Annotated in this window: 55 protein-coding genes (1 of these 55 running past the window's edge); 35 read left to right on the plus strand and 20 right to left on the minus strand. The window is 58.5% G+C overall.

Features of this window, described 5'->3' with window-relative positions; genetic code table 11:
* On the minus strand, window positions 1-1,528 hold the 5' portion of the coding sequence (locus DOU54_RS16585; protein WP_034498268.1) for an NADP-dependent malic enzyme. The gene continues 761 nt to the left of window position 1, outside the view; only the first 1,528 of its 2,289 coding nucleotides appear in the window; it begins with the start codon at window positions 1,526-1,528; its stop codon lies off the left edge, out of view.
* 160 nt (window positions 1,529-1,688) lie between these two features.
* Window positions 1,689-2,588, minus strand: a complete 900-nt coding sequence (locus DOU54_RS16590) for a LysR family transcriptional regulator (protein ID WP_113731665.1) — start codon at window positions 2,586-2,588, stop codon at window positions 1,689-1,691.
* A 399-nt stretch (window positions 2,589-2,987) separates the two neighbouring features.
* On the opposite strand from DOU54_RS16590, the gene DOU54_RS16595 reads away from it, so the two are divergent.
* Genes DOU54_RS16595 through DOU54_RS16600 form a run of 3 tightly spaced genes read left to right on the plus strand, consistent with a single transcriptional unit; the run spans window position 2,988 to window position 7,125 of the window.
* Window positions 2,988-5,417: a glucose/quinate/shikimate family membrane-bound PQQ-dependent dehydrogenase gene (locus tag DOU54_RS16595; protein WP_113731666.1), complete on the plus strand. Its 2,430-nt coding sequence runs from the start codon at window positions 2,988-2,990 to the stop codon at window positions 5,415-5,417.
* A 56-nt stretch (window positions 5,418-5,473) separates the two neighbouring features.
* Window positions 5,474-5,698: a hypothetical protein gene (locus DOU54_RS27180; RefSeq protein ID WP_146617379.1), complete on the plus strand. Its 225-nt coding sequence runs from the start codon at window positions 5,474-5,476 to the stop codon at window positions 5,696-5,698.
* Entirely contained in the window at window positions 5,695-7,125 is a 1,431-nt protein-coding gene (locus DOU54_RS16600; RefSeq protein ID WP_044459816.1) for a mannose-1-phosphate guanylyltransferase/mannose-6-phosphate isomerase, read from the plus strand. Before DOU54_RS27180 ends, DOU54_RS16600 begins: the two co-directional genes overlap by 4 nt.
* A gap of 58 nt (window positions 7,126-7,183) precedes the next feature.
* Here the strand turns inward: DOU54_RS16600 and DOU54_RS16605 are convergent, their stop codons facing one another.
* Window positions 7,184-7,906: a CPBP family glutamic-type intramembrane protease gene (locus tag DOU54_RS16605; RefSeq protein WP_113731667.1), complete on the minus strand. Its 723-nt coding sequence runs from the start codon at window positions 7,904-7,906 to the stop codon at window positions 7,184-7,186.
* A gap of 222 nt (window positions 7,907-8,128) precedes the next feature.
* Here DOU54_RS16605 and DOU54_RS16610 point away from each other — a divergent pair, with 222 nt between their 5' ends.
* The 9 genes from DOU54_RS16610 (at window position 8,129) to queE (ending at window position 16,380) form a co-directional block, all read left to right on the plus strand.
* Window positions 8,129-9,361: an ABC transporter substrate-binding protein gene (locus tag DOU54_RS16610; protein WP_034498262.1), complete on the plus strand. Its 1,233-nt coding sequence runs from the start codon at window positions 8,129-8,131 to the stop codon at window positions 9,359-9,361.
* A 141-nt stretch (window positions 9,362-9,502) separates the two neighbouring features.
* Window positions 9,503-10,405 carry a carbohydrate ABC transporter permease gene (locus tag DOU54_RS16615; protein ID WP_113731668.1) on the plus strand — a complete coding sequence of 301 codons (903 nt, stop codon included), beginning with the start codon at window positions 9,503-9,505 and terminating at the stop codon, window positions 10,403-10,405.
* Window positions 10,398-11,339 (plus strand): carbohydrate ABC transporter permease, encoded by a 942-nt coding sequence (locus DOU54_RS16620; protein WP_004438490.1) that lies wholly within the window; start codon window positions 10,398-10,400, stop codon window positions 11,337-11,339. The genes DOU54_RS16615 and DOU54_RS16620 overlap by 8 nt, the downstream gene beginning before the upstream one ends.
* A gap of 5 nt (window positions 11,340-11,344) precedes the next feature.
* Complete coding sequence (locus tag DOU54_RS16625; protein WP_111813377.1) at window positions 11,345-12,433, plus strand: ABC transporter ATP-binding protein; 1,089 nt, start codon at window positions 11,345-11,347, stop codon at window positions 12,431-12,433.
* 55 nt (window positions 12,434-12,488) lie between these two features.
* Window positions 12,489-13,253 carry a sugar phosphate isomerase/epimerase family protein gene (locus tag DOU54_RS16630; protein WP_035211069.1) on the plus strand — a complete coding sequence of 255 codons (765 nt, stop codon included), beginning with the start codon at window positions 12,489-12,491 and terminating at the stop codon, window positions 13,251-13,253.
* 23 nt (window positions 13,254-13,276) lie between these two features.
* A complete protein-coding gene (locus DOU54_RS16635; RefSeq protein WP_113731669.1) occupies window positions 13,277-14,410 on the plus strand; it encodes a Gfo/Idh/MocA family protein in 1,134 nt (377 codons plus the stop codon).
* A 151-nt stretch (window positions 14,411-14,561) separates the two neighbouring features.
* Window positions 14,562-15,272 carry a 7-cyano-7-deazaguanine synthase QueC gene (gene queC / locus DOU54_RS16640; RefSeq protein ID WP_004438501.1) on the plus strand — a complete coding sequence of 237 codons (711 nt, stop codon included), beginning with the start codon at window positions 14,562-14,564 and terminating at the stop codon, window positions 15,270-15,272.
* The gene (gene queD / locus DOU54_RS16645; RefSeq protein WP_004438504.1) at window positions 15,272-15,628 is read left to right on the plus strand and encodes a 6-carboxytetrahydropterin synthase QueD; all 357 of its coding nucleotides are present in this window, start codon (window positions 15,272-15,274) and stop codon (window positions 15,626-15,628) included. Before queC ends, queD begins: the two co-directional genes overlap by 1 nt.
* Window positions 15,625-16,380, plus strand: coding sequence for a 7-carboxy-7-deazaguanine synthase QueE (gene queE / locus DOU54_RS16650; protein ID WP_035211066.1), 756 nt, complete (start codon window positions 15,625-15,627; stop codon window positions 16,378-16,380). Before queD ends, queE begins: the two co-directional genes overlap by 4 nt.
* Before the next feature lie 241 nt (window positions 16,381-16,621).
* On the opposite strand, the gene DOU54_RS16655 is transcribed toward queE, so the two are convergent.
* From DOU54_RS16655 to DOU54_RS16680, 6 genes are all read right to left on the minus strand, one after another.
* On the minus strand, window positions 16,622-17,671 hold the full coding sequence (locus tag DOU54_RS16655; protein WP_004438510.1) for a Gfo/Idh/MocA family protein: 1,050 nt from the start codon (window positions 17,669-17,671) through the stop codon (window positions 16,622-16,624).
* 18 nt (window positions 17,672-17,689) lie between these two features.
* Window positions 17,690-18,475 carry a ThuA domain-containing protein gene (locus tag DOU54_RS16660; RefSeq protein ID WP_113731670.1) on the minus strand — a complete coding sequence of 262 codons (786 nt, stop codon included), beginning with the start codon at window positions 18,473-18,475 and terminating at the stop codon, window positions 17,690-17,692.
* A gap of 55 nt (window positions 18,476-18,530) precedes the next feature.
* Window positions 18,531-19,559 carry an ABC transporter ATP-binding protein gene (locus DOU54_RS16665; protein WP_113731671.1) on the minus strand — a complete coding sequence of 343 codons (1,029 nt, stop codon included), beginning with the start codon at window positions 19,557-19,559 and terminating at the stop codon, window positions 18,531-18,533.
* Between the two features lie 10 nt (window positions 19,560-19,569).
* Window positions 19,570-20,403, minus strand: coding sequence for a carbohydrate ABC transporter permease (locus tag DOU54_RS16670; protein WP_004438518.1), 834 nt, complete (start codon window positions 20,401-20,403; stop codon window positions 19,570-19,572).
* Window positions 20,400-21,374, minus strand: a complete 975-nt coding sequence (locus DOU54_RS16675; protein WP_004438520.1) for a carbohydrate ABC transporter permease — start codon at window positions 21,372-21,374, stop codon at window positions 20,400-20,402. Before DOU54_RS16675 ends, DOU54_RS16670 begins: the two co-directional genes overlap by 4 nt.
* Window positions 21,375-21,437: 63 nt before the next feature.
* Window positions 21,438-22,703, minus strand: coding sequence for an ABC transporter substrate-binding protein (locus DOU54_RS16680; RefSeq protein WP_113731672.1), 1,266 nt, complete (start codon window positions 22,701-22,703; stop codon window positions 21,438-21,440).
* Between the two features lie 269 nt (window positions 22,704-22,972).
* Here DOU54_RS16680 and DOU54_RS16685 point away from each other — a divergent pair, with 269 nt between their 5' ends.
* The 3 genes from DOU54_RS16685 (at window position 22,973) to DOU54_RS16695 (ending at window position 24,745) form a co-directional block, all read left to right on the plus strand.
* On the plus strand, window positions 22,973-23,986 hold the full coding sequence (locus tag DOU54_RS16685; RefSeq protein ID WP_044459944.1) for a substrate-binding domain-containing protein: 1,014 nt from the start codon (window positions 22,973-22,975) through the stop codon (window positions 23,984-23,986).
* Window positions 23,987-24,159: 173 nt separating this feature from the next.
* Window positions 24,160-24,357, plus strand: a complete 198-nt coding sequence (locus DOU54_RS16690; RefSeq protein ID WP_006698591.1) for a hypothetical protein — start codon at window positions 24,160-24,162, stop codon at window positions 24,355-24,357.
* Between the two features lie 229 nt (window positions 24,358-24,586).
* A complete protein-coding gene (locus DOU54_RS16695; protein WP_004438532.1) occupies window positions 24,587-24,745 on the plus strand; it encodes a hypothetical protein in 159 nt (52 codons plus the stop codon).
* Here DOU54_RS16695 and DOU54_RS16700 read toward each other — a convergent pair.
* On the minus strand, window positions 24,742-25,326 hold the full coding sequence (locus DOU54_RS16700; RefSeq protein ID WP_112636129.1) for a DNA-3-methyladenine glycosylase: 585 nt from the start codon (window positions 25,324-25,326) through the stop codon (window positions 24,742-24,744). The genes DOU54_RS16695 and DOU54_RS16700 overlap by 4 nt on opposite strands.
* A gap of 92 nt (window positions 25,327-25,418) precedes the next feature.
* Between DOU54_RS16700 and DOU54_RS27500 the strand changes: the two genes are divergently transcribed.
* From DOU54_RS27500 to DOU54_RS16720, 4 genes are all read left to right on the plus strand, one after another.
* Window positions 25,419-25,817, plus strand: a complete 399-nt coding sequence (locus DOU54_RS27500; protein ID WP_034498252.1) for a hypothetical protein — start codon at window positions 25,419-25,421, stop codon at window positions 25,815-25,817.
* On the plus strand, window positions 25,814-26,599 hold the full coding sequence (locus DOU54_RS16710; RefSeq protein WP_004438541.1) for an SDR family oxidoreductase: 786 nt from the start codon (window positions 25,814-25,816) through the stop codon (window positions 26,597-26,599). Before DOU54_RS27500 ends, DOU54_RS16710 begins: the two co-directional genes overlap by 4 nt.
* A gap of 175 nt (window positions 26,600-26,774) precedes the next feature.
* Window positions 26,775-27,830 (plus strand): L,D-transpeptidase family protein, encoded by a 1,056-nt coding sequence (locus tag DOU54_RS16715; protein WP_035211054.1) that lies wholly within the window; start codon window positions 26,775-26,777, stop codon window positions 27,828-27,830.
* Between the two features lie 19 nt (window positions 27,831-27,849).
* Complete coding sequence (locus DOU54_RS16720; protein WP_113731673.1) at window positions 27,850-28,635, plus strand: L,D-transpeptidase; 786 nt, start codon at window positions 27,850-27,852, stop codon at window positions 28,633-28,635.
* Between the two features lie 167 nt (window positions 28,636-28,802).
* Here DOU54_RS16720 and DOU54_RS16725 read toward each other — a convergent pair whose 3' ends face one another.
* The 3 genes from DOU54_RS16725 to DOU54_RS16730 all read right to left on the minus strand — a co-directional run bounded on the left by DOU54_RS16725 (window position 28,803) and on the right by DOU54_RS16730 (window position 30,091).
* Window positions 28,803-29,105, minus strand: a complete 303-nt coding sequence (locus DOU54_RS16725) for a DUF982 domain-containing protein (RefSeq protein ID WP_004438551.1) — start codon at window positions 29,103-29,105, stop codon at window positions 28,803-28,805.
* A gap of 114 nt (window positions 29,106-29,219) precedes the next feature.
* Window positions 29,220-29,387 carry a hypothetical protein gene (locus tag DOU54_RS27505; RefSeq protein ID WP_193603383.1) on the minus strand — a complete coding sequence of 56 codons (168 nt, stop codon included), beginning with the start codon at window positions 29,385-29,387 and terminating at the stop codon, window positions 29,220-29,222.
* A 176-nt stretch (window positions 29,388-29,563) separates the two neighbouring features.
* A complete protein-coding gene (locus tag DOU54_RS16730; RefSeq protein ID WP_113731674.1) occupies window positions 29,564-30,091 on the minus strand; it encodes a DUF4142 domain-containing protein in 528 nt (175 codons plus the stop codon).
* Window positions 30,092-30,375: 284 nt separating this feature from the next.
* On the opposite strand from DOU54_RS16730, the gene DOU54_RS16735 reads away from it, so the two are divergent.
* The 6 genes from DOU54_RS16735 to DOU54_RS16760 all read left to right on the plus strand — a co-directional run bounded on the left by DOU54_RS16735 (window position 30,376) and on the right by DOU54_RS16760 (window position 34,835).
* Window positions 30,376-30,660, plus strand: a complete 285-nt coding sequence (locus DOU54_RS16735; protein ID WP_072493583.1) for a hypothetical protein — start codon at window positions 30,376-30,378, stop codon at window positions 30,658-30,660.
* A gap of 210 nt (window positions 30,661-30,870) precedes the next feature.
* Window positions 30,871-31,650 (plus strand): ABC transporter ATP-binding protein, encoded by a 780-nt coding sequence (locus DOU54_RS16740; protein ID WP_006698586.1) that lies wholly within the window; start codon window positions 30,871-30,873, stop codon window positions 31,648-31,650.
* 23 nt (window positions 31,651-31,673) lie between these two features.
* Entirely contained in the window at window positions 31,674-32,447 is a 774-nt protein-coding gene (locus DOU54_RS16745) for a transporter substrate-binding domain-containing protein (protein ID WP_072493582.1), read from the plus strand.
* A gap of 19 nt (window positions 32,448-32,466) precedes the next feature.
* Window positions 32,467-33,189 (plus strand): ABC transporter permease, encoded by a 723-nt coding sequence (locus DOU54_RS16750; RefSeq protein WP_006698584.1) that lies wholly within the window; start codon window positions 32,467-32,469, stop codon window positions 33,187-33,189.
* A gap of 12 nt (window positions 33,190-33,201) precedes the next feature.
* Window positions 33,202-33,891, plus strand: coding sequence for an ABC transporter permease (locus tag DOU54_RS16755; protein ID WP_064263132.1), 690 nt, complete (start codon window positions 33,202-33,204; stop codon window positions 33,889-33,891).
* A 17-nt stretch (window positions 33,892-33,908) separates the two neighbouring features.
* Entirely contained in the window at window positions 33,909-34,835 is a 927-nt protein-coding gene (locus DOU54_RS16760; RefSeq protein WP_112636717.1) for a homocysteine S-methyltransferase family protein, read from the plus strand.
* Between the two features lie 210 nt (window positions 34,836-35,045).
* Here the strand turns inward: DOU54_RS16760 and aptA are convergent, their stop codons facing one another.
* The gene (gene aptA / locus DOU54_RS16765) at window positions 35,046-36,380 is read right to left on the minus strand and encodes an omega-aminotransferase AptA (RefSeq protein ID WP_111813354.1); all 1,335 of its coding nucleotides are present in this window, start codon (window positions 36,378-36,380) and stop codon (window positions 35,046-35,048) included.
* 146 nt (window positions 36,381-36,526) lie between these two features.
* Between aptA and DOU54_RS16770 the strand changes: the two genes are divergently transcribed.
* The 4 genes from DOU54_RS16770 (at window position 36,527) to DOU54_RS16785 (ending at window position 41,091) form a co-directional block, all read left to right on the plus strand.
* A complete protein-coding gene (locus tag DOU54_RS16770; protein ID WP_004438580.1) occupies window positions 36,527-37,075 on the plus strand; it encodes a cupin domain-containing protein in 549 nt (182 codons plus the stop codon).
* A 618-nt stretch (window positions 37,076-37,693) separates the two neighbouring features.
* Complete coding sequence (locus tag DOU54_RS16775; RefSeq protein WP_113731675.1) at window positions 37,694-38,374, plus strand: sugar transferase; 681 nt, start codon at window positions 37,694-37,696, stop codon at window positions 38,372-38,374.
* Between the two features lie 184 nt (window positions 38,375-38,558).
* Window positions 38,559-39,815 carry a polysaccharide biosynthesis/export family protein gene (locus DOU54_RS16780; protein ID WP_113731676.1) on the plus strand — a complete coding sequence of 419 codons (1,257 nt, stop codon included), beginning with the start codon at window positions 38,559-38,561 and terminating at the stop codon, window positions 39,813-39,815.
* 7 nt (window positions 39,816-39,822) lie between these two features.
* Window positions 39,823-41,091: an O-antigen ligase family protein gene (locus tag DOU54_RS16785; protein ID WP_113731677.1), complete on the plus strand. Its 1,269-nt coding sequence runs from the start codon at window positions 39,823-39,825 to the stop codon at window positions 41,089-41,091.
* Here DOU54_RS16785 and DOU54_RS16790 read toward each other — a convergent pair.
* The 5 genes from DOU54_RS16790 to DOU54_RS16810 form a co-directional block, all read right to left on the minus strand.
* Complete coding sequence (locus DOU54_RS16790; protein ID WP_113731678.1) at window positions 41,088-41,582, minus strand: hypothetical protein; 495 nt, start codon at window positions 41,580-41,582, stop codon at window positions 41,088-41,090. The genes DOU54_RS16785 and DOU54_RS16790 overlap by 4 nt on opposite strands.
* A gap of 85 nt (window positions 41,583-41,667) precedes the next feature.
* Complete coding sequence (locus DOU54_RS16795) at window positions 41,668-43,026, minus strand: HlyD family type I secretion periplasmic adaptor subunit (RefSeq protein ID WP_004438597.1); 1,359 nt, start codon at window positions 43,024-43,026, stop codon at window positions 41,668-41,670.
* A gap of 8 nt (window positions 43,027-43,034) precedes the next feature.
* Window positions 43,035-45,251, minus strand: a complete 2,217-nt coding sequence (locus DOU54_RS16800) for a type I secretion system permease/ATPase (protein ID WP_113731679.1) — start codon at window positions 45,249-45,251, stop codon at window positions 43,035-43,037.
* Between the two features lie 68 nt (window positions 45,252-45,319).
* Window positions 45,320-47,341: a hypothetical protein gene (locus tag DOU54_RS16805; protein WP_113731680.1), complete on the minus strand. Its 2,022-nt coding sequence runs from the start codon at window positions 47,339-47,341 to the stop codon at window positions 45,320-45,322.
* A 148-nt stretch (window positions 47,342-47,489) separates the two neighbouring features.
* Window positions 47,490-48,455, minus strand: a complete 966-nt coding sequence (locus tag DOU54_RS16810; protein WP_006698576.1) for a hypothetical protein — start codon at window positions 48,453-48,455, stop codon at window positions 47,490-47,492.
* Between the two features lie 911 nt (window positions 48,456-49,366).
* Between DOU54_RS16810 and DOU54_RS16815 the strand changes: the two genes are divergently transcribed.
* Window positions 49,367-50,137: a response regulator transcription factor gene (locus DOU54_RS16815; protein WP_113731681.1), complete on the plus strand. Its 771-nt coding sequence runs from the start codon at window positions 49,367-49,369 to the stop codon at window positions 50,135-50,137.
* Between the two features lie 42 nt (window positions 50,138-50,179).
* Here the strand turns inward: DOU54_RS16815 and DOU54_RS16820 are convergent, their stop codons facing one another.
* Complete coding sequence (locus DOU54_RS16820; RefSeq protein WP_004438615.1) at window positions 50,180-50,527, minus strand: hypothetical protein; 348 nt, start codon at window positions 50,525-50,527, stop codon at window positions 50,180-50,182.
* 392 nt (window positions 50,528-50,919) lie between these two features.
* On the opposite strand from DOU54_RS16820, the gene DOU54_RS16825 reads away from it, so the two are divergent.
* Genes DOU54_RS16825 through DOU54_RS16845 form a run of 5 tightly spaced genes read left to right on the plus strand, consistent with a single transcriptional unit; the run spans window position 50,920 to window position 56,349 of the window.
* A complete protein-coding gene (locus DOU54_RS16825; RefSeq protein ID WP_113731682.1) occupies window positions 50,920-51,942 on the plus strand; it encodes a UDP-glucuronic acid decarboxylase family protein in 1,023 nt (340 codons plus the stop codon).
* Between the two features lies 1 nt (window position 51,943).
* Complete coding sequence (galE, locus tag DOU54_RS16830) at window positions 51,944-52,927, plus strand: UDP-glucose 4-epimerase GalE (protein WP_006698572.1); 984 nt, start codon at window positions 51,944-51,946, stop codon at window positions 52,925-52,927.
* Entirely contained in the window at window positions 52,924-54,855 is a 1,932-nt protein-coding gene (locus DOU54_RS16835; protein ID WP_113731683.1) for a glycosyltransferase family 2 protein, read from the plus strand. Before galE ends, DOU54_RS16835 begins: the two co-directional genes overlap by 4 nt.
* A 14-nt stretch (window positions 54,856-54,869) precedes the next feature.
* Window positions 54,870-55,373, plus strand: coding sequence for a DUF995 domain-containing protein (locus DOU54_RS16840; protein WP_004438628.1), 504 nt, complete (start codon window positions 54,870-54,872; stop codon window positions 55,371-55,373).
* A 13-nt stretch (window positions 55,374-55,386) separates the two neighbouring features.
* Window positions 55,387-56,349: a glycoside hydrolase family 26 protein gene (locus DOU54_RS16845; RefSeq protein ID WP_113731684.1), complete on the plus strand. Its 963-nt coding sequence runs from the start codon at window positions 55,387-55,389 to the stop codon at window positions 56,347-56,349.
* Window positions 56,350-56,366 lie beyond the last annotated feature (17 nt).

Raw genomic sequence — 56,366 nt, forward strand, 5'->3', positions numbered from 1 at the left:
GGGCATTGGTGATTTCAATATTGGCGCGGTCGAGATCGATACCGGCACGCTCCGCATTGGCCTTGATGATATCGTCACGGCCGAGCAGGATGGCGGTACCAAGCCCTTGAGCGGTAAACGAAATCGCCGCGCGCATGACCTGTTCTTCTTCCGCTTCGGCAAAGACCACGCGCTTGGGCGAACGACGCACACGCTCGTAAAGGCGTTGCGTGGTCGAGGCCATCGGATCACGACGGGCCGAAAGCTCGCGGGCATAGGCGTCGAGATCGGGAATTTCGCGCTGGGCGACGCCGGTTTCGATAGCGGCTTTTGCCACGGCGACAGGAATGGCGGAGATCAGGCGCGGATCGAACGGGACCGGAATGATATATTGCGGCCCGAAGCGGGGGCGGTTGCCCTGATAGGCAGCGGCCACATCGTCAGGCACGTCTTCGCGGGCCAGATCCGCCAGCGCCTGCGCGGCGGCGATCTTCATGGCATCGTTGATCTGGCGGGCACGCACATCGAGCGCGCCGCGGAAGATATAGGGGAAGCCGAGGACGTTGTTGACCTGGTTCGGATAGTCGGAACGTCCCGTCGCCATGATGGCGTCATCGCGGATGCGGGACACTTCTTCCGGGGTGATTTCCGGGTCGGGATTGGCCATTGCAAAGATAATCGGCTTCGGCGCCATGGAGCGGATCATTTCTTCGCTGAACGCGCCCTTCTGTGAGAGGCCGAACACCACGTCAGCACCCTTCATGGCTTCCGCCAGCGTGCGATTGTCGGTTTTCACCGCATGCGCGGATTTCCATTGGTTCATGCCCTCGGTGCGGCCCTGATAGATGACGCCCTTGGTATCACAGAGCGTGATGTTTTCCGGGTTGAAACCCATGGCCTTGATGAGGTCCATGCATGCGATTGCGGCCGCACCCGCACCGTTGCAGACGAGCTTGGTGGTCTTGAAGTCACGTCCGGTCAGTTCGATGGCGTTGATGAGGCCGGCGGCGGCAATAATGGCGGTGCCGTGCTGGTCGTCATGGAATACGGGAATATCCATCAATTCGCGCAGGCGGCTTTCGATGATGAAACATTCCGGCGCCTTGATGTCTTCCAGATTGATGCCGCCGAAGGAGGGGCCGAGGTAACGCACGCAATTGATGAACTCATCGGCGTCTTCGGTATCGACCTCGAGATCGATGGAATCGACATCGGCGAAACGCTTGAAGAGGACCGACTTGCCTTCCATGACCGGCTTCGAGGCCAGCGCGCCGAGATTACCCAGCCCGAGGATCGCGGTGCCGTTGGAGATGACGGCCACCATGTTGCCGCGTGTCGTATAATCGTAAGCGGTCGCTGGATTTTCGGCGATGGCTTTCACCGGCACCGCCACGCCGGGCGAATAGGCGAGCGACAGATCCCGCTGTGTTGCCATCGGCTTCGTCGGGGTGATTTCCAGCTTGCCCGGCCTGCCTTCCGCGTGGAAATCCAGGGCTTCCTGATCCGTAACCGATGTTCTTGTGCTGGCGGGCTTGGTCGTGTCGGACATGGGCTGTGTGTGCTTTCGTGTCTATAACAATGTAAAAATATCCGCCGTTGTTATTGTATTTTTCGCGCGCCTGCCAAGCCTTGAATGTTGTTCAGTGCAGCAAATTTAAGCGGGATGAAATTTGCGGCCGATTCAATCGATTAATTCCGCATCCTGCTTGTCAAAGGCTCGCTCTGTAGGCTCGGCGGGCCATATTCACGAAGGCTTCGACATGCAGGGCAAGCGCGCCGCGCCTGACGAGCAGTACGCAGTCGGACCATGCCTCCGCGCTATCGAGTGACACGGCGGCAGTGCCCCTTGCGGAAAGCACCGTGCTTTCCGGCAGGATGGAAATGCCTGCACCGGCCTCCACGAGCGCGAGAATCGTATTGACGTTGGCGATGCGCATGCCGACTTGCGGCGTGCAGCCGGCATCTTCGAAAAGCGAAAGCGCGCTGCTGCTGAGGCCGAGGCCAATCTCGTCAACCGGCAGCAGCAGTTTTTCGTGCAGGATATCGCTGACGGAAACCTGCGGGCGCTTGGCGAGTACGTGACGTTCCGGCAAAGCGACGCAAAGCCTAGAGCGGTCGAACGGCATGGTTCGCAAGGTCTGCGGCAGCGTGGGAAGAGGCGCGCGGATGAAGGCAACGTCGGTCTCGCGGGTCGTCACCTGCTCGATCAGCTGTTCCATTGTCATGCCGGGCAACAGTTCAAGCGTCACGTCTGGGTGCTCGTCACCATAGCGGGTAATGAGCGCGGGTAGTTTACGCTCGGCCATAACACTGGTGCCGTAACCGATGCGCAGCGTGCCAAGCTGGCCGCGGCGGATCTGCTGCGCCCTTTCCAGCGCACTTTTGGTGCGTGCAAGTATTTCTTCCGCGTCGATGAGCATGGACTGACCGGCCGGGGTAAGTTCCACACCGCGATTGATGCGGTGAAAGAGCTTGAAGCCCAGATTTTCCTCCAGCTGTCGAATGCGCTGGGTGACGGCGGGCTGGGCAATGCCGAGCTGCAGGGCGGCGGCACGAAAGTTCCTCGCCCTTGCCGCTTCCACGAATATCGTGAGTTGACGAATATCCATCGGGAGATTTCTTTGTTTTGTCAGGTGTGATGTGATATAAGCATAGCTTATCGAAATTGCCCAGCTTGCGCATTGTCATCTTGTCGCAGGCGACGTTATACCGCAGCCAGTGTTTCGATCGTCTTTGCCGCTTTGCAGGCTTTGATGGGAGAAACCGGGGAGGATTTGTTCAAGCATCTTGCCCGCCGTCCATGGGGCCGGCGGTTACCTGCAGTGAATGGGTCACGCATGACAGTCACGACGGAAGTCTTCCCCACCATTGTTCCCCGTTCAGCCGCGCCGCCATCGGCGCATTTTCGCCTGGCCATTGCGGCAGCAGGCTGTCCCGGCTTCGCCGGACGCTGAACAATCACCGGGCTTCAGCCTTTTGGGGCGGCTCTTCTAACCGGACATTCTTTCATGGGTAATCCAGCAACTTCTTTATCGCTCCCAGCCAGATTGTGGCTGTTGGTGCTCGGCGCTGTCATCGTTGCCGCAGGCCTGTTCTTCGCCATTGGCGGCGGCCAGCTTGTGGCCCTCGGCGGCAGCCTCTATTTCGTCACGGCGGGCATCGCGCTCATCGTCTCGGGCCTGCTCATCCTGCTGCGCAAGCCTGCCGGTGCGGTTCTCTTCGGCCTTGTCTTCGTCCTCACCGGCATCTGGGCGATGTGGGAAGCCGGATTGCATTTCTGGCCGCTCATTTCACGCCTTCTGGCGATGGGCGTCGGCGCCATTGTCGTTGCGCTCTCCTATCCTCTCTTGCGTCGCGCGGCCGGCAAGGCTCCGGCATACGGCGCCTCTTTCGCCCTTGCCGCCATTCTCGCCATCGCCACCGGCGCGGGTTTTGCCGGCATGTTCGTGCCGCACCCCACCGTCGCCTTCAATGGTGAACCGGCAGCCCTGACGCCTGTCACACCGGAAACGGAGCAGAAGAACTGGGAACATTACGGCAATACATCCGGCGGCAGCCGCTTTGTCGCTCTCGATGAAATCACGCGCGACAACGTCAAGAACCTCGAAGTCGCCTGGACCTACCACACCGGCGATACCCCGATCAGCCCCGGCGCGAATGGTGCGGAAGATCAGGAAACGCCGCTGCAGGTTGGCGACACCGTGTTCCTGTGCACGCCGCATAACAATGTCATCGCTCTTGATGCAGATACCGGCGCAGAAAAGTGGAAGACGGAAATCAACGCGAAATCTTCCGTCTGGATGCGTTGCCGCGGTCTTGCCTATTTCGACGCCAAGGCGCCGCTGAAGCAGCCGACCGCACCGGGCTCCACGCCGGTTACCCCGGCTGTGGTGGCCGAGGGCGCGCTTTGCCAGCGTCGCATTCTGATGAACACCATCAATGCGGAACTGATAGCGCTCGATGCCGACACCGGCGCGTTTTGCCCTGATTTCGGCACCAACGGCCGCGTCGACCTGAAGATCGGTCTCGGCGATGCGCCGGACCCGCAATATGTGTTGACCTCCGCACCTACGCTTGCCGGCACGACTGTCGTTGTCGGCGGCCGTATCGCCGACAACGTTCAGGTCGATATGCCCGGCGGTGTGATGCGCGGTTTCGATGTGGTGACGGGCGCGCTTCGCTGGGCCTTCGACCCTGGCAACCCTGATATCACCGGACTTCCGCCCGAGGGACAGACCTACACGCGTTCCACACCCAACGTCTGGGCGTCCATGTCCTATGATCCGGAGCTGAACACCGTCTTCATGCCGGTCGGCAGCCCTTCGGTGGACTTGTACGGCGCAACTCGCACACCGCTCGACCATAAATATGGTGCTTCGATGCTGGCGCTCGATGCCACCACCGGTCGCGAAAAATGGGTCTACCAGACGGTTCATAACGACCTCTGGGACTTCGACGTGCCGATGCAGCCGAGCTTCGTCGATTTCCCGAAAGCGGATGGAACCACTGTTCCGGCACTGGTTTTCGGCACCAAGGCGGCGCAGATCTATGTTCTCGACCGGGCGACAGGCCAGCCGCTGACCAAGGTTGAAGAAGTTCCGGTCAAGCCCGCCAATATTCCGAACGAGCGCTACGCGCCGACACAGCCACGCTCGGTCGGCATGCCGCAGATCGGTGCGCAGACCCTGACGGAAGCGGACATGTGGGGCGCGACCCCGTTTGACCAGCTTCTTTGCCGCATTGCCTTCAAGGGCATGCGTTATGAGGGCCTCTATACGGCGCCGGGCACGGACCTCTCCCTATCGTTCCCGGGCTCGCTCGGCGGCATGAACTGGGGCGGTCTTTCGACGGACCCGACCACGAACACGATCTTCGTCAACGACATGCGCCTCGGTCTCTGGATCCAGATGCAGGAAGCGGCACCGACCAAGGCTGTCGCGAGTGGCGGCGAAAGCGTCAACACCGGCATGGGCGTCGTTCCCATGAAGGGCACGCCCTATGCGGTGAACAAGAACCGTTTCCTGTCGGCTCTCGGTATACCCTGCCAGGCCCCGCCCTATGGCACGATGACCGCTATCGACATGAAGACCCAGAAGATCAAGTGGCAGGTGCCCGTGGGCACTGTCGAGGATACCGGTCCGCTCGGCATCAAGATGGGCCTTCCGATCCCGATCGGCATGCCCACGCTCGGCGGCACGTTGGCCACTCAGGGCGGTCTCGTCTTCATCGCCGGCACGCAGGATTATTATCTGCGCGCTTTCGATACGGCGACCGGCAAGGAAGTCTGGAAGGCCCGCCTTCCGGTCGGCAGCCAGGGCGGCCCGATGAGCTACAAGTCTCCGAAGACCGGCAAGCAATATATCGTCATCTCAGCTGGCGGCGCACGCCAGTCTCCTGACCGTGGCGACTATGTCATCGCCTATGCATTGCCGGGCTGACGCTTGCGTCACGCCTCACTTGAAGCCGGCCCCGGGAGCAATCCCGGGGTTTTTATTTGCTCTGCATCGATCCGCGTGAAGAAATCAAGCGGAACCTCACCTGTCGCGTGGCGTTAGGAAAGCGTGCCGGGGCAGACACCCAGCTGTTCACCAAGCTTTCACAAGGGGGATTTATGAGCTTGCGCTTGTTCGCCCATGAACCGATGATGGCGGTATTGGGAAATATGTATATTGTCCGGCGCGCCGGGAAATTTTTTGACGTTGGAAAGGTTTTATTGTGAAGGAACAATCTCGAAAGATCACGCCGGTTCTTCTGGCCGGTGGTGCTGGCTCCAGGCTATGGCCGGTCTCGCGCGATCAGTTGCCCAAGCAGTTTCAGCCGCTGGTCGGCAATCTTTCGACCTATCAGCAGACCCTGCAGCGGGTGGGTGACGAAACGCTTTATTCCGAGCCACTTGTCATCACCAACGAGGATTTCCGTTTTTTTGCCCGCCGTCAGGCGGAGGAGATCGATCTGCCGGCCACCGTGGTGCTTGAGCCCGCCCGCCGCGACAGCGCAGCCGCCATGGCCGCCGCCGCCGTGCTGGCCGAGCGTCGCGAGCCCGGATGCCTGGTTCTGGCGCTTGCTGCCGACCATGTGGTGCTCGATGCCGACAAGTTTTCCGATGCCGTGAAACTGGGCGCCAAAGCCGCCGATCAGGGCAATATCGTCGTCTTCGGCCTGGTGCCGACGGAGCCGCGCACCTCCTATGGTTACATCAAGCCGGGCGAGGCGATTGATGGTGAAAAGGATCTGAGCAAGGTCGAGGCCTTCGTGGAGAAGCCTGACATGAAGACGGCGATCTCCTATCTCGAAAAAGGCTATCTCTGGAATTCCGGAAACTTCCTGTTCCGCTCCGACGTGATGATTGCAGAACTGGAGGCCTTTGCGCCGGAAATTCTGGCCGCGGTAACGCAGTCCGTCGAGCAATATGAAAGTGACCTCGGCTTCGTGCGTCTGCATCAGGAAAGCTTCGAAGCCTCGCCCAAGAATTCCATCGACTATGCCGTGATTGAGAAGACCAGGCGCATGGCTGTCGTGCACGGCCATTTTCGCTGGTCGGATATCGGCAGCTGGGACGCGATCTGGGAGATCGCCGACAAACACAGCAATGACAATGCGCTGGAAGGTAACGGCGTCTTCATCGATTCCGAAGGCTGCCTCATCCATTCGACGCAATTGCTGACGACGGTGGTGGGCGCGAAGGACATGGTGGTGGTGGCCACGAAGGATGCGGTTCTGGTGGTGCCGAAGAACCGGGTGCAGGACGTGAAGGGTCTGGTGGAGACGCTGAAGGACGGCGAACATGCGCCTCAGACGCAGACCCACAAGCGCGTTTACAGGCCCTGGGGTTACATCGAGCACATGTATGTGGACGAGCGTTATCGGGTTGGTCATATCACCGTCGATCCTGGCCACCGCATCTCGTTCCAGAAACACTATCACCGCTCGGAACACTGGATCATCGTCAAGGGAACGGCCACCGTGACGATTGGTGACGAGACCCGGCTGCTGACGGAAAACCAGTCGGTCTATATCCCGATCGGCCAGCCGCACCGTCTTGCCAATGAGGGGCAGATCCCGCTCGAACTGGTCGAAATCCAGACCGGAGCCTATATTGGTGAGGACGATGTCATCCGCATCGAGGACGATTACAAGAGGCAATAGGCGTTACCTACGCCAAGAGAATAAGCAAAGCGGACGTCTGCCCGCTTCGCCTTTTGGTTCAGGCCGCCAGTGCATTTATACAATGGGCAAAGCCATGAGAGAGAATTGCCGCCTCCAGTCCCCGGCGCCAAAATAGCCATCCGAAGATGAGTCCGGGAATAAAATTCCCGGTCAGCACTGCAAGCACGAGTGCCGGCCGGGGCTGCGCGGCAATGGTAAACAGAAACGGCAGATGAGCAGCGGCGAACAGAGCGGCAGCGATCACGATGGCAGCGCACATTATGAACGCTCGAACCTGCCCGCCTCCTGTAGAGCGCCAGAGAATCCACGCGAAAAACGACATCATGCCCCATCGCGTCAATAGCTCTTCGGTGACGCCGCCATAGAGAAGCCGGGTGGCGAGGGGAATGTCAAATCTGGTCATATTTGCCATGGTTGCTGCATCTGTGACCAAGGGCAGGATCGCTGACGAATAGACGATCATCACAATGGCAACGGCAACACCCGCAGCAAGTGCAGGAGGCACTTGTTTTCGCAGTACCGCACGCGGATCGCCGCCCGTCAGCCAGCTATCGATCAAAGGCGCATGGAGTCCGATTTTTGCGGCAAGGGCTTGGCCGGTGGCGACCGAGGCGACGGTCAGGACTGCTGGTTGGAGGAGTATCAACAGGCGCATCGCCATTGAAACCTGCTGCCCCGGTATGAGCTGCTCAAACGCGGCGAGTAAAAGCGATGCGACACCGATCAATCCCATGATCAGGAGAATATGCCAGCGTTTCATTGTCTCTTGCACCTGTTTCCTTGCTGCGCAGGGTTTTTAAACCAGTGGCATTGCGTGTGGATTACGGCGCGCAAGCCCCTCTACGGTCCGCCTGTCAGGCGAATTTTGCCATCCTTCGAGACGCCGCTGAATGCAGTAACGAGATTCGTATTTTAGGCGGTTGCCTAATCAAAAATCTTCGCATACGTTCCAACTGCAACGTTTCAGTGAGGGAGGAGACTCATGCGAATGCGTGTTATTTCTGCGGCTTTTCTGGCCAGCGTGATGATTCCGGCGGGCTTTGCCGGGGCCACTGATCTCGAGGTGACCCATTGGTGGACATCGGGCGGCGAAGCCGCAGCGGTGGCCGAACTGGCCAAGGCTTTCGACGCGACCGGCAATAAATGGGTGGACGGCGCGATTGCCGGTTCGGGCGGCACGGCCCGGCCGATCATGATCAGCCGCATCACCGGCGGCGATCCGATGGGCGCCACCCAGTTCAACCACGGCCGGCAGGCGGAAGAACTGGTGCAGGCCGGACTGATGCGGGACCTGTCCGACGTTGCCGAAAAGGGTAAGTGGAAAGAGGTCATCAAGCCGGCGAGCCTGCTCGACAGCTGCACCATCGACGGCAAGATCTATTGCGCGCCGGTCAATATCCATTCGTGGCAATGGCTGTGGCTTTCCAATGCGGCTTTCAAGAAAGCGGGCGTCGAAGTTCCGAAGAACTGGACGGAATTTGTCGCGGCAGCGCCGGCGCTGAAAAAGGCCGGTATCCAGCCGCTCGCGCTTGGCGGCCAAGCATGGCAGGCGAACGGCCTGTTCGACACGCTGACGCTTTCGATCGGCGGCAAGGACCTTTATCAGAAGGTCTATGGCGACAAGGATGCCGAAGCGGCGGCAGGTCCTGAAATGGCAAAGATTTTCGCAGCTGCCGTCGAGGCGCGCGACATGGCCAAGGGCACCAATGTTCAGGACTGGAACCAGGCCACCAACATGGTCATCACCGGCAAGGCCGGCGGCCAGATCATGGGCGACTGGGCCCAGGGTGAATTCCAGCTCGCCAACCAGAAAGCCGGCACTGATTATTCCTGCCTTCCTGGCCTTGGCCTGAGTGAATACCTGACCACGGGTGGCGACGCCTTTTATTTCCCCGTTTTGAAGGACGAGGCGAAAACCAAGGCGCAGGATGTTCTTGCCGCGACCATCGTTGATCCGAAAACGCAGGTTGCCTTCAACCTGAAGAAAGGCTCGCTGCCGATCCGCGGCGACGTCGACCTGAATGCAGCCAATGACTGCATGAAAAAGGGCCTGGCAATTCTGGCCAAGGGCAATGCGCTGACCAGCACCGACCAGCTGATTTCCGCCGATACGCAGAAACAGAAGGAAGATCTGATGGCGGAATTCTTCGCGGGCTCGATGTCGGCGGAAGACGGCCAGAAGCGTTTCGCGGACATTATCGGTTCGGCTGACTGATCGTAATCTCTTCGGATCGGGAGCGGTTCGCCGCTCCCCTTCCAACGTCCGGGCTATGCCAGGACAACAGGCAATGGCCGGAGTTTCTCGCGGCGAGCCCCGTGCTCGGCCGTTGACTGTAACGTTACAGGAGGAGGTAACATGGCAGGTCAAGCGCGCTCACGGCGGCCCAACCAGCTTTTCCGCAATCTCAATTCGAAGATTGCCTCCATTCCGATGATACTGACGGCCGTGGTGATCTTTCTTGGCGGCACGGTCTGGACGGTGGTTTATTCCTTCACCAATTCCAAGCTTCTGCCGCGGGCGAACTTCATCGGTTTCGATCAATATGAGCGGCTGTGGGCCGCGCCGCGCTGGATCGTCTCAATCCAGAATCTGGCGATTTACGGCATCCTGTCGCTAATTTTCAGCCTTGTCATCGGCTTCGTGCTGGCGGCGTTGATGGATCAGAAAATACGTTTTGAAAACGCGTTCCGCACCATCTTCCTGTATCCTTTCGCTTTGTCCTTCATCGTTACCGGCCTCGTCTGGCAGTGGCTGCTGAACCCGGAATTTGGCATCCAGTCCGTTGCCCGTTCGTTTGGCTGGGAAAGCTTCACGTTCGACCCGCTCTACAATTCCGAGATCGTTATCTATGGCATTCTGATCGCGGCGCTCTGGCAGGGCACGGGGCTCGTCATGTGCCTGATGCTGGCCGGTCTTCGTGGCATTGATGAAGACATCTGGAAGGCGACGCGCGTTGACGGCATTCCGATGTGGAAAACCTACACCCTCATCATCATACCGATGATGCGTCCCGTCTTCATCACCACGCTCGTCATCATCGCCAGCGGCATCGTCAAGGTCTACGACCTCGTGGTGGCGCAGACAAGCGGCGGGCCGGGCATCGCGTCCGAGGTCCCGGCAAAATATGTCTATGACTACATGTTCCAGGCGCAGAATCTGGGGCAGGGCTTTGCCGCCTCTACTATGATGCTCCTGACGGTTGCGATCATCATCATTCCATGGGCCTACCTTGAATTCGGAGGCAAGAAACGTGGCTAATCTCAGCACATTGAACACGGTTGTTGCCGCCAACGATGCGGTTTCCAATGAGCTCTCCGGCCCGCGCGGCAAGAAGCCAAGGAAAACCTTTTCCCGCCGCAACATCATTCTCTACGGCACATTGTTCGTGGCTGCTGCCTATTACCTGCTGCCGCTATACGTGATGGTCGTTACCTCGCTGAAGGGCATGCCGGAAATCCGGCTAGGCAACATTTTCGCACCGCCGGTGGAGATTACCTTCGAGCCTTGGGTCAAGGCTTGGGCGAATGCCTGTACAGGGCTGAATTGCGACGGGCTTTCGCGGGGCTTCTGGAACTCCGTACGCATCCTCGTGCCGTCGGTCGTCATTTCCATCATCGTCGCCTCCGTCAGTGGCTATGCCATGGCGAACTGGAAGTTCAAGGGATCGGAGTTGTTCTTCTCCATCCTCATCATCGGCGCCTTCATTCCCTATCAGGTGATGATTTATCCGATCGTTATCGTGCTTCGCGAACTGGGCATTTACGGCACACTGAGCGGCCTCGTCATCGTTCACACCATCTTCGGCATGCCGATCCTGACGCTGCTTTTCCGCAACTATTTCGCCTCGCTGCCGGAGGAACTCTTCAAGGCGGCGCGGATCGATGGTGCCAATTTCTGGCAGATTTATTTCCGCATCATGCTGCCCATGTCACTGCCGATCTTCGTGGTGGCGATGATCCTGCAGGTGACCGGCATCTGGAACGACTTCCTGTTCGGCGTGGTGTTCACGCGGCCGGAATATTACCCGATGACGGTGCAGCTCAATAACATCGTCAACTCCGTGCAGGGCGTGAAGGAATACAACGTCAACATGGCCGCAACCCTTTTGACCGGGGCCGTGCCGCTGATCGTCTATTTCCTCTCCGGCAGGCTTTTCGTCCGCGGCATTGCTGCAGGCGCAGTAAAAGGTTGAGCTATATGAACAAAAGCGTTTCCATCCGCGATCTTTCGCTGTCCTTCGGCGCCGTTACCGTGCTGAAAGACCTCAATCTCGATATTTACGACGGCGAATTTCTCGTGCTGCTCGGCTCTTCCGGCTGCGGCAAGTCGACCCTTCTCAACTGCATCGCCGGGCTTCTGGAGCCGACCGACGGACAGATATACATCAAGGACCGTAACGTTACCTGGGAAGAACCGAAGGATCGTGGCATCGGCATGGTGTTTCAGTCCTACGCGCTCTATCCGCAAATGACGGTGGAAAAGAACCTTTCCTTTGGCCTTCAGGTCGCCAAAGTGCCGAAAGAGGAGATTGACCGCCGCGTCAAAAGGGCAGCCGGCATCTTGCAGATCGAGCCGCTGCTGAAACGCAAGCCGGCCGAACTTTCCGGCGGTCAACGCCAGCGCGTGGCGATCGGCCGGGCACTGGTGCGGGATGTGGATGTCTTTCTGTTCGATGAACCGCTCTCCAACCTCGATGCCAAGCTGCGCTCGGAGCTTCGCGTCGAAATCAAGCGGCTGCACCAGTCGCTGAAGAACACCATGATCTATGTGACGCACGACCAGATCGAGGCGCTGACGCTGGCTGATCGCATCGCCATCATGAAAAGCGGCGTCATCCAGCAGCTGGCTGACCCTGTCACCATCTACAACAAGCCAAGGAACCTGTTCGTCGCAGGCTTCATCGGCTCGCCCTCGATGAATTTCCTGCGCGGCGAGCTGATCGAAAAAGACGGTAAGGTGGTCTTCACCACCAATGGCGTGACTTTCGCACTTGACGGTTATCATGCGGAAACGCCGCTTGTCGCCGGTCGCGCAGTGGTTCTGGGCGTTCGCCCCGAACATGTGCGCGTTGATGCCGATATCGTCGGCGGGGAGGTGCACGAGGCGATCGTCGATATCGAAGAGCCGATGGGCGCCGACAATCTGATCTGGCTTAAACATGCCGGGCATACCATGTCCGTGCGCGTTGGCGGCCACAGACGGTTTTCACCCGGCACCAAGGTGCGCCTTGGCCTCGACATGACCATGGCCTCGCTGTTCGACGCGCAAAGCGAGGAACGGCTCTAAAGGGCGCTGACCACTCCCACACATTCCCAAGAACCACATCTCTATGGAGGAGACAATGACAGAACTCGGTTTTCAGCTTTACAGCGCCCGTAATTTTCAACCTTTTTCCGATATTCTGAAGAAGCTCTCAGCGGCAGGTTACAAACATGTGGAAGGTTACGGCGCCATGTATGCTTCGCTGGATGAAGCCGGCCTGAAAGGTCTGCGTGCCGAACTGGACGCCAACGGCCTGACCATGCCCACCGGTCATTTCGGTCTCGATCTTCTTGAAGGCGATCCCAAAAAGGCGCTGAATATTGCCAGCGCTCTGGGTGTGGAAGCGATCTATTGCCCTTACCTGATGCCCGACCAGCGCCCTAACGATGCCGCCGGCTGGTTCGCCTTTGGCAAGCGCCTGCAGGAAGCCGGAAAGCCCTTCGTGGATGCCGGGCTGGTCTTCGGTTGGCATAACCACGACTTCGAGTTCAAGGCGCTTGCCGATGGCTCAACGCCGCAGGAGCAGATATTTGCCGGTGGCCCCGACCTGAAATGGGAGGCGGATATCGCCTGGATTATCAGGGGCAATGCCGATCCGCTCGCCTGGATCGAAAGCTACGGCAAGCGCATCAACGCCGTGCACGTGAAGGACATCGCGCCCGCAGGGGAGAATAAGGATGAAGATGGCTGGGCCGATGTCGGCCATGGCACCGTCGACTGGAAGGGCCTCGTCGCGGCGCTGAAGGCGAAATCCGCCACGAAACATTTCGTGGTCGAACACGACAACCCGAAGGACATCGATCGACTGATTACCCGTTCTATCGCGTCGTTCAAAACCTATTAACTCTCAGATTTCGGAGTTTCATCATGGCCAGAGATCTTGGCGTCGGCATCATCGGATGCGGCAATATCTCGTCTGCTTATTTTTCGCTGGCACCGCTCTTCGAGGGCATCAAGGTGCTGGCCTGCGCCGATCTCAACCGCAATGCGGCGGAACTGAGGGCGGAAGAATTCGGTGTTGTCGCGCAGTCCATTGAGGAATTGCTCGCCAACCCGGAAATCGACGTGGTGGTAAACCTCACCATCCCTGCCGCGCACTTTCCGGTGTCAAAAGCAGCCCTTCAGGCGGGCAAGCACGTCTATTCGGAAAAGCCGCTGGTGCTTTCGCTGGAGGAAGGCGAGGAGCTACGGCGCATCGCTCGCGAGAAAAATCTCTCCGTCGGCTGCGCCCCGGATACTTTCCTCGGCGGTGCGCATCAGCTTGCCCGGCAATATATCGATGACGGCAAGGTCGGCCGCATCACGTCAGGTACATGCCACGTTATGAGCCCCGGCATGGAGATGTGGCACCCCAATCCGGGCTTCTTCTTCCTCAAGGGCGGCGGGCCGATCCTCGATCTCGGTCCTTATTACGTTGCCAACCTCATCAACCTCATCGGCCCGGTAAAGCGCGTCGGCGCGTTGACAAGCATGGCCAATCCGACCCGTACGGTGACCAGCCAGCCGCTGAACGGCGAGATCATCCCTGTCGAGACCCCGACAAATATCCATGCCCTGCTGGAATTCGTGAATGGTGCGACGATCACGCTTTCGGCGAGCTGGGATGTCTGGTCGCATCGTCATGCCAATATGGAACTCTATGGCACGGAAGGCTCGATCTACGTGCCGGATCCGAATTTCTTCGGCGGTGTTGTCGAAGCCAGCGGTCGCGACAAGAATATCCAGCCGCTGGAAGACTGGGCTCACCCCTTCGGCATCGCCAATCAGGAAAGCCCGAACGGCCCGCGTGCAAATTACCGCACGGCCGGTCTTGCCGATATGGCGATTGCCATTCTGGAGGGGCGCGACGCCCGCTGCTCGCTGGATCGTTCCCTGCACGGTATCGACGTGATGACGTCGATCCTGAAGTCCGGCGAAGAGGGCCGTTTCATCGAGATGACGACGACCTGCACGCAGCCGGCCGCGCTCGGCATTGAGGAGGCGCAGGCGTTGCTGCGCTGAGGACGGAAGATCATTCCTTGAAAAGCGGTGAAGGTAACTTTGCCGCTTTTCGTGATTTCAGCTAGGGCCTTCACAAATTCCCCGCTTTGCTTTAAAGCCGCCCCTGTAATCCGGTCGCAGCCCACCCGGTCAAAACAAGGGATCCCAACTTATGAAAACCATCGTCATCTGCTCCGGCGGATTGGACTCCGTTTCGCTTGCGCATAAAATCGCCGCGGAACATGAACTTTTAGCTCTCGTCTCCTTCGATTATGGCCAGCGCCACAGGAAGGAACTGGATTTTGCCGCCGATTGCGCCAGACGGCTCGGCGTGCCGCATCATGTCATCGACATCAGAACCATCGGCGCGCATCTCACCGGTTCCGCACTGACCGACGATGTGGAGGTGCCTGATGGCCACTACGCCGAAGAGACCATGCGCTCCACCGTGGTGCCGAACCGCAATGCCATCATGCTCACCATCGCTTTCGGCCTGGCTGCCGCGCAACAGGCGGAAGCAGTGGCGATTGCCGTTCATGGCGGCGATCACTTCATCTACCCGGATTGCCGGCCGGGCTTCATTGACAGCTTCAACGCCATGCAGGCGCATGCGCTTGAAGGCTATGCTGATGTGAAACTTTTTGCGCCCTACGTCACCGTTTCCAAGGCGGCCATCGTGACCGATGGCGCGAAATATGGAACGCCCTTCGGTGAAACATGGTCCTGTTACAAGGGCGGCTTGCGTCACTGCGGCCGCTGCGGCACCTGCGTGGAGCGGCGCGAAGCCTTCCATCTTGCCGGCGTCACCGATCCGACAGACTATGAGGACCCGGATTTCTGGGTGGCCGCGACCCATGCTTTCGCGGCGCAGGAGGTGCGTTGATGTTCCGCATCACCAAGGAATTTCACTTTTCCGCCTCGCACCAGTTGAAAAGCCTGCCGTCGGATCACCAGTGCAATCGGCTGCACGGGCATAATTACATCGTCGAAGTGGAACTGTCAGGCGAAGAGCTGAACGAGCACGGTTTCGTGCGCGACTATCACGAGCTCGCACCGTTGAAGCGCTATATCGACGATCATTTTGATCATCGTCACCTGAATGATGTCCTCGGCCATGACCGGGTCACGGCGGAATGCCTGGCGAAGCATTTCTATGACTGGTGCAAGGATCGTCTGCCTGAAACTAGTGCCATCCGCGTCAGCGAAACCGCCAAGACCTGGGCAGAATACCGGCCATGACGGCGGCCCGACAAAAGAGTGCAGCGAAGGACACCACGATCCGCATCAGTGAAATCTTCGGCCCGACCATTCAGGGCGAAGGTCTGCTGATCGGTCTGCCGACGGTTTTCGTTCGCACTGGCGGCTGCGACTATCGCTGTTCCTGGTGCGATACGCTGCACGCGGTCGATAGCGATTATCGCGACACGTGGAAACCGATGCCGGTCGATGCAATCTGGCAGGAGGTGCGGCGGCTTTCCGGTGGGGTACCGCTGACGGTCTCGCTGTCTGGCGGCAATCCGGCCATCCAGCCGCTTGGGTCGCTGATCGCAAAAGGGCACGTTGAAGGCTATCGTTTCGCGCTGGAAACGCAGGGCAGTATCGCCAAAAACTGGTTTGCCGATCTCGACCATCTGGTTCTGAGCCCCAAGCCGCCATCGAGCGGCATGGGAACGGACTGGCAGGCTTTCGAAGACTGTCTTGCCGCTGCCGGCGAGGGGCCGCAGGTGGCCCTGAAGATCGTGGTCTTTGACGATGCGGATTACGCCTATGCCAAAGCGGCATCCGCGCGTTTCCCGTATTTGCCGGTTTACCTCCAGCCCGGCAACCACACCCCGCCGCCGCCGGATGATGACGATGCGCGTGTCGATATCGATGGTGTAATGGAGCGGATGTTGTGGCTGGTGGATAAGGTTAGCGAAGATCGCTGGTTTTCCGCCCGCGTGCTGCCGCAGCTGCATGTGTTGTTATGGGGGAACAAGCGCGGGGTGTGAAGTTGCGCGGGAGTGAAATTCCACGCTTTAGTTTGCATCCTCAAGAAGCGCACAATGTATTGAGCGAGTGTAAGCCGCTTGTTTCTTCTCCCCGAGGGGGAGACGTCCGCGGCAGCGGGATGAGGGCGCGAGCTCTCCGAAATCCGGCAATGTTGCCCCCTCATCCGACCCTTCGGGCCACCTTCTCCCCTCGGGGAGAAGAAACCTGCGGCAAAGTGATGCCGCAGGTTGTTCTCTCACATCAAGCCGAAACGGCCAACTCGCGTCTCTCCCGATCCGCAATGATCGACAGATCGAGTACCTTCTGCAGATTGGCGGCGTGGCGGAAGTCGGGATCGGCGACGCCGCCTTCCATCACGGCCTTGGCGAATTTTTCGTAGTTCGTCGGCACGGGATCGACATCGATCGTCTTCCAGATCGCCTTTTCCACATCCTCGCCGATGCAGGCACGCAGGCTGGAATAGTCGGGCGTGTGAATGACTTCGAGTGCGCCCTTGTCGCCGTGGATGCGCAAACGAAGTTCGTTGAGGTGGCCCGTCGCCCAGCGGCTGGCATGAATGACGCCCATGGCGCCGTTTTCCAGTTCGGCCGTCATGGTGAAGCTGTCATTTGCATCCAGATCGTAAGCGCCGATCTTGTTGCCCTCATATTTGTCGAAGGTCTTCAGCCGAGTGAAGATTCGTTGCACATCGCTGCCTGCGCCATAAGAGGCGAAGTCAAGTATGTGGATGCCGACATCACCCAGCACGCCGTTCGAGCCATGCTTGGTGGAAAGCCGCCACAACCACTTGCTCTCCGTCATCCAGTCGCCCCAGGCCTTGGAAACGAGCCAGCTCTGGAGATAGGAGGCTTCCAGATGGCGAACCTTGCCGATCTTGCCGGCCAGCACCATCTCGCGCGCCGCCTGCAAGGGGGCGACGTTGCGATAGGTGAGATTGACCATGGCAACGAGGCCGGCCTTTTCGGCCGCGTCGGCCATTTCGGCGGCATTCGCGTAGTTTTCCGCCAGCGGTTTTTCGCAGAAAACGTGCTTGCCCGCCGCAAGCAGCTTCAGGCTCGTGGGGTGATGGATGGCATCGGGTGTGACATTCGCCGCCGCATCGAATTCACCCCAGGCAATGGCGTCATCCAGCGAAGTGAAAGAGAGCGGGATGTTATGGCGCAGCGCAAAGGCCCGTGCCACCACGTCGTCCACATCCACCGCCGCAACCAGTTCGACGCCGGGGATCTGAGAGAAATATGTGGCATGGTTGTTGGCCATGCCACCGGTTCCGAGAATGAGAAGTCTCATGCCAGTATCTCCAAGCCCTTACCTGTAACCTGCTTCGCCTGCCTTATGCAGCTTGGGACCACGTTCTTCGATAGGCTCGAGCGCCTTATCGACGGGAACATTCGGCGCGTCGTGAATACTCTTCAGAGCGCCGACCGGATTATAGGCCCATTTTACAGAATTGCTGATGACCTTCTGCACATTGGCGTCGTGATAGGTCGGATAAGTTTCATGGCCAGGGCGGAAATAGAAGATACTGCCGGCACCACGACGCCAGGTGAGACCCGAACGGAAAACCTCACCGCCCTGGAACCAGGAGATGAAGACGGTCTCGAGCGGCTCCGGTACGGAAAACTGCTCGCCATACATCTCCTCGTTTTCCAGCTCGAAATGCTCGGGCAGGCCGGCGGCGATCGGGTGGCGGGGATTGATGGTCCACAGGCGTTCGCGTTCGCCCGCCTCGCGCCATTTCAACGCGCACGGCGTACCCATCAGGCGCTTGAACGGCTTGGAGAAGTGGCCGGAATGCAGGACGATCAGGCCCATGCCTTCCCAGACGCGCTTGGCGACGCGCTCCACAATGTCATCCTGAACTGCGCCGTGGTCCTTGTGGCCCCACCAGACGAGAACGTCGGTCTTGTCGAGGCGCTCCTGTGAAAGGCCGTGCTCCGGCTCCTGCAGCGTGGCGGTGGTGGCGTTAATCTCGGGATTTTGGTTCAGCGCATCGGCGATGGTGTTGTGCATGCCGTTTGGATAGATCGAACGCACCGTCTCATTGATGTGTTCGTGAATATTTTCGCCCCATACAACGGTGTTGATGGTCATTCTCATGCTCCTTGGTGAAAGCCGGCTACTTGGGTTGTCCCGGCGGAAGTTAGGTTCAGGCGGCGCCGCGAGCAGGGTTGCGGGCAATGGCCCGGCCCTCGGCGTCAAAACGGTGGATCTGCGCCGTATCCGGCACGATGGTGATACGCTCGCCCGCCTTGCGGCCGGTCACGCCCTCTTCACGTACGACAACGGGCTCGCCGGCGCCGATCTCGACATAGATGTAGCTGTCCGATCCGAGCATTTCCGAATGCACGATTTCTCCACTCCAACCGCTGCCGTCGCTGGCGATGGTGATGTGTTCCGGCCGGACACCGATCGTTTTTGCGCCTTTTGATTCCGCATACTTGCCTGCCAGGAAGTTCATCTTCGGCGAGCCGATGAAGCCGGCGACGAAGGTGTTGACAGGACTTTCGTAAAGCTCGAGCGGCGTGCCGATCTGCTCGACCCGACCGTCGCGCAGGACGCAGATGCGGTCGGCGAGTGTCATCGCCTCCACCTGATCGTGGGTGACGTAGATCATCGTCGTGTCATGCATCGAGCGATGCAGCTTGGCGATCTCGAGACGCGTGGCCACGCGCAGCGCCGCATCGAGGTTGGAGAGCGGCTCGTCAAACAGGAAGACCTTCGGATCGCGCACGATGGCGCGGCCGATGGCGACACGCTGGCGCTGGCCGCCAGAAAGCTGCTTCGGCAGGCGCTCCAGATAGGGCGTGAGCTGCAGCATCTCCGCTGCCGCTTCGACGCGCTTCTTGCGCTGTTCTTTGTCTGCGCCAGACAACTTCATGCCGAAAGCCATGTTTTCGAACACGGTCATGTGCGGATATAGCGCATAGGACTGGAAGACCATGGCGACGCCGCGTTTGGCGGGCGGCAGGCGGTTTACTGTCTCACCGTCGAAGGAGAGCGTGCCGCCGGTGATTTCTTCCAGCCCGCATATGAGGCGTAGCAGCGTGGACTTGCCACAGCCTGAAGGGCCGACAAAAACCATGAATTCGCCGGAGCGGATATCCATGTCGATGCCCTTGATGACATCGAAGGCGCCAAAGGATTTGCGAAGATCGCGCAATTGAATGGTGGTCATGATGTTTCTCCTAGCCTTTGACGCCGCCGGCCGTGAGGCCGGAGATGATGCGTCGCTGGAAGATCAGAACGAGGACGACGAGGGGCGCGGTAACGATGACGGACGCGGCCATGATCGTTCCCCAGGGAATTTCGAACTGTGAGCCGCCCGACAGCAGCGCGATGGCGACCGGCACCGTGCGCTGCTCGTTCGATGAGGTGAAAGTGAGCGCGAAGAGGAACTCGTTCCATGCCGCGATGAAGGCGAGGAGCCCCGTCGTGACGAGCGCCGGCCACATCAAAGGCATGAACACCTGTGTGATGATGACCCAGGGCGATGCGCCGTCAACGATGGCTGCTTCCTCGATTTCGATCGGCAGGTCGCGCATGAAGGTTGTCAGGACCCAAACCGTGAAAGGCAGGGTGAAGATCATATAAGAAAAGATCAGCGCCAAGGGCGTGTTGAAGATGCCCGCCCAGCGGATCAGTTCAAACAGGCCGGCGAGAACGGCAATCTGCGGGAACATCGAAACCGACAGAATGGTGAGCAGCAGCAACGCGCGGCCCCGGAAGCGGACGCGAGCAAGCGCATAGGACGCGGTGACCGCCAGAAACAGCGACAGGATGACGACGGATGATGCAACAAGCAACGAATTGCCGAGATTGCGCAGGAACGTGCCGTTGCCAATGACGAAACTGTAATTGGTGAGCGAAAATTCGCGCGGCCAGTAATTAACCTGGAACAACGCCGAGCCCGATTTCAGACTGGTCAGGATCGCATAATAAAACGGGAATACCGAAATCACCATGATGACGGCGACCAGCGCATAAAAGGCGGTGGTCTTCAGGATGCTGGGCAAGGTCATCGCTGGGCTCCATCGGTGTTGACACGCCCGAGCCACATATAGATGACCGTGATCGAGGCGATGATGAGGAACAGCATGGTGGAGGCAGCGGCGCCATAGGCGAACTTGTCGAAATCGAACAGATTCTCGCGCGCCAGCACCGACATGGTGCGGGTCTGGGCATTATTCGGCGTCAGGATGTAGATGAGGTCGAAAACGCGCATCGCATCCAGCATACGGAAGATGACGGCGACCATCAGGGCAGGACGGATCATCGGCAGGGTAACGCGGAAGAACACCTTCACGGGGTGGATGCCATCCACCTTGGCCGCTTCATACATGTCCTTCGGCACCATTTGCAGACCGGCGAGAATGAGCAGCGCCATGAAGGGCGTGGTCTTCCAGATGTCGACGATAAGCACGGCGATCATCGCGGTCTCGGGGTTGGCGGTCCAGGCGATCTTGTTGGAGATCAGGCCTAGATTAAGGAACAGGTCATTCAAGATGCCGAACTGGTCGTTCAGCATCCACGCCCACATTTGCGCAGAGACGATGGTGGGAATGGCCCATGGCACAAGAATGGCAGCGCGCACGAGGCCGCGTCCCTTGAATTCGGCATTCAGCACCAGAGCGACGATGAGGCCGAGCACCGTTTCGAGGCTGACCGAGACGATGGTGAATTTCAGCGTGTTGAGAACCGCCCCCCACCATGCGGGGTCGGCAAGCAGGCCTCGATAGATCGTGCGGCCGCTGCTGAGCGTGATCCAGGTGAGATAGTTCTTGAGGCCGACGAATTGTGCTCCCTCCAGATTGGTGAGCGAGGCGTCGGTGAGGCTGAACCACACGGTGCGCACGAGCGGCCAGCCCGCCACCAGCGCCAGCACGAGAAATGTGGGGGCAAGGAACAGCCAGGCGGATTTCAAGCGTTCTGACTGTAGATCGGAACCTGTGCCGGATGCCGTGACCGGTCTTTGAAGGGCGATGTCGTTCATGGGGATATCTCGCGGTTGGGGCGCGGGAGACGATCAGGCGAGACCGTTCCCGCGCGGGCCGGATTACCAGCCGTTGCCTTTGAGATCGGTCAGTTCAACCTCGAGAAGCTCAAGATTTTCAGCGGCCGTGCCGTTGCCGGAGAGCGTGTTGTGGACCGCACCCCAGAACTTGGCCGAAACCTCGTTATATTTCACCTTGGCCGAGGCGGAAGGACGCGGGACGGCGGTCTGGAAGATCGGCTTCCATGTCGGCATGAAGGGCTGCGCGGCCGCAACATCCTTGTCGTCGTAAAGCGAAGCGATCGTCGGCATGTTGGAAAGCTGAACGGCGCGCATCTTCTGGGTTTCCTTGGATGCGATAAACTTCACGAGCTCAATGGCAGCTTCCTGGTTGGCTGAATATTTGGATACGGCGAGATTCCAGCCGCCGAGCGTTGAGGCCGGTGCCTCGCCCTCGGCGCCAGCCGGGAGCGGTGTTACGCCGAACTTGCCCTTGATGGCGCTGTCGTCGCCATTGCCGAGCGCGTAGGCGTAGGGCCAATTGCGCATGAAGACGGAGTTGCCGGTTTGCCAGACGCCGCGCGCTTCCTCTTCCTTGTAGGCAAGCACGCCCTGCGGCGCGATAGTGCCGACCCATCCCTTGGCAATTTCGATGGCGGCAGCAGCCTTTTCATTGTTGACGGAGATATCGCCATTGCTTTCGACAATATGGCCGCCGCCGGCGGAAGCAATCCATTCCAGGGCATTGCAGGTGAGGCCTTCATAGGCGCTGCCCTGGAAGACAAAACCCCAGAGGTCCTTCTGGCCCGCTTCACGCTCCTTGTCCTGGATTTCCTTCGCGGTTTCGCTCAGCTCCTTCCAGGTTTTCGGCGGTTGCTTGCCGTATTTTTCGAGCAGGTCCTTGCGATAGAACAACGCGGGCGCGTCTGTGAACATCGGCATGGCGACGAGTTTGCCGTCCACGGTTTGCGATGCGACGATGGAGGGGAAATGATCTCCGATGACATCCTTGGTCGCCGCGGTCAGGTCCACGAACTGGTCGGCAAGCTGCGGCGCCCAGATAACGTCCGTCTGGTAGACATCGACGTCCTTGTTACCCGCGGCAAGCCACAGCCGGTACTGGCTGAACTGCTCGCTGGAGGATGATGGCATGGTGACGAGATTGACCTTGTGGCCGGTTTGTTTTTCGAAAGCCGCAATGCGTTCTTTGAAGAATGCGACGTTCTTGCCGGTGGAATTGGCGGCGATGGAAATCTCGGCCGCCTGCGCGGAAACGGCGGCGGAAAGTACGCTGCCGCACAGGAACAAAGTCTTCATGGAAATATTCATTGTCAAACTCCTCCGTTGACGCTCCCGATTGTCCTCAAAATTGAAAGCGTTTTTGACTAAAAGGAAGCTCGCAAAAGCCGGGCAATCTGTCAATACTCTTTCTAAACGAGCGAAAATCGGGCGTTTTTGCCTGCAAATTTTCACTATTTGCCTTTCAAGATGATGGACTGTAAGGTTTCAGGTGGGAAGAAATTGAAATCGTTTTCAATTTTTGTCGACTTGAAAAATCCGCAGCGGCGACGCATGCAGGGGCGAATTGGCAAAAAAACATGAAGCTCAAGGAATTCGCAGAAAAGGTTGGCCTGTCGCCCACCACCGTTAGCAGAGCGCTGGGCGGCTATCCCGAAGTGCGTGAGGAAACGCGTCAGCGGGTCATGGAGGCTGCGCTCAAATACGGGTATTTGCCGAATGCCAATGCCGTGCGGCTGGCAACCGGCAGGGCCGGCGCCATCGGTGTCGTTATGGGCCGGTCGGGCGGAGGACATTTCTTTTCGGAATTCATGGGCGGCATGGCCACCCGGCTGGAACGGGAGGAGACCGACATTCTCGTCAGCGTGACAGTTGACAACAATCTCGATGAGGAGCTGGCTATTTTCAGCCGGCTGGCGGCGAGCGGTCGTGTGGATGGCATTATCGTGCACTCACCGCGTCCGGAGGATGAGCGTATCGCGCTGCTCAACCGGCTCGGCGTACCCTTCATCGTGCACGGGCGCTCAAAGACACCCTTCGAACATGCCTGGCTCGATATCGACAACCATGATGTGACCTATCGCCCGACGATCCATTTTCTCGAGCGCGGCCACCGTCGTATAGCCCTCATCAATGGGCCGGTCGGACGAACCTTCGTACGGGATCGTGAACAGGGTTTCCGCGAGGCGCTGGCTACCCACGGCATTACGCCCGATCCGCGCTTCATGATGAATGAGCACTTCAGCGAAGAGACCGCGTTCCGCTTCGCCCGTTCGCTGCTGGAGCAGACACCGCGCCCGACAGCCTTTGTTGCGGGTGCCATGATGACGGCACAGGGCGTCTACCGTGCTGCGACCCAGATGGGGCTGACAATCGGCAAGGATGTTTCCGTCATCGCCCATGACGATGTGTTTCCTTACCTCACGCCTGAAAGCATGATGCCGCCGCTTTCCACCACCCGCTCGCCCATGCGCATGGCAGGAATAAGGGTGACAGACCTTCTTCTGCAGATCATCGGCGGTCGCCCCGTCCGCGAGGTTCAGGAACTGTGGCCTGTGGAGCTGATTTTGCGAGAATCGGTCGGCCCTGCCTGAGCTTTGGGCCATAGCTCACTGATTCCACTCCATTTTGTGAACGCCGATTGAGAACGTTCGCCTTTAGTCATCTATACGACAGCATCGTCTCATGTATAATCGGAAGGGTATCGGGTTCATGGAACAGAGACCCGGACCGGCGCGTTGAGGGACGTGTCGATGGAGGACGATGGATGTTTGAATTTCTAAAACCGCAACAGCAGCCTGTAATCGATGACGTCGAGGCGACCGGCACCTATGCCGATGCGTTGCTCAACGTAACGAGCCCGGAATTGACACGTTCCACGGCGCGCGAACACGGGCATGAAGCCCATTCACGCGATTATTGTGAAAATCGCGACATTTCCCGTAGCGCTCTCGGTTTTGCCTGAGCGATCACAAAATCTTCCTCGACAAAACGGAACGGACGGACCGCGCCTGCGTTTCCTTCCTACGACCCGCAGGGCGGCGCAACTTGATCCAGAGGACCTTCCCGGCTTTATGACCGATGGGCGAACTGGGTGTTGCGCCGTCTGAGTGGCGGCGTTGCAACGCAGTGTCGCGATAGATCAAGAGCAGCGACTTCCGTGAGGTCCGCCGCGCTGACATCAGGAGACCGCAATGACGACAATTCCGGTTGAGCCCTATCCGGAACCGCCGATGCCGGTTCCACCCCAGCCCGACATCCCCCCGATCAAAGAGCCGGAGCCCGATCGTTTGCCGGACGAGGTGCCCACACCCAATCCCGACGAAAACGACGAGCCCCCGAAGGTGTTTTAGGCCGGATCGGGTGACTCGAATTTTTTGCTCACAAAAGGTGAGTGCGCGAGTCCGAAACGCCAGGGATAATCGATCGCTCGGCTGATGCCGATCCGCCTGCCGATGCTGACGGCGGTTGCCGTTTTCGGCAGCTGCAGGAAAAAAGGTGGCGCCTCGAGCGCGGCGCCGTCCATTTCTCCCGTGATGGCCATTGCCTGGCAAAGCCTTCCCGGGCCGGAGCATAGGAGTCTGAGTTTGTCAGTTCCCCGTCGCAGTTTCATCATGTCGATACCGGCTCGCGGTTCGATCGCGCGAAGAAGAACGGCTGAACCCGGGGAACAGACGAAGTTGGCGCACCAGTGAATGCCGTAGGACCGGTAGACGTAGAGACGTCCGGCCGGCCCAAACATTGCCCGGTTGCGCGGGGTTTTCCCATTGAAACTGTGCGACGCCGGATCATCTGGATGATAAGCTTCGGTCTCGACGATGACGCCGCCGGTATTGCCGACGCGAAATTCCGCTCCGATGAGCGCGCGGGCGACATCCACTGCGTCGCGAAGGAAAAAACTCTTGTCCATTTCCGGACCAAAGACCTGATTCATCGGAACCCCTTCCACGTTATGTCGTTCTGAAGTGAGCTTTTACTCATTTCCCGCATCGGCCTTGTCGATGAATTCCAGCCGGAGGGCATGTCATGCAACTTTCGACGACTTATGTAAAACGCAATGACGGATCTATCTCCGTCGAGTTTGCCGGCAGCGACGGCGATCACGTTTCGGTTCGCCTTGCCGATGGCCTGGAAGGGATCGACGACGCGGAAGCGATTAAACGGGCGAGCGCCGTGATGGTCCAACTCACCGCATTTGGAACGCGCCAGGGTGCCGACGCACCCTCGCAATTTTCCCGCCTTGGAACGGCTCAGAATGATGGAACGCGCGAGCAGGGTGAGCGCGTGCAGGCGAGCGCCCGGACCGCGAGGGACCGTGACGTTCTGGAGGAGGAGCTTGAAGAGGGGCTGGAGGACAGCTTTCCGGCCAGTGATCCCGTCTCGGCGACCGTTACCTCCATCGCCTCGCGAAAAGGGGGGCTGTGACATTGACTGTTCGTAAAGTCGCTCTCGTGACTGGGGCCGGTTCAGGTATCGGGCGCGCCGCCGCCCTTCATCTCTCTACCCAGGGTTTTTCGCTCGGGCTGCTCGGGCGCACGCAATCCGAACTGGAGGACGTTGCCGACGACATTACCGCCCGTTCCGGCGCCTCGAAAATTCTCATCGCCGACGTGTCGGATGAGGAGGCCATGCGGAGCGCCGTTGCAGCGCTGGTGGAGGATTTTGGCCGCCTTGACGTCGTGGTGGCCAATGCTGGCGTCAACGGTGTCTGGGCGCCTATCGATGAACTCAAACCCTCGGAGTGGGACGACACGATACGCATCAATCTCCGCGGCACCTATCTCACGGTTCATGCCAGCGTGCCACATCTGAAGGCGGCAGGCGGCGGTTCCATCGTCATTGTCTCCTCGATCAACGGCACGCGCACCTTCACTTCGCCCGGCGCGACCGCCTATTCGGTCACAAAGGCAGGGCAGCTTGCCATGGCACAGCAACTGGCGCTGGAGCTTGGGCGGCACCGCATCCGCGTCAACGCAGTGTGCCCGGGTGCGATCAAAACGGCAATCGACGAGAATACGAAGATACGCGCACGGGAAAAAACCGAGGTGCCGGTTCGCTTCCCCGCGGGAGATATTCCGGTGACGGGCGGTGTGGCGGGAACGAGCGAGGATGTCGCCGAGCTGATCGGTTTTCTCGCCTCCGATGCGTCCCGCCACGTGACCGGCACACCGGTCTGGATCGACGGCGGCCAGGGGCTTCTTCGCTAGATGCTTCTCCGGCGTCATGCCCGGAGACCATCACGGGCTTGTGTCCCTATGATTAACGAAAGGGTAACGTCTGTTCACGAGACTTTGTCCATGGATGAGGTTGCCGTGTTGTGGCCACCTTCGATAGTTAAGCGTCTGCCGGAAAGGCGGGCAAATCAGGCGGGCAGAAATATCCATGGGTATGCAGGCTGTGCTGAACTTCGCGGTGGCGGGGTTGCGGCAAAAGTTCAAGACGGGGGCAAGACTGGCTGCGGTCATCGCGATCGGCGGTAGCCTTGCCGCGTGCACCTCAATGGGTCTCGACAGCGTGAAAAAAGACCCGCCGAAGCTGTCGTCCAAGATGATGGCGCAGATGTCAGCCAAAAGCATGCGTCCGGAAAGCCCGGTTCTCGTTCGCATCTTCAAGCAGGAGAGCGAGCTCGAGGTCTGGAAGATCGACAAGACCGGCAATTATGCGTTGCTGAAGACATATCCCATGTGTCGCTGGTCCGGAAAACTCGGGCCGAAGATGAAAACGGGAGACCGTCAGGCGCCGGAGGGTTTTTATCATGTCTCGGCCGGCATGTTGAACCCGAATTCGCAATATTACGTCTCATTCAATCTCGGTTACCCCAACCGGCTGGAATCCGCGCTCGGCTATACCGGCGAGGCGCTGATGGTGCACGGCGCCTGTTCGTCTTCCGGCTGCTACGCGATGACAGACGCGCAGGTGGGTGAGATCTATGCCATTGTCGCGCGTGCGCTGCAGGGTGGGCAGGACCGCTTCCAGGTCCAGGCCTATCCCTTCCGCATGACCGCAAGGAACATGGTGGCGCACCGGAACGACCCCAACATGCCCTTCTGGAAGACGCTGAAGGAAGGTTACGATTATTTCGAGGTGACGCGCCGCCAGCCCAAGGTCTCCGTCTGTGGCCGCCGTTATGTCTTCAATAGTGAATTTGCCGAAGGCGAGCCTGCCGATCCGCTGGCAGCATGCCCGCCGGCCGTCAACCAGAATGACCCGCTGGTGGCATCGAGGCTGGCCGAGGAGCAACAAAAACTTGCCGCGGCGATGAGCGAGGGAACTTCCGCCCCCCTCAGCGCGTATGTAGACGGCGGCATGCATCCGAGCTTCCGGGCCATACTGAAATCGAGCGGCGCCAAGGCAATGGCATCGCAGGTTTCCGGCACGAAGTACCCTATAAGCCGCCCCGAGGCGGCGCTGGCAGATCCCTTTGCCAGTGTGAGATGACGTAAATGAGGTTTTTCAATTGAATGAGACGATGACGACCCGGCGGGGTTTCCTGCTTGGAGCAGGCGGTTTGGCACTGGCCGGACTTGCGGGTTGCAACACCACGGCACGTGAAACTGCGAGGCCGGCCGCTCCGGCGGAAGATCCGATGTACGCGCTGATGTACGGTCCGAAACCGGACGAGCAGTTCCCGCTGCCGGAAATTCCCTATAAGCGCATTCCGCGCCAGTTCCTGCGGCAGATGGTGGCGAACCCGACCGGCGAGCGTCCCGGCGTGATCGTGGTCGATACTGCCAACCATTTCCTTTATCTGACCTATGAAAACGGGCAGGCCATGCGTTACGGCGTGGGTCTTGGCCGCGCAGGCTTCGAGTGGTCGGGCCGCGGCGTCATTCAGTACAAGCGGCAATGGCCGCGCTGGACACCGCCAGACGAAATGATCGCCCGTCAGCCGGAGCTGGAGCCTTATAGCAGCCGCAATGGCGGCATGGAGCCGGGCCTCAAGAATCCGCTCGGTGCGCGTGCACTGTACATCTTCAAAGATGGCAAGGACACGATCTATCGTCTGCACGGCTCGCCCGAATGGTGGACAATTGGCAAATCCGTGTCTTCAGGCTGCGTTCGCCTGCTGAACCAGGACATAATCGATCTCTACAATCGCGTGCCAGATGGGACGCCGATTGTGGTGACAGCGCTCGGTCCCGCACAGCAGGGTGTGCCGATTGGTCAGGAAGGCGTGCCTGTCGCGCAATATGGCAATGGCGCGGTCGGTGACGGTTTGTCACAGCCGATGCAGACCTACTGACCTAAGAGAGAGGTGGGGCCGCCGGCAACGGCGGCTCAACCGCGTGGGGCGGTCCGCTGTCGGTATCATTCATGGCGTTGTACCTCCCAGGTAAACGACGCAGCACGTTACCGGTGCCCCGCCGGAACAGCGGGGCTTAGCCAGGGAATGTGTTCTGGCACAGCCCTCTAGCCGACTGCGCGGCTCATGGGCAACATTTCATCGAAATGGACCGGACCGGCCATAACCAGCGGCATGCTCGCCTCAAGGCAGGCGGAGATGAATGCTTCCCGTGCCACTTCCGCGGCTTCGAGCCTGGACAGCGCGGCGCGGCATTTTTGCACGGCGCGCTTATAGCGTTCACCACGGCGAAGCGGCCATTCGTTTTCCAGAAAATCCAGGGCGTCGTAAACGCTGAGAAACGATCTCTCAAGGCCGCATTGCATGCGCACCCGAACAGGCGCTCTAAACAAAACTTCCGGGCTGTTCATCTTTACCTCCAATCTTAAACAACCAGATCAAGAAGCCTGAAAAATATTGGAGCGGCGGCGCCCCGGATCAAGATCGGAAACACAAATTTTCGCTGCGCCGATAAGCGTCGGCACCTAGCATTGTTCTTTATCCTCCCTATGCGGACAGCGCTTCATCATTTTGTCGATGGCCGCCCTATCACCTGCAAACCGTTCAAACAGTTCTGCCGCCTGCACCAAGCCCGACGCATGTACTTCCTGAATCTGTTCGATAGTGTAGTTTAGGGTGTTCGCATCGTTCATTTTTCAGCCGTCCTTCTTGCGACGAACGCGCGGAGGATTGTGAAGTTCTGCTGCCGGGATCCTGCCTGAAGAATTTCGCCGGCGCGCCGCCTGATCAAATCGCACGTCCGGGTGCGAGCCTAGCCGTGTCGCGCCAGCTTCTCCCTCACACAAAGATCACCAGCAGCCATCTATCGTCAGTTTTTGTCGAGGCCCTGGGCCATTTCCAGATGATGCTGGAGCGCCGGTAAAGTTTTTGCCGCCCACGCCTTAAGCTCCGGATTATCGCCGCCCTCGGCGTAGCGCTTGAAAAGATCAACGGCGTCTTCATGCGCATCGACCTGATCATCGATATATTCTTCGTTGAACTCGTTGGCGTCGAGTTTTGCGAGGTCGTCTACTTCTTCCTTGTGATCATCTGTCAGAGCGGTGACCGGTGTCCCGTTCACCTTGCCGCCGGATAACAGGGTTTTCAGTTCCGAACTGGTTTTCTCATGCTCGGTGATCATTTGCTGCGCAAAGGCTTTGGTTTCCTCGTTCCCTTTGGTGAGGGCGAGTTTGCTTGATTCAATTTCGAAGATATCGCTTGCCGAGGCCTGCAAGATGAAATCCTCGGTTTTTGGCGCGACGCCAAGTGCGGAATTGACGCCGGTGGATTCCGTCGCGGATTGCGCCAAAGCAGTTCCGGCGACGAGTGCGAACGCGAGGGAAAAAATGGTCTTCATTGTTGAGCCTCCTGATGGTTGAGGCACCACCAACCGTGATGGGCAAGAAATGTTCCTCGGGGTGAAAGAAAAGCCAGCTTGAACGGCGTTGCCGGTTGCCGGAGTTGACGCATCGCCTCGGGATAATGTCCATGCGAGGGGGGCACTCTGTACGGGCCAGAATTCAGGGGTCGACTTCGATCCGAATGATGCTATGGTTCATACATTGCTACCAACCGAATTCGTAGGCGGTGGCAACGGAGGGTTACTATGTGCTCCCGCCTGCTTTTTGCGGAGATGCACATATGTTGCATCCGTCAAATTTCGAATATTGTCTGCTACGACGAATTCTCGTTCGTTGGGCCGCCCGTTTCACATCAGATGAGACGTTGCAGGCCAAACTCGTGGAAAAGACGATACGCAAAACTCTTCAGGATTTTCTGCTGAAGGATGATGGTGCAGCCATCGACCTCGAGTTGCTCGCGACGATGCGCCGGTTGGCGTTATGCGAGTTTGGTGTGAAAAGAGATCAGCAAAATCAGGCGCCGCCGGTTGACGTGGCCGAAGGACGCGGCGCATCTCCGCAATAGCGGTATCTCCGCAGTGATATCTCTCCGACTGCGCCATAGGGCGGAACGGAGAACGGTGGCCGGATAACGGCAGTTGGCCGCAATTTTCTTTCTTTTCCGTTGTCGGGAATGTTTTTTCCTTTCCGCGACGCAATAGAGCGGTTATTTCCGCGTCAGAAAACGCGCACCTTGCTAGATGTGCGCAGCTATTGACATGACCCGGGCCCTTTGATGACGACTGACGTTCCCTGCGCATTGGCGGTTGACGATATCCACAAGAGCTTTGGTTCTCACGAGGTTCTGAAAGGTATTTCGCTCAAGGCGCACAAAGGGGATGTCATTTCCGTCATTGGCTCCTCAGGCTCCGGCAAGAGCACCTTCCTCAGATGCATCAATTTCCTCGAAGTTCCGGATCGTGGCCGCGTGATCGTGAATGGCGAGGAAGTGGCCGTGAAGTACGGTCGGGACGGCAATGCCATGCCGCAGAGCTGGCGCCAGGTGGAGCGTTTGCGCACCGGTCTTGGCATGGTCTTTCAGAATTTCAATCTATGGGCCCACCGCACTGTACTTGAGAACATCATAGAAGCCCCGGTGCATGTGATGGGCGTGAAACGTGCGGAAGCCATCGAGAAGGCTGAAGCACTGCTGCACAAGGTCGGGCTTTACGCGAAGAAGGATGCTTATCCGGCGTTCCTGTCCGGCGGTCAGCAGCAGAGGGCAGCCATAGCCCGCGCGCTCTGCGTGGAGCCGGCGGTGATGTTGTTCGACGAACCCACCTCGGCACTGGACCCGGAGCTGGTCGGCGAGGTGTTGAAGGTGATCCGTGATCTCGCCGAGGAAGGCCGCACCATGCTTCTGGTGACACATGAGATGCGTTTTGCGCGCGATGTGTCGAGCCATGTCATGTTCCTGCATCAAGGCCGCGTGGAAGAAGAAGGACCGCCGGAACGGGTCTTCGGCAATCCTCTGAGTGCAAGGTGCCGGGAATTCACCGGCGCGCTCGCGAGCTGATTTTTTCGTAACAGGAGATTTAAATGAAATTCTTCGCCTCAATGCTGGCCGGTGCGGCTTTCGCGCTGTCCGCTTTCTCCGCCAGCGCAGACGTCCGCTTCGGCGTCATGAACGAAAGCTATCCGCCTTTCTTCGCGCAGGACGCCAGCGGCAAGTGGCAGGGCTGGGAAATCGACCTGATGGATGCCGTCTGCGCCGAGATGAAGGAGAAATGCTCCATCGTCGCGCTATCCTGGGACGGTCTCATTCCCGCGCTTGAGAGCAAGAAATTCGATGTGATCTGGTCTTCCATGTCCAACACGCAGGAGCGCCAGAAGGTGATTGGCTTCACCGACAAATATTACAATACCCCGAGCAAGCTGATCGGGGCCAAGGACGGAAAGCCGGGGGCAACGGCTGAAGACGTGAAAGGCAAGACCATCGGTATCCAGGTCGCCACCATTCAGTCTGCCTATTATGCAAAGTATTTCAAGGATGTAGCCGACGAAAAAACCTACCAGACGCTGGATGAGGCGTTTCAGGATCTGGCTGCGGGTCGTATCGATTACGTCTTTGGTGACTCACTTGTTCTCGACACGTTCCTGAAAAGCGATGCCGGCAAGGATTGCTGCGCGGATGCCGGCAATGTTGCTGACGACCCGGAAATCCTCGGACTTGGCGTTTCAGGTGGCGTACGCAAGGACGACAACGAACTGAAGCAGAAGCTGAACGCCGCCATCGCCGCCGTCCGCGCCAGCGGCAAATATGATGAGATCACCAGGAAGTACTTCAGCTTCGATATCTACGGCGCGAAGTAATCCGGGTCGGGTTCGGCAGATGGCAAGCCTGGATACAATGTTGCAGCTTCTGTCACCCTATCCTCCGGGATGGGGTGGTACCCTGTTGACGGGTGCTGCAGCGACGCTTGCCATCTCGGCCGGGGCCTATCTCATCGGCATCGTCATCGGCATGGCGGGCGCCTTGGGCAAGCTTTCGGGCAACCGCGGGCTCGAAACCGTCCTCAATCTCTACACCACGCTCATCCGCTCCGTGCCGGAACTGATCCTGATTGTAGGGCTTTATTATGCCGGAACCGACGGGCTCAATCGCCTGCTGCAGCTGGCCGGATTGCCGGTGCTCGAGGTCAACGGCTTCATAGCAGCAGTGGCGGTTCTGGGCTTCGTGCAGGGCGCTTACATGACGGAAGTGCTGCGCGGGGCGATAATGGCGATCCCCAACGGCCAGATCGAAGCGGCGAGGGCTTTCGGCATGTCTCCCCTCCTGCGGTTTCGCCGTGTCGTTCTGCCGGCGCTTTTGCCCAATGCTCTGCCGGGGCTTTCCAACCTGTGGCTCGCCGTCACCAAGGACAGTGCGCTTGTCGCCGTTGTGGGGTATCAGGAACTGGCGCTCGCGACCCGGCTCGCCGGTGCAAGTACCAAGCAGTATTTCCTGTTCTTCATGGCTGCGGCCCTGATGTATCTGGCGATCACCCTCGTCTCCAATGTCATCTTCAGGCAGATCGAACGGCACGTGCGCCGTGGTCAGCCCAGTCTGGCGTGAGGGAGATTGGCGATGGATTTTTCCTGGGTCGGGAAATACTGGCCGCTTCTTCTCTCCGGAGCATGGCAGACGATCGCCCTGCTCGTGATCTCCGTCTGCTGCGGTTTCGTTCTCGCCATCGGACTTGCCTTCGCGCAGGTCAGCGGCGGCCGAATGATCCGGATTCTCGCGCGTGGTTATTGCACCTTTTTTCGGGGCACGCCGCTGCTGATACAGCTCTGGCTGCTCTATTACGGCGTGGGGTCGCTCTTGCCCATGGTGCCGGGGCTGCGGCAAAGCTTTCTGTGGCCGGTGCTGCGCGAAGGTTTCTTTTTTGCGGCGGTCAGCTTCACGCTGAACTACGCAGCCTATGAAGCCGAAGTTCTTCGTGGTGCGTTGCTGGGCGTTCCGAAAGGCGAACTCGAGGCGGGCAGGGCCTTCGGCATGAGCCGGTTCACGCTGGCGCGCCGCATTTGGCTGCCGCGCGCGATCCGCGCGGCGCTGCCGACGATCGCGGGTGAAGTGGTGATGCAGCTGAAAGCCACGCCGCTTGCGTTCACGGTGACAGTCATGGATCTTTACGCCGTCGCCTACAAGGTGCGGCAGGACACGCTGCTGGTCTACGAGCCGCTTTTCGTCGTGACGATTTTTTATCTCATCCTCACCGCCATCATTGCCCGCTGCTTCGGTTTCATCGAGGCGCAGGTGCCGGTGCGCCGATAGCCTATCAAGGAGTTCTCATGAGCGATATTCGTATTCTGGACGGTGGCATGAGCCGTGAATTGCAGCGGCTGGGCGCTGAACTGAAGCAGCCCGAGTGGTCGGCGCTCGCGCTCATCAACGCCCCGGACATCGTCCGCCAGGTGCATGCGGAATTCATCGAGGCCGGCGCGGATGTGGTGACCACCAATTCCTATGCGCTGGTCCCTTTTCATATCGGCGAAGACCGGTTCAACAAAGAAGGTGCTTCACTGATCGCCCTTTCCGGTCGCCTGGCGCGTGAAGCGGCGGAGGCTTCGAAGCGTAATGTGGCCGTGGCCGGCTCGCTTCCTCCGATCTTTGGCTCCTACGAGCCAGAAAATTTCGATCCCTCTCGCGTTCAGGACTATCTGAAGGTGCTGGTCGAAAATCTTCAGCCACATGTGGATGTCTGGCTTGGAGAGACCCTGAGCCTTGTCGCTGAAGGTGAGGCGGTGCGGCAGGCGGTGGCCGAGACGGGCAAGCCTTTCTGGATTTCCTTCACACTGAACGACGAACCCGCTCAGGTGAACGGTGCGGAGCCCAAGCTGCGTTCCGGCGAGACCGTGCGCTCCGCCGCCGAATGGGCCGCCGGATCAGGTGCCACAGCGCTGCTCTTCAACTGCAGCAAGCCGGAAGTGATGAGGGCTGCCGTGGAAACCGCAGCCGCCGTCTTCAAGGAAAAGGGTGTTGCTCTGGATATTGGCGTCTATGCCAATGCCTTCGAAGGCGAACAGGGCGACTCCGCCGCCAATGAGGGGCTGCACGGCACGAGAGCGGATCTGACCGGTGATGTCTATTCCCGCTTCGCCTGCTCCTGGGCAGATGCGGGGGCCACCCTGATCGGTGGCTGCTGCGGTATTGGCGCTGCGCATATCCATACGGTTGCCGATACGCTTCGCCGGCGCGGCGCTGGCAGAACGATCTGAAAAGAGAGCCCCCTTGTCGAAAAGGTGCGTGCCATCGCCAGCCGCCTGGCCAAGCTCAAGCGCCGGTCCCGGCTGCATGGTGATCTGACAGGGCACATATGGCGTCCAACGGGCGAGGGCGGCCTGCGCTCGATTCAGGAACATTCCATGTTACTGGTAGAAAAGTGAAAAAGGCTGCAATTTAGATTGCAGCCTTCCTGTTAAATACAGTTATTCCGCTCTTTTCAGCGCGTCGCCGAGAATGGAAACGATGTCGTCGAAGTGGGATTTTTCGGCGATCAGCGGCGGTGAAAGAGCAATGATGTCGCCGGTGACGCGAATGAGCAGGCCACGTTCGAAGCAATCCACAAAGACATCATAGGCACGGGCGCCGATCGCGCCGTCGCGCGGCTGGAGTTCTATGCCGGCGATGAAGCCTATGGTGCGGATGTCGATGACGTTGGGCGAGCCCTTGAGCGAATGAATAGCATCGTGCCAGGCGTCCTGCAATTCGGAGGCGCGGGTGAAGAGGCCCTCGTCGCGATAGATGTCCAGCGTTGCGATGCCTGCCGCGCAGGCGACGGGGTGGCCGGAATAGGTATAGCCATGGAACAGTTCTATCTGGCTTTCGGGGCCATGCATCAAGGCATCATGAACCTTGCGGCTGGTGAAGACCGCACCCATGGGGATAGCTCCGTTTGTGAGCCCCTTCGCCGTGGTGACGATATCGGGCGTCACGCCGAAGTAATTACTGGCGAAGGATGAGCCCATGCGTCCGAAACCGGTGATGACCTCATCGAAGATCAGCAGAATGCCGTACTTGTCGCAGATGGCGCGCAGGCGTTCCAGATAGCCTTTCGGTGGCACGAGGACACCGGTGGAGCCCGCCACGGGTTCCACGATGCAGGCGGCGATGGTTTCCGCACCGTGCAGGGCGACCAATCGTTCCAGATCGTCCGCGAGCTCGGCGCCGTGCTCTGGCTGGCCCCTGACGAAGCTGTTCTTCGCAAGATCGTGGGTGTGACGCAGATGGTCGGCGGGGATTTGCGGGAACACGCGGCGGTTGTTGACGAGGCCGCCCACGGAAATGCCGCCGAAACCGACACCGTGATACCCACGTTCGCGGCCGATGAGGCGGCTACGCGTCCCCTGGCCAATGGCTCGCTGATAGGCGATCGCGATTTTGAGCGCGGTATCGACCGATTCCGATCCCGAACCAGTGTAGAAGACGCGGTCCAGTTTGCCGCCTTCCGGGCCGGGGGCGATTTCCGCCAGCCGTTCGGCAAATTCGAATGCGACCGGGTGACCCATCTGGAATGAAGGTGCGTAATCCATAGTGGAAAGCTGGTGCTTCACTGCGGAGGCAATCTGCTGGCGTCCGTGGCCGGCATTAACGCACCAGAGCCCAGCCGTTCCATCGAGAACCTGACGGCCATCATTGCTGGTGTAATACATGCCTTCGGCGCTCGCCAGCAGACGGGGATTGGCCTTGAACTGCCGGTTGGCGGTAAAAGGCATCCAGTAGCTGTCAAGCGATGTGGAATTAGATCGGCTCGGGTTGTCCATCACGGTTCTCCTGTTCATGGCCGACGATTGAAAGCTATTTTCTTCACCGAACAAGCCCTTTTCTCCATGTGGCGAAGTGATTGAAAATACTGTAGGCGTGAAGACGGGTTTTCGATATTTCGAACAACGGCAACGGGGGCGACGGGATGTCGGTGGATATAGGGGGACGTTTGCGCCATCTGCGGCTGCGTCACAATATTTCCCAACGGGAACTGGCAAGGCGTGCTGGTGTCACTAATTCTACGATTTCCCTGATCGAATCGAACACCTCGAATCCGTCCGTGGGCGCGCTGAAACGCATTCTCGATGGCATACCGATAGGGTTGGCCGAATTTTTCGCCTTTGAGCCGGAGACGAGCCGTAAGGCTTTTTACCGGGCGGACGAGCTGGTTGAAATTGGCAAGGGCCCGATCTCGTTTCGCCAGGTGGGCGAGAATGTCTTCGGCCGCAGCCTGCAGATACTGAAAGAGTGCTACCAGCCCGGCGCCGATACCGGCAAGGTGCCCTTGGTCCATGATGGCGAAGAAGGCGGCATTATCCTTTCAGGGCGACTGGAAGTGACGGTGGACGAGGAGAGGCGGGTGCTCGGCCCGGGTGATGCCTATTATTTCGAAAGCCGAAGGCCACATCGCTTCCGCTGCGTCGGACCGGTGGCCTGTGAGGTCATCAGCGCCTGCACACCGCCAACCTTCTGATTCCCCCAAATTGGGGCCTGGAAGCACCTTCAGGACAGGCCCGCAGGGCTGCGTTCAAAAAAAGTGGCCGTTAGCTATGCGGTTTTTGCGCGGCTGCCATGACAATAATGCAGTTTCTCGCCACTCTTTTGCCGCCTTTGCCGCCTTTTAGCGATTTTTCTATCGCTTTTTCTTGGCGAGGTGCAGGTGGGGGGTAAAAAAATCCCAGCCGATATGTCAAATTTTATATGCATTGCCACAATCTTGCTGCGCCGCAAAAAAATTTAATAGTCTGTCATGTGCTGCGCTGTTCTTAACGTTCCTGTCTCATCTCGCCAAGTTATAAGAAACACATAAGAAAAGGCTATCGCTCGCACAAAAACCAATACATGCGACGGCGTCACTCATGCTCTCAAGACATGGCCTCCAGCACATTTGTTGCTTTTTTATGCAACCGTTAATATTGCCCGGACGTTGATCGGCCGCTCACGCAAGAAATCGCATAGACGGTTATGGGCAATGTGCCTTACAAAAAATCCATTAGCATCAAATTCCGAACACAGACTTGTTATCTCCTTTAGACGGAAAGACGCGCCTCCGGGCACCGACCAATCGCAAAACATAAATGGAGTTCTCTCTATGAAGTCCGCGACCCAATCGGCTGAACAGACACTCAGCAGCTCCGAAGATTTCGATGTCAGTTTCCCTATCGGGGGCATCGCAAAACGCAGCTTCGATATGACATCGGCTGCTCTTGCGCTGCTCATCTTCAGCCCGATATTCCTGCTGATCGCCGTTCTGGTGAAGATGTCCGACCCCGGTCCGATCTTTTATGGTCACCGTCGTGTGGGACATAATGGCCGCTATTTTCATTGCCTGAAATTCAGGACGATGGCGCTGAACGGCGATGAGATCCTGCGGCAATATCTTGCCGCCAATCCGGAAGCCGCCGAGGAATGGCGGGCTACCCGCAAGCTCAAGAACGATCCGCGTGTTACGGCCGTTGGCGCCGTGCTGCGCAAGCTCTCCCTTGATGAACTGCCGCAGCTCATTAACATCCTTCGTGGTGAAATGAGTGTGGTTGGCCCGCGTCCCGTCGTGGACGAGGAGCTGAGCTATTATGAAAGCGCTGCCGCCTATTATCTCAGCACCCGCCCGGGTCTGACCGGCCTGTGGCAAATCAGCGGCCGTAACGACGTGTCTTACAAGACCCGCGTTGCCTTCGACACACAATATGTCCAGAACTGGTCGATGCGGCAGGATGTCTTCATCATCGTCAAGACCATTCCCGCCGTGTGCCTGTCACGCGGAAGCTACTGAGAACCGATATTGAGTTCGGCTATATCGATCTTCGCTTCGACACGCACCCCGACCGGGATCCCAAGTCCGGTCTTCGGGTGCGTCATTGGTGCTAATCATACCGGCCGCTTCTTGCGGCGCCGCCTTGCCGGTCGCGCGACGGCCTGATCGCCTGTATGGCGATCCGCTAACAGGGAGTTTCCCGATGAACGGCTTTTCCGCCGCCCACCGCCCGTTTGTGGCCCTCGTTCTTGCTGCTACCGTCGCTTTTTCCGCGCCGCTTTCCACAATGGCTGCGGATGGCGTTCAATATAAGCTCGGTACCGCGGACAAGCTGCGTATCCGCGTTGCCGAATGGCAACCGGCCGACGGCAGCATCCGCAACTGGGACGTCATCAACGGCGACTATTCCGTCGGGCCATCCGGTACGCTGTCCTTGCCCTTCATCGGTCAGCTCGACGTCGCAGGCAAGACTCCTTCCGAGGTGAGCGACCAGATCGGCGCTCAGCTTCAGAGCAAGTTCGCCCTCCGCAACCTGCCTTCGGCCTCCGTAGAGATCGCCCAGTTCCGGCCGATCTTTCTGAGTGGCGATGTGCAGACACCGGGTGAATATCCCTATGCCCCTAACATCACCGTGCTGAAGGCTGTCAGTCTTGCAGGCGGCTTGCGGAGGTCCGACGCCGGACAGCGTTTTGCCCGCGACTTCATCAATGCACGTGGTGATGCCGCCGTTTATGATAACCAGCGGGCAAGGCTACTTGCCCGCCAGGCGCGGTTGATCGCCGAGGTAAAGGGCGATCAGACGATTACCAAGACGCCGGAGATGGAAAAGATCGCCGAGATCGACACGCTTCTCGCCAGCGAAAGCGCGCTGATGAAATCGCGGACCGAGCGTTATACACTTCAGCTCAAGGCGCTGACGGACTTGCACGCGCTTTTGCAGAGCGAAGTCGAATCCCTGAAGAAAAAGTCGGAAACGCAAAACCGGCAGCTTCAACTCGCCAATGAGGACCGCGACCGCGTCAACAGGCTGAACGAGCAAGGCCTTGCCTTGTCGCAGCGGCGCATTTCGGCAGAAGAACGTGCGGCCGAGGTGGAATCCACCCTCCTCGATATCGACACGCAGTCGCTGCGCGCCAAACAGGATATTAACAAGGCAACCCAGGACGAGATCAACCTGCGCAACGACTGGGTGGCGCAGCGCTCCAAGGAGTTGCAGGACACGGAAGCGGAACTCGACAAGCTCAATCTGCAGCTGACCACGAGCCGCGAATTGATGTCGGAGGCGCTGGCGCAATCGGCCGAGGCGATCCGCTTCGATCCATCGGGTAAGTCCGCGACGATCAGCTATGTCGTGGTGCGTGAGGAAAACGGCAAGCCGAAGGAGCTGAAGGTCGATGAAAATGCCTTGCTTCAGCCCGGCGACGTCATCAAGGTCTCTTCCGAAATCCTGATGCAGTGAGGTTTCAATGCGGATCGCCAAATCGGCGCTGATCGATCCCGAACGCAATGAGATTTATGGGATGACGGCCGTTGCGCTGTCATTCTTCGTTTTCGCCTATTCGTCGCGTTTCGGACAAATCTCGGTTCTGGCCTATTACGGCATGTGGTTGCCGCTGGTGGTGGTCGACTACCGGCGCGTGCTCGGCAATTATCCGCGTTACCTGTGGATTTTCGGCTTCGGCATTCTTACCGTCCTGTCCAGCTTCTGGTCGGAAGCCGTATCTGTAACCATGCGCGCCTCCATCCAATACATGACCCATATCATTTGCGCGCTGATCGCCATGCGCGTGATTTCCATCCGCACGCTGACGCGGGGCGCTCTGATTGGCATCGGCGTCGTCCTGCTCTATTCTCTTCTGTTCGGCATCTATCTTTTTGACGCGCTTGATGGGACCTACAGTTTCGTCGGTGCCTTCTCATCCAAAAACCAGCTCGGTTTCTATGCGTCGCTGGGCGTCATTTTTGCTGCCTCGTCTGTGCTGGTACTCAAGCAAAGGGGCATCTGGCTGCCGATTGCAGGCGTGACGGGACTCTTGTCTGCCTACAGTCTCATCGCATCGCAATCTGCCACCTCCGCCATCACCACCGCGGCCGTTGTCGCCCTCATCATCGGTTTTATCCCGATCGGGATGCTTTCGCCCGCAAACCGTAAAATGATTTTTTTTGCTCTCGGCGGTCTCGGCGCGCTGCTTGCGGTGGCTTCGCTGCAGTTCGGTCTGTTAGATGCCATTCTCGGTATCTTCGGCAAGGATTCAACGCTGACCGGCCGAACCTATCTCTGGCAGCAGGGCATAGAGGCTGCAAAGCAGGCTCCGATCCTGGGGGTCGGCTACCAGGGATTCTGGGTTGCGGGTTTTGCCGATGCCGAACGGTTGTGGAACGACTTCTTCATCACCGGCCGCAGCGGCTTCCATTTCCACAATACCTATATCGAGACAGTGGTGGAAAACGGCTTTGTTGGCATGATCCTGCTGGGCATGGTGCTTTACGGCACGCTGCTGGGGCATCTGAGATCGGTGCTGATGCGTCGAAGCGACCCGCAGGGCGTTATCCTTTTTGCGATTTGCGCGCTGTTCGTGGTGCGATCCTTCGTGGAGATTGACATCATCTTCCCCTATCAGATCGGCTCGTTCCTGCTTTATTTCGCGGCCGGAAAACTTTGCCTTCCGGTAAAGGCGGCGCGGAACGGTGAGACTCACCCCGCGATCGGCATGAGGCTGCAGACCAGACCCTAGAGATAATCCGCCGAGACATGTGGACTGGCGTGAATGAAGCTCCACATGTCCTTGCTGACCTCGACAATGTCGGCGATTGATTTTTCGAGCTGGCCGATTTCCTTTTCGTCCATGCGCTCGACCTTGCCGTAGCGGACCTGGCTGTCATCTTCCACCAGGCGCATCAGCTGGGTGCTGGCGATATCGCCCTTTTCGTCAAAAGAATAGATGCAGTGATTGTATTTGTTGCGCGTCTTCGCTTCCCTCTTCAGCCGCGCCATGATGGAGAGGACAGTCTTCCGGTCCTTCGCGTCGGTGGAGGGAAGCTTTGCCAGCCGTTCGATGAGATCCATGCGCGCCCGCGTGGTGTTGAGGGTGAGGAACACCACGATGGCAGCCTCCTTGCCCACTTTCAAAAGGTGGACGATCAGATAGATCATCAGGCTCTCGGTGTTGGTCCACACATAGTTCAGCCTGCCGACCAGCAGCAATACATCCGACATCGCCGCCATGACGCTTCTCCCGCCCCGACAAAACATCCTTCGACATCATATGCCGACTGTCGCGGAAAAGACAGGGTAGGTTACTGATATTTCTTCATCTTTCCTTGAAAGCACGGGACATGCTGTCAGCGATCGGCTTGGTCAGATATTCGAAGAAAGTACGCTCCGAAGTCTGGATCAATACGTCGGCAGGCATGCCCGGCACGGGGCGGAAATTATGGACCTTGGCGATTTCCTCATCGGGCACCTGCACGCGCACGATATAAACATCCTTGACCTGCAGACCGGCGTTCTCCTCGATGCTGTCGGCGGAAACGTAAAAAACCTTGCCGTTCAGGACCGGCGTGGTGCGGCGGTTGAGCGCCGAAAGACGGATCGCCGCCGTCTGCCCCTCGTGCAGTTGGTCAATCGAGGTTCTGAGCACCTGCGCCTCGAGGATCAGCGGAACATGGGCCGGCAGGATTTCCATGATCGGCTTGCCTGTCGTGATGACGCCCCCGGGCGTGTGATAATAAGCGCGCACGACAGTTCCGTTGACGGGGGAGCGGATGACGGTGCGCTCCAGCACTTCGGCGGCCCCACGGACCTGTTCGCGCACGCTGTCAAGATCGGACTCCGCCGTCTCCAGCGCGTCAAGCGCCGCCTGCTTGTTGGCGTTGACCGCAATGATCGCTTCCTGCTTGAATTTGGCGATCTCCGCTTCGCTCTGGTTCATTTCGCCGCTGAGACGGGCAATGTCCCCCATCGCATCGGCAATGGCGCGCTCCAGCGCCAGCATGTCGGTCTTGCGGATGACACCATCTTTGGCGAGCCTCTCCTTGGAATCGCGTTCCTGCGTGAGAAGCGCGAGTTGCCGGTCGAAGGACTGCTTTTGCCCGTCATAACCCGCATAACGAAACTCCAGCGACCTGATGTTCTTCTCGATCAGGTTCAACTGCTCTTCGAGCTTGATGAGTTTGCTGTGGAACACGATGTTCTGGCTCTGGATGATGGCGTTGATATCCGGATCGCCGGCTTCCTTCATGACGATGTCGGGCACCTTGAAGCTCTTTGCGCCCTGCGCTTCGGCGCGCAGGCGCGTGACGATGGTCTCAAGCCTAAGCCGCCGCAGCTGCAACATGCGTTCGTTGGCGAGCGCCGTCGTCTTGTCGAGTGTGAGCAGCACGTCGCCTACCTTGACCGTGTCGCCTTCGCTGACCATCATCTCCTTGATGATGCCACCTTCCAGATGCTGCACGACCTTGTTATTGCCGGTGGCAACGAAGCTGCCCTGGGCGATGATGGCGGAGGAGAGCGGCGCGGTGCCAGCCCAGTAGCCGAACCCGCCGAAGGAGGCGAGCAGCACGGCAAGACCGATCGAGCTGTGCAGGCGGATTGAGCGCGGTACCTCGCTGTACCATTCCAGCTGACCCTGTGGTTTGACTTCGGCAATGGCGTTCTTTTTCCTGAACATGACGATCCTCAACCCTCGATCTGCGGGGACTGGCTGGCCTGGCGGCCATTGCCGGAGAGCGCTTTCAGCACGTCCATCCTTTCGCCGAACATGGCGACCGACCCGTCTTTCAGCACCATGATCTTGTCGACGCATTGCAGAAGCGCGGGCCGCTGGGTGATTGTGACAGTGGTGATGCCCTGTCTTTTGGCGTGCAGCAGCGCCTTGGCCAGGGCCTGCTCACCCTGGGTGTCGAGGTTTGAGTTCGGTTCGTCCAGCACCACGAATTTGGGGTCGCCGAAGAAGGCCCGAGCAAGTGCGATGCGCTGTTTCTGCCCGCCGGAAAGCGGTGCGCCATCGGCGGCGACCACGGTTTCATAACCCTGCGGGAAACCGGCAATCAACTCGTGAACGTCGGCCAGCACTGCGGCCTCATAGATTTGCCTGTCCTCTATATCGTCGCGCATGCGGCAGATATTGGCTTTGATGGTGCCCGGGAACAACTGCACGTCCTGTGGCAGATAACCAATACTTTCCCCGAACTGCCGCTGGTCCCAGTTGCGCAGATCCATGAGATCGAGGCGGACATTGCCCGATGTAGGCAGGATGGAGCCGACCAGCATTTTGCCGAGCGTCGTTTTGCCAGAGCCGGAATTGCCGATGATGGCAAGCGATTCGCCCTTTTTCAGCGAAAAGGAGATACCGTTCAGGATCACTTTCTTCTGCGGCGGCGGTACGAAGAGAATGCGCTCAACATCCAGGCGTCCTTCCGGATTGGGAAGGCGCAGGCGTGGGAAATTGAGCGGTGAGCTGATGAGGAGCTGCTTGATGCGGCCATAGGAGGCGGCCGATTTGTTGAACTGGTGCCAGCCCTCGATCGCTCCTTCAATGGGCGCGAGCGCACGGCCCGAGACGATGGAGGCCGCAATCACCATGCCGCCTGTCAGCTCGCCGGAGAGCGAAAGATGCGCGCCCCAGCCGAGAAGCGCAACCTGTGTGATCATACGCGCGGCTTTGGACACGCCAGAGAACATGATGTTGCGATCCTGTGCGGCCACATGCGATTTCAGCGAGCCCGCCGTTTCGCGGCCCCACATTTTCACCGCTTCGGGGATCATGGCGAGCGCATTGATGATCTGCGAATTGCGCGACATGGAATCGAGATGGAAATTGGCGCGGCTCAGATAACCCGAGGCTTCGGAGAATTGCCGTGCGGTGAAGCGCTGGTTCAGCCAGGCGATGGTGAACAGCACGGCGCAGCAGACCATGATGATAATACCAAGATGCGGATGGACCAGATAAACCACCACGATGAAGAGCGGCATCAGCGGCGCATCGAGGAAAGCGATAAGGGTTCCCGAGGTGAGGAATGAGCGCAATTGCTGTAAATCCTGCAATATCTGGTAATCCTTGCCGCTGCCATGCAGGGAGGCGCGTGCGGCGGCAGACAGGATGGGAGCGCCGAGCTGAACCTCGAGCTCCACAGCGGTACGCATCAGGATGAAGCGGCGGATGGCATCCATGAAAGCCTGCAGCAGTACCGCTCCGAGAACCGCGACCGTCAGCATCACGAGCGTATCCATCGAGCGGCTCGTCAGCACGCGGTCCGAAATCTGAAACAGATAAAGCGGTATGGCGAGAAGCAGGACGTTGATGGCGACAGTGAACAGCATCACCACAATCATGTTGCGGCGCACCGCGGCGATGCCCTTGGCAAGGCTTGCGGCGAAATTGATCGGTTCGCTGCGTTTATGAAAGCCGCTCTGGCTGCTGCCACCGCCGCCGCCACCGCCGCCACCGCCGCCATTGCCCGTTGGTTCCTTGCCATCGCCGCCACCGCCCGTCGCCGGGCGCCGTTCGTTTTCACGGATCGGACCGTCATTGTTGTCGATAGTCTTGACGAAGGGGAGGTCGGGAGCGCTCTTTAGTTCTGCATTGTCGATCTTGGCTTTGGGGGCAGGTCGCGACGCGGGGTGTGGCTCCTGTTGCGGTGCCGGATTTCCCGCTGGCATATCCCGCAATGTGTTGGATTGCGGTGTCGTCGGCGAGGGCGGTGGGGCCACCTCCGCAGAGGGCAGGGTTGCCCTAGCGATCTGTTCCGCACCCGACAACTGGCGAAGGTTCTCTACGGCTTCATTGATAGCTGAAATACAGGCGTCCGTCAGCTTGCTGTCTTCCGCGTCCTGATCCAGCGGTAAATCCAGCGAGCGTCCATCCGCAATCGTTCTTCTTGAAATATGATCCATTTTTATCGGTCCCCTCGGTGATCTTGCGGCTTTTGCGGTTACACAGGCGGAACTACCGCCGGCAAAACCTACGCGGTGACCGCTTGCATGACGTCGGATGAGTGGGCATTGGACCACGACAGGTCGTGCCCGGCATTGATGACGCCGTCGGATTCGTTTTCGATGGTGGCGGGATCGTCGTGGAGAAAAGCGATGACCTCGTTCGCAAGTTGACCCGGTTGCGCCGGCTGCGACGTATCGTTTTCGATGATGCCGCCCTGTATCAGAATGGCGTCGGAATAAACGCCGCCGGCAACATAGGTGGTGGAACCGAAGCTGTCGTAATCAATGATCTGCGCGAGATTGATGACGGCATTGCTGCCGGTATCGATATGGACGTCGGCATTCTCGTTGTTTTCGAGTACCTTGGCCGCGGCCTGGGTAACGTCGTCGGAATCGCCGAGCACACTCACCTGCTTGATGATGCTGACATCGTAGAGATTGCCGGTGATGTAGAGCACGTTCAGTCCCTGATAGCCGGCAAAATTGCTGTCATGCGCAAGTGCATCCGGCATGTTCGGATCGCGCTCATTGATCGCGGACACCGTCTGCGCCATGTAGTCGGGCATCGTTTCGAAACGGTCGTTGGAGCCGACGTTATAGATGGAGGCATCATTCCAAAGGAGATTGTTGCCGGATTGAATAGTGGCGCCTCCCGGTGCATCGGGATTGGCTCGGGCCCAGTCATTGTCGTAAAGCACGGCGATCTGGCTGATGAGGTTCATGTCCAGCACATTGCCGCCAACGATGATGAGGTCATACTGCATTCCGATGCCGAGGAAATTCGCAATATTGAGTGCGGCATTTCCCCCTGTCAAAAGACTGACGCTCGCACCGGAGGTCGTGATCGTCATCGTGTCGTTGTCGCTGACGAACTGGTATTGTTCGATCCAATGCACGAAGGAAACGTCACCCTCTAATACGCTGACGCGCCACGCGGTGGGGAAAATCGGCATTTCGCCGGTTTCAGGGCTCTCCGCAGCCGTATTTTCCGCGCCGGGGAAAATGCTGCGTTCGAAATTGGCGATGTTGTAGGCGGCCGTGTCGGCCTGATCCTCGGAACGGGTGAAAACGGAAGCGATTTCGTCCCTGTCGCTATAGATATAGGCCTGGGTGATCGCATCGATCTGGTGGTAGTCACCCATCACGGCGGTGACGGAGGTCATGACGGCGGTATTGACCAATGTGGCGACGTTGGCGACGACATTGGCGCCTGCGGCCACATCGAGACTGTTGCCGGCGGGACTTTCTTCATGCAGCGCAACGTCACTTCGTTCCGGTTCTTCCGGAGGCTTGGCAATGCCGCGATCCGGCATGTAGTCGTCCAGCGCCGGCTTCTCAGCGGCGGCAACGCCATTGATATAAAGACCATTGATGTCGTTGCCGGCCAGGACGAAATCCTCATCTGCGCCGGTCCCGAGTGAGGTAACGTCGTTGTCGCGGGCGTGCTCGATGTAATCATGCGCGGTCTTGGCGAGAGCCTGCAGCGCATCATAGCTGTCGGTGCGCTGGAAACCGGAAAAAGGGGTGAAGACGGACGCTTCGTTGTAGAATTCGACTGTACGTTCAGTGACGAAGCTGGTGTCGCGGGCCACGTTGGGGCCATCCGTCATATTCAGATAATCATCGTCCTGAAGAATATTCACCTGCGCGACATGGGCGACAACCGAGCCTGGGCTGGTATGAATTACCAGCTCGCGTTCGTCCTCGAAGGAAAGGCGACCTGGAAAGCGGAAATTCGCAGCGGAAATATCGACCGGTATCGAATTCGCAAACTGCTGCATGTCATGTTCGACCGTGCGTGCGAAACGCGGCGGGAGATAATCGAAGTCGTAATAGCCTGCATGGTACTTGACGCCAGGATCGTAGTCCTGAAGTGCAACGTCATAGTTCTTGTCGAGCAGCCTTGCCGCTTCCTCTTCCGGCAGTTGCTCAGGCCCGGAACGTGCGGGGCCTTCACTATAGTTGTTTCGCAGACGCGCTTCTTCGGCCATCGTGTCGAACAGGCCGATGAAATGCGCGATCATGTCTGAAATCTTGTCGATATGCATTGGAGGTCCCTCCCCGATCATTGCGGTACGTCACAGATGTCGGGCGGCACACGTCTTGAAGCGGTGCTTCTTTGTCGCCAGGCCTGTCCATGAACCGCAAACTGCACCGGCGGACGCCGGTGCAGCTCTTTTCGTCAAGAGATGGTTGTCAGGAGTGATCCTCACCGACGTCCGAGACACTGGAGTTGCCCCCTGTGACCGTGACGTCAACGGCATTGGAGAGCATGTTGGCGCCCTGCACCAGCTCCAGATGGAAGCCGGAATTTGCAAGGATTGCCGATGCATCGGCCGTGCTGGTGCCCGCTGCGTCGTCGCCGGCCTTGAGATCCCATCCCTTGCCGTCGATGCCTTCCGCGCCATAGGCGTCGCCTGCATTGGCGCTCAGGTGGTTTTCGGCCCCACCGTTCTGCATCTTGATGTCGTAAGCCTCATCCTGATCCGCCAGGTGGTTGGCCTGCACGAGGCTGAAGCCCGTGTCGTTGCCGTCACCGTTGAGCGAGTCGTTGAGGATGCTGTCGACATCCAGGGTAAAGGAGAAGTCGTCACCCAGATTGAAGGTGAGGTCTCCGCCGGCGATGCCGAGATTGCCGACATCCTTGACGCCCGTGATGTTGCCGAAGTCGTCATCCGACTTGTAGAAACTGTCCGAGGAGTTGAAGCTGTCGGTGGTTGTCGAGACCTTGGTGGAGGTGTCGTTGTCGGAATAGGAGAACGTCTTGTTGTCCGTATCCGTAATCGTCTTCACGTTGGTGTCGTTGTCGCTGTACGACTTGCTTTCATAGCTCCAGTCGTAATCGGTCTTAATTTCGGTGCTGGTTTCGGTGCTCGTCTTGGTCGTCGTGTCGTTATCGCTGTACGACTTGCTGTCATAGCTCCAGTCATAGTCGTTATCGCGATTGTCACCATTGCCGACTGCAACATCGATCTTGGCATCAACATCCACATTGGTGCTGTTGTCGCTATTGTCGTTGTTGCGGTTTTCACCGTTCGCGGTGCCGACGTTGCTGTCTTCCACCTTGGCGTCATTGGTAGACGTGTTGGCAAAACCATCGGAAAGCGCGCCGATCTTGGTGATATCGTCGTCGCTGCCAGCGGATTTATGATCATAACCCATTTCGATTTCCTCCGAAAAAGCTCGGAGCAGCTTTCGAAATCCCTCTCATCTCAAACGGGATTTTTTCGCGCTTGCTCCGGATAGCATGAAGATTGATGTTTTGCAGATGGACTCGGTTACGCATCATCTGCGGTTCGGTATTGGCCCGTGGACGGGCTCTTTTTGTTCAGCCCTTGTGCGCTACTCGATAAAACGGCGCACAAATCCGTTCCTCGCTCCAGCAGGGGAGCGCGGTGGCTTCGTCTTTTCGCTTGCATGTTTTCTTGAAAAGGGTCCGGCGCTCTCAAACACACGTCAAGGCCGGGAGTGTCTTTCCATCAGCCGCCGTTCAGCGACGGTCAGACTGTGCCGCAGAAAAATTGCGCTTCCTAGATATCAATTTGGGCTAAACCTATCGGCGTTCCACCCGGATATATACGTCGCAAGCGGTTGTCCTGCGCATCGTTCGCCGGTTCATTCTCGAAAAAAAGCCGCTTCGGCAGGCCGGAGCGGCTCTTTCGTGAAACATGGTTTATTTCGGTGGAGAGATGCTCTCATCCCGAAAAGGCACAGGCTTGGGCATGTGCAGCAGGCGAGCTATGTCGAGGGATATCAACTGAAAGTTACATTTCGTCGGAACGCAAAACCAGCACGAAAGCTTTTCCGATATATTTGTTTTTACGCAGGTTCCGGGATCACTGATTCTGATCCGGCTTAACCTATTTTGTATGTCAATTGTAAAAAATAACCCGTTTGGGCCATTTATTTACACAGCTTTTCGTATTAGCGTGTACGAATTAACGGGTGATTAATAATAGTTGACATGACATGAAGCGGAGAATCGCCTCCAAGTTTTAAGGGTGGGTCGCCGGGCAGATGACAGACTGCGCAACCAAAAGAATGTAATGCGTAAGCGCTTGAGGGAGGCGTCAATGTTCATGGGAACGTCAGATTATGCGGCAAAACAAAAAAACGCCGTTACACATATAAATGGAACTTTATTGATCGTAGCGGATCCGGACCTGTTTTCCGAGTGCCTCATGGAGGCGTTGGGCAGAAAGTTCCCCACATTCTCCGTGGTAAGCGTGACATCGTCAGCAACGATTGACGATGATTACGGCGCCGATGTCCGGCTCGTATTGCCCTATCGTCTGGCGGGCGAGCGGCTTCACAGCGTATTGTCGGCGATCCGTGAAAAACATCCTGAAGCGCCGATTGCGCTCGTCGTGGAAACGATCGACAAAATTGAAGAGCCCCTGAAGCGGCTGGTGGGAATGCGCATCATCGATGGTGTGCTGCCGCTCAATCTCCGGCTCGACGTCTTCATGGCGGCGGTCGACCTGCTCATGAAGGGCGGGGAGCATTTCCCGGCGGCCCTTCTCGGCAAGCTCACGCCCTATTCCGCCGCAGCCGGTGGTAAAAGCGTGCAGAACAGCGCTGTCATCGCCAACCGTGCCGACGCCCTTGCCGAAAGCAGGAGCGACATGGCGACGCTGACGACGCGGGAGGTGCAAATCCTCGACATGTTATGCAAGGGCACGCAGAACAAGATCATTGCCGACCGGCTTCATCTGTCCGAGAACACGGTGAAGGTCCACGTTCGCAACATCTACAAGAAGATGAACGTTCGCAACCGCACGGAGGCGGCGTCGCGTTTCTTCAACAAGGATGAAGGCGCGACTTTCTCCGGCTGGAAGAACTGAGCGTCGAGCTGCCAGAGGCAGCCCGGACGTTATGCAGGAGGCTCAGGGCCTCAGGAAGCAGCGGGACTTTTGCCCAAATCCGCTCGGCGAGCAGATGTAGGGAGAAGAGCCCGAGTAGGAAGGTCGCGATACTGTCGGAGTGTCCGAAGCATCTGCAACAAGCGTAACGGCTGCGTTGCCGGTTTTTTGATAGCCATAGGCCGCCTTCGCCGGCGTGACGCGGCTCTTGATCGTAGTCGGGCTGGCCGATGCGGTCGTGAGAACGGCGTCTTCGACGACGGAGCATGAAGCGGTCGCGAAAGTGAAAGTCAAAAGTGCGCCGGCAACGAGTGCAAGACGACATTGACGGACTGTTTTGCCGCCACGGAAATAAGGCATTTCATTCATCATGTGTGTCCCCTGAAATCGACTGTCTGTCGCATCTCGCCGGGCGGTTTTGTTCCCGGTGGACCGAGCCTTACAAAACCAGGATAGCCCCGACTGGTTGAGCGAAGCTTGCGCTAATGCTCAATAAGAAAGGCATAATGGAGGCGTAGTTAAAAAGTATTAAAACAACGGGCTATTTTGAGTAATTTTGGGTAATCAATTGTAATATTTCGATAAATTGAAGTTGACCTGCTTTTGCCTGCGCTTATCATGAAAGTGGAAATTTATCGGATATGAATATTAAAACCTCAGGAAGAAGAAAAAATAGAGGGATGATATTCAGATAGCGTCAAATGGAGAGTTTAATTCACTTAGTTGAATCGGCTGTGCTGATTCACCGTGGGGAGGTGTGTGTTATGCGTAATTTCGTTCCCAACGAACATGATAACGGCGTTACCATTTACTCAGATTGGAAACCCGGGCAACGGGTACTCGTTAATGGTGGCGCCGGTTTCCTGGGCTCCCATCTCTGCGAGCGGTTGCTGAGCAGCGGTCACGAGGTGATCTGTCTCGATGATCTTTCGACCGGCCGTACCGCGAATGTGGAGCATTTGCGGAACAATAAGCGGTTTCTGATGGTCGAGCACGATGTGCGCAAGCCCTATGACATCGATGTTTCGCTGATCTTCAACTTTGCCTCGCCGGCTTCGCCGCCTGATTATCAGCGCGATCCCGTCGGTACCCTTCTCACCAATGTACTCGGCGCAGTCAATGTGCTGGAAGTCGCGCGCAGATGCGGTGCTACCGTGGTGCAGTCCTCGACCTCGGAAGTCTATGGCGATCCCCACGTCAATCCGCAACCAGAAACCTATTTCGGCAATGTAAATACAATCGGGCCGCGCGCCTGCTACGATGAAGGGAAACGCAGCGCGGAAACGCTGTTTTTCGATTATCACCGCACTTTCGGTGTCGATATCAAGGTCGGACGCATTTTCAACACTTACGGGCCGCGTATGCGCCCTGACGACGGCCGTGTGGTTTCGAACTTCATCGTTCAGGCGCTGAAGGGGGACGACATCACCATTTACGGTGATGGCAGCCAGACCCGTTCTTTCTGCTATGTCGATGACCTGATCGATGGCTTCCTGCGCTTCTCGGACAAACCGAAAGACTGCACCGGGCCGATCAATCTCGGTAATCCCGCAGAAATTCCGGTGCGGCAGCTGGCCGACATTGTTATCCGGATGACAGGTTCTCGCTCTCGCATCGTCCATCTGCCTGCCGCGATCGACGATCCGCAGCAGCGCCGTCCGGATATTTCGCGGGCAAACGAGCTGCTGAAATGGCAGCCGCGTGTACCGCTCGAAATCGGCCTCGAAAGAACGATCGTCTATTTCGATGCGTTGCTGGCGGGCCAGAAAGTGGCGGAGGCCGTATGAGATGCCCCGCACAATCCTCGTCACGGGCGGGGCCGGATTCATAGGCAGCCACATCTGCAAGGCGCTGGCGCAATCCGGCTTCAAGCCCATAGCTTACGACAATCTATCGACCGGCCACGCGGATTCGGTCCGCTGGGGTCCCTTTATCGAAGGCGACATTCTGGATCGTGGTCTCCTGAAAGCGACGCTCCAGGAATTCTCGCCAGCCTTCGTCATTCATTGTGCCGCCAACGCTTATGTCGGCGAGTCCGTCGAGGATCCACGCAAATACTACCGCAACAATGTCGGCGGCAGTCTTTCGCTGCTGGACGCCTGTCTTGACCAGAATATCGGCGGACTGGTGTTTTCGTCCAGTTGCGCCACCTATGGCGTGCCGCCGCAACTGCCCATCCGTGAGGAGACGGCACAGACGCCGGTCAATCCTTACGGCCGCACCAAGCTGATCTTCGAGATGGCGCTAGACGACTATGCCGCGGCCTATGGTCTGCGTTTCGTTGCACTGCGTTATTTCAATGCCGCCGGTGCGGACCCGGATGGCGAGCTTTGCGAGCGTCATGAACCGGAGACGCATCTGATTCCACGTGCGCTGATGGCCGCCGCTGCAAGGCTGCCGCAACTCGATGTGTTCGGTGCCGATTACGATACCAGTGACGGCACCTGCATTCGCGATTATATCCATGTCAGTGACCTGGCCGATGCCCATGTCGCCGCCGTCAACTATCTTGCCGATGGCGGCGAGACGTTGCGTGTCAATCTCGGCTCCGGTCACGGCACATCGGTCGGTGACATCATTCGGGCAATCCATCGCGTGACGGGGCAGGAAGTCCCTGTTCATTTTGGCGCACGGCGCGCAGGAGACCCTCCGGCGCTGTTTGCCGATATAGAACGCGCAAGGCAGACGCTCGGCTTTGCGCCCAGACGCTCCGATATAGACACTATCATCCGCACGGCCGGTCCCGGTTTTGGACTGGAGGTGCTGTCATGACGATGCGCTCCACGCCCTCCGTCGCATCCCCCCGCGCCGCTGCAGGCGTGTTGCGGATGCTGCCGGTTTTCACAGGCTGGAACCGCCTTGCCTACCTGCTTGGCATCGGTGGCTGGCTGGTGACGCTCGCCTATTTCTGGATCTGGTGGCTCGATCGAGATCGCGTCATCGACTGGCCCTACTACTCCGTGGTCACGTTGGCGCTGGCGTGGATCACGCTTCTGCCATCCTATTTCATCTTCATATTTCTCAACGCGAGGGTTGTTGACCCGCGCTCGCCCCTGCCGCGGGGCAGGGTGGCGATGGTGGTCACCAAAGCGCCGTCGGAACCTTTCGCGGTGGTGGAAAAGACACTGCTGGCCATGCTGGAGCAAAAGGGTCTGGAGTTCGACGTCTGGCTTGCCGATGAAGCCCCGGATGCGGAAACGTTGAAATGGTGTGGCGCGCACGGCGTTTTCGTTTCCACCCGACAGGGCATTGCCGAGTATCATCGCAAGACCTGGCCGCGGCGCACGCGCTGCAAAGAGGGCAATCTCGCCTATTTTTACGACCGTTACGGTTACGAGCGTTATGATTTTGTCGCCCAGTTCGATGCGGATCACGTGCCGGAACCCCACTATCTGAGCGAGGTAATCCGTCCCTTTGCCGATCCGAGGATTGGATATGTGTCCGCCCCAAGCATTTGCGACGCCAATGCCAATGAAAGCTGGGCCGCACGCGGCAGGCTTTATGCTGAAGCAAGCCTGCATGGTGCGCTGCAGCTGGGATACAATAATGGCTGGGCGCCGCTTTGCATCGGCTCGCATTACGCCGTGCGCACGAAGGCTCTTAGGGAGGTGGGCGGCCTCGGGCCGGAGCTTGCCGAAGATCATTCCACCACGCTTTTGATGAATGCCGGCGGCTGGCGTGGCGTCCACGCGGTCAATGCTATCGCCCATGGCGACGGGCCGGTGACCTTTGCCGATCTCATCGTGCAGGAATTCCAGTGGTCGCGCAGCCTTATGACCATTCTGCTGCAGTATTCACGGCATTACGTGCCGAAGCTGCCCGCGCGATTGAAGTTCCAGTTCCTGTTTTCGCAACTCTGGTATCCGCTGTTCTCCGGCTTCATGGCTCTGATGTTCGTGCTTCCGGCCGTGGCGCTGGTGAGAGGCCACGTGCTGGTCAACGCATCCTATCCGGCGTTTCTGGCGCATTTCCTTCCGGTTTCGCTGATCATGATCGTGTTTGCTTTCTTCTGGCGGGCCACGGGCGCGTTCCGTCCGCATGATGCGAAGCTTTTCAGCTGGGAGGCCATGGTGTTCCTGTTCCTGCGCTGGCCATGGTCGCTTATGGGTGTGCTGGCGGCCATACGTGACACGATCCGTGGCGATTTCGTCGATTTCCGCATCACGCCCAAGGGCACGCAGGCAAAACCGCCGCTGCCGCTGCGGGTAGTCGCACCATACATGGTCCTCGCGGCGCTCAGCCTTCTTGCCATGGTTTTGGCGCCGCGCCAAAACGGCGCGGAGGGGTTCTTTATCTTCGCTGCCATCAATGTGGCGATCTATGCGGGCCTGTCGGTGTTCCTGCTCATCCGCCATGCAGGGGAAAACGGTTTGCCGAAGCTGCCGGCCCTGCGCGGTGGAGCGAGTGCTGCCGCCTGTTCCTTGCTGCTGGTGGCGGGAAGTGCTGCGGAACTCAGCTCCCATGCAATTGGCGGGCTGGAAGCTCTCTCGCATGGACAACCCTATGTCAGTTTTACCGAAACACGGTTCACGGTCGCAGGTGCGGGCGCGGAAGGTGCGAGGTCGGTGCGTCTGAAACTGCGCATTGCACTGCCTGGACTGCGCGGGCCGCAGGAAATGCAGGCAGAACCAATCGTTGCGCCGCCGCCGGCGGTGGCAACCGGAGAGATCATGCTGGCCGACAATAGGGTCGGACAATGAAGGAGGAGGCTGTGATGAAAACAACAATAAGCACATGCGGATTCTCCGCTTTCGTACTCTGTCTTGCGGTGGTCGCGCCAAGCGTCGTCCATGCTGCAGGCGGCACGAAGACGCCGAAGCCGCTCAGAACCAGCGAGGTCGTGGAGATGTATTTCGACAAGACCTGGAAATGGGATACGGGCGGCGGGCGCTTCATCGCCGACGGCCGTAAATTCATCGCTGCAACGGAAGAAAAGGGCAAGAAGTCCATCGGTGAAGGCCGCTGGACCGTCGATGCCAATGGCACCTTGTGCATGCGCGCCACATGGAAAGCCGAGGCGGGAAGCGGCAAGGCCGATACCTGCTTCGACCATGGTCGCATCGGCAATGTGCTCTACCAGCGCAAACAGGGCGGGCAATGGTACGTGTTCCGGCACAACCCGCCACGCCCTGGCGATGAATTCCTCAAGCTCGTCCGCAAGGACGATGTCACGCCGCAGATCGCCGCCTACGACAAGGCGATGACGGCAACAAGGTAAGGAGTAAGGTGTCATGCAGATAACAAGACGAACACTTCTGTTCGCGAGTGGTGCCGCCGCAGCCTTTACCGCCGGAATGTATCCGGTGCTCAAGCTCGACGCGCAAGGGGTCGCCCCCATGACCTCGACGGGCATGAAGACACTTGCCGACAAAAGACCGACATTGCATGCGGACGGAATACGTTTCGGCGCATATGATCCGCACGGCGATTTCACCGGCCAGTCCGGGGTGGTGACGGAACACCTGTTCTTGCCCTGGGAAGACGTGGATCTCGATAGTCTCGCACTTGCGGATGCCTATGCCCTGGAGCGCAAGCGCAATGTGATGATCACGGTCGAACCCTGGTCGTGGGACGTCAACTGGCGCCTCTCTTCAGACGAGTTGCGCCGCAAGGTTCTGAGTGGCGATTACGATAAGAACATGCAGGCGATCGCCGCACGCATGTCGGCGATGAAGAGCCCGCTGATCCTGCGCTGGGGACAGGAAATGGAAGACACGACCGGCCGCTTCTCGTGGTCGGGCTGGAACCCGCGTGATTACATCACCGCCTACAAGCGTGTGGTGGATATGACGCGCAAGGCGGTTCCCGGTGTGAAAGTGATGTGGTCACCGAAAGGTCTGGATGGTTTGCGGGCCTATTATCCCGGTGACAATTACGCCGATCTGGTCGGTCTGTCGGTGTTCGGTCTCGAGGATTACGACAAGATCGAATATGGCGCGCCGAAGACCTTCACGGATCTGCTGCGCAAGGGCTACGGACTCGTCGAGACCTTCGACAAGCCGGTCTGGGTCGCCGAACTGGGTTATGAAGGCAGCGATTCCTATGTTCGTCCGTGGATGAACGACGTGACGCTGGAACAGGCGGATTTTCCAAAGCTGGAAGAAGTCGTCTACTTCAATGACAAGGATGTTCATGCCTGGCCGCACAATCTCGGCAGACCTGACTGGCGCGTGGTGCGTCCGGCCAAGGTTTGACCTGTATCAAAACCGGC

It is taken from the genome of Agrobacterium sp. MS2 (assembly GCF_003261015.1).
Taxonomy (GTDB): domain Bacteria; phylum Pseudomonadota; class Alphaproteobacteria; order Rhizobiales; family Rhizobiaceae; genus Agrobacterium; species Agrobacterium pusense.

Excerpts from the sequence above, each read along its gene's own strand:
- DOU54_RS16590 (WP_113731665.1), bottom strand. The coding sequence starts at position 2,588 with ATGGATATTCGTCAACTCACGATATTCGTGGAAGCGGCAAGGGCGAGG.
- DOU54_RS16595 (WP_113731666.1), top strand. The coding sequence starts at position 2,988 with ATGGGTAATCCAGCAACTTCTTTATCGCTCCCAGCCAGATTGTGGCTG.
- DOU54_RS16605 (WP_113731667.1), bottom strand. The coding sequence starts at position 7,906 with ATGAAACGCTGGCATATTCTCCTGATCATGGGATTGATCGGTGTCGCA.
- DOU54_RS16610 (WP_034498262.1), top strand. The coding sequence starts at position 8,129 with ATGCGAATGCGTGTTATTTCTGCGGCTTTTCTGGCCAGCGTGATGATT.
- DOU54_RS16615 (WP_113731668.1), top strand. The coding sequence starts at position 9,503 with ATGGCAGGTCAAGCGCGCTCACGGCGGCCCAACCAGCTTTTCCGCAAT.
- DOU54_RS16625 (WP_111813377.1), top strand. The coding sequence starts at position 11,345 with ATGAACAAAAGCGTTTCCATCCGCGATCTTTCGCTGTCCTTCGGCGCC.
- DOU54_RS16630 (WP_035211069.1), top strand. The coding sequence starts at position 12,489 with ATGACAGAACTCGGTTTTCAGCTTTACAGCGCCCGTAATTTTCAACCT.
- DOU54_RS16635 (WP_113731669.1), top strand. The coding sequence starts at position 13,277 with ATGGCCAGAGATCTTGGCGTCGGCATCATCGGATGCGGCAATATCTCG.
- queC (WP_004438501.1), top strand. The coding sequence starts at position 14,562 with ATGAAAACCATCGTCATCTGCTCCGGCGGATTGGACTCCGTTTCGCTT.
- queD (WP_004438504.1), top strand. The coding sequence starts at position 15,272 with ATGTTCCGCATCACCAAGGAATTTCACTTTTCCGCCTCGCACCAGTTG.
- queE (WP_035211066.1), top strand. The coding sequence starts at position 15,625 with ATGACGGCGGCCCGACAAAAGAGTGCAGCGAAGGACACCACGATCCGC.
- DOU54_RS16655 (WP_004438510.1), bottom strand. The coding sequence starts at position 17,671 with ATGAGACTTCTCATTCTCGGAACCGGTGGCATGGCCAACAACCATGCC.
- DOU54_RS16660 (WP_113731670.1), bottom strand. The coding sequence starts at position 18,475 with ATGACCATCAACACCGTTGTATGGGGCGAAAATATTCACGAACACATC.
- DOU54_RS16665 (WP_113731671.1), bottom strand. The coding sequence starts at position 19,559 with ATGACCACCATTCAATTGCGCGATCTTCGCAAATCCTTTGGCGCCTTC.
- DOU54_RS16670 (WP_004438518.1), bottom strand. The coding sequence starts at position 20,403 with ATGACCTTGCCCAGCATCCTGAAGACCACCGCCTTTTATGCGCTGGTC.
- DOU54_RS16675 (WP_004438520.1), bottom strand. The coding sequence starts at position 21,374 with ATGAACGACATCGCCCTTCAAAGACCGGTCACGGCATCCGGCACAGGT.
- DOU54_RS16680 (WP_113731672.1), bottom strand. The coding sequence starts at position 22,703 with ATGAATATTTCCATGAAGACTTTGTTCCTGTGCGGCAGCGTACTTTCC.
- DOU54_RS16685 (WP_044459944.1), top strand. The coding sequence starts at position 22,973 with ATGAAGCTCAAGGAATTCGCAGAAAAGGTTGGCCTGTCGCCCACCACC.
- DOU54_RS16690 (WP_006698591.1), top strand. The coding sequence starts at position 24,160 with ATGTTTGAATTTCTAAAACCGCAACAGCAGCCTGTAATCGATGACGTC.
- DOU54_RS16695 (WP_004438532.1), top strand. The coding sequence starts at position 24,587 with ATGACGACAATTCCGGTTGAGCCCTATCCGGAACCGCCGATGCCGGTT.
- DOU54_RS16700 (WP_112636129.1), bottom strand. The coding sequence starts at position 25,326 with ATGAATCAGGTCTTTGGTCCGGAAATGGACAAGAGTTTTTTCCTTCGC.
- DOU54_RS27500 (WP_034498252.1), top strand. The coding sequence starts at position 25,419 with ATGCAACTTTCGACGACTTATGTAAAACGCAATGACGGATCTATCTCC.
- DOU54_RS16715 (WP_035211054.1), top strand. The coding sequence starts at position 26,775 with ATGGGTATGCAGGCTGTGCTGAACTTCGCGGTGGCGGGGTTGCGGCAA.
- DOU54_RS16725 (WP_004438551.1), bottom strand. The coding sequence starts at position 29,105 with ATGAACAGCCCGGAAGTTTTGTTTAGAGCGCCTGTTCGGGTGCGCATG.
- DOU54_RS27505 (WP_193603383.1), bottom strand. The coding sequence starts at position 29,387 with ATGAACGATGCGAACACCCTAAACTACACTATCGAACAGATTCAGGAA.
- DOU54_RS16730 (WP_113731674.1), bottom strand. The coding sequence starts at position 30,091 with ATGAAGACCATTTTTTCCCTCGCGTTCGCACTCGTCGCCGGAACTGCT.
- DOU54_RS16735 (WP_072493583.1), top strand. The coding sequence starts at position 30,376 with ATGTTGCATCCGTCAAATTTCGAATATTGTCTGCTACGACGAATTCTC.
- DOU54_RS16740 (WP_006698586.1), top strand. The coding sequence starts at position 30,871 with ATGACGACTGACGTTCCCTGCGCATTGGCGGTTGACGATATCCACAAG.
- DOU54_RS16745 (WP_072493582.1), top strand. The coding sequence starts at position 31,674 with ATGAAATTCTTCGCCTCAATGCTGGCCGGTGCGGCTTTCGCGCTGTCC.
- DOU54_RS16750 (WP_006698584.1), top strand. The coding sequence starts at position 32,467 with ATGGCAAGCCTGGATACAATGTTGCAGCTTCTGTCACCCTATCCTCCG.
- DOU54_RS16755 (WP_064263132.1), top strand. The coding sequence starts at position 33,202 with ATGGATTTTTCCTGGGTCGGGAAATACTGGCCGCTTCTTCTCTCCGGA.
- DOU54_RS16760 (WP_112636717.1), top strand. The coding sequence starts at position 33,909 with ATGAGCGATATTCGTATTCTGGACGGTGGCATGAGCCGTGAATTGCAG.
- aptA (WP_111813354.1), bottom strand. The coding sequence starts at position 36,380 with ATGGACAACCCGAGCCGATCTAATTCCACATCGCTTGACAGCTACTGG.
- DOU54_RS16770 (WP_004438580.1), top strand. The coding sequence starts at position 36,527 with ATGTCGGTGGATATAGGGGGACGTTTGCGCCATCTGCGGCTGCGTCAC.
- DOU54_RS16775 (WP_113731675.1), top strand. The coding sequence starts at position 37,694 with ATGAAGTCCGCGACCCAATCGGCTGAACAGACACTCAGCAGCTCCGAA.
- DOU54_RS16780 (WP_113731676.1), top strand. The coding sequence starts at position 38,559 with ATGAACGGCTTTTCCGCCGCCCACCGCCCGTTTGTGGCCCTCGTTCTT.
- DOU54_RS16785 (WP_113731677.1), top strand. The coding sequence starts at position 39,823 with ATGCGGATCGCCAAATCGGCGCTGATCGATCCCGAACGCAATGAGATT.
- DOU54_RS16790 (WP_113731678.1), bottom strand. The coding sequence starts at position 41,582 with ATGGCGGCGATGTCGGATGTATTGCTGCTGGTCGGCAGGCTGAACTAT.
- DOU54_RS16795 (WP_004438597.1), bottom strand. The coding sequence starts at position 43,026 with ATGTTCAGGAAAAAGAACGCCATTGCCGAAGTCAAACCACAGGGTCAG.
- DOU54_RS16800 (WP_113731679.1), bottom strand. The coding sequence starts at position 45,251 with ATGGATCATATTTCAAGAAGAACGATTGCGGATGGACGCTCGCTGGAT.
- DOU54_RS16805 (WP_113731680.1), bottom strand. The coding sequence starts at position 47,341 with ATGCATATCGACAAGATTTCAGACATGATCGCGCATTTCATCGGCCTG.
- DOU54_RS16810 (WP_006698576.1), bottom strand. The coding sequence starts at position 48,455 with ATGGGTTATGATCATAAATCCGCTGGCAGCGACGACGATATCACCAAG.
- DOU54_RS16815 (WP_113731681.1), top strand. The coding sequence starts at position 49,367 with ATGTTCATGGGAACGTCAGATTATGCGGCAAAACAAAAAAACGCCGTT.
- DOU54_RS16820 (WP_004438615.1), bottom strand. The coding sequence starts at position 50,527 with ATGATGAATGAAATGCCTTATTTCCGTGGCGGCAAAACAGTCCGTCAA.
- DOU54_RS16825 (WP_113731682.1), top strand. The coding sequence starts at position 50,920 with ATGCGTAATTTCGTTCCCAACGAACATGATAACGGCGTTACCATTTAC.
- galE (WP_006698572.1), top strand. The coding sequence starts at position 51,944 with ATGCCCCGCACAATCCTCGTCACGGGCGGGGCCGGATTCATAGGCAGC.
- DOU54_RS16835 (WP_113731683.1), top strand. The coding sequence starts at position 52,924 with ATGACGATGCGCTCCACGCCCTCCGTCGCATCCCCCCGCGCCGCTGCA.
- DOU54_RS16840 (WP_004438628.1), top strand. The coding sequence starts at position 54,870 with ATGAAAACAACAATAAGCACATGCGGATTCTCCGCTTTCGTACTCTGT.
- DOU54_RS16845 (WP_113731684.1), top strand. The coding sequence starts at position 55,387 with ATGCAGATAACAAGACGAACACTTCTGTTCGCGAGTGGTGCCGCCGCA.